Below are 42214 nucleotides of genomic sequence, written 5' to 3'. Positions count from 1 at the left end.
TAGTTATTCTTGCGGAACACTATAGTGGAACGAAATAATAGTAGCGAACGAAGTAACTCCGAATAGACAAGCAATTATAAAAAAATAGCTGAATGAATCATTTGCCATAATAGTACATTCTTACGCAGCTACATTCTGTATATAACCATGCAAAAAACAGCTTCTTCCACCCAAACTTTTTATCATACCTATATATTATCGGGAACTTCGACCTTTAACTAAAATTATTACGGAAAAATTTCTTTAATTAGGATTATCGTTGTAATTTTGTCGCGCTAAAAGATAAAACAAATTATCAACTTTTTAAATATATAGTATTATGTCAAAAGTAACCGTAGTAGGCGCAGGTAACGTAGGTGCTACATGTGCAAATGTACTTGCTTTTAATGAAGTAGCAGACGAAGTAGTAATGCTGGACGTTAAAGAAGGCGTTTCAGAAGGTAAAGCAATGGATATGATGCAGACAGCTCAATTGTTGGGTTTCGACACTACATTGGTAGGCTGCACGAACGACTATGCTCAAACTGCTAACTCTGACGTTGTTGTGATTACTTCAGGTATTCCTCGTAAACCGGGTATGACTCGTGAAGAACTGATCGGTGTGAACGCTGGTATCGTTAAATCGGTAGCAGAAAACCTGTTGAAATATTCTCCTAACGCTATCATCGTTGTTATCTCCAACCCAATGGATACAATGACTTATTTGGCATTGAAAGCTCTGGGCTTGCCGAAAAACCGTGTGATCGGTATGGGTGGTGCTCTGGATAGCTCTCGTTTCAAATATTTCTTGTCTCAAGCTATCGGTTGCAACGCTAACGAAGTAGAAGGTATGGTTATCGGTGGTCACGGTGATACTACGATGATTCCTTTGACTCGTTTCGCTACTTACAAAGGTATGCCTGTAGCTAATTTCATCTCTGCAGAGAAATTGGAAGAAGTTGCTGCTGCTACTATGGTAGGTGGTGCTACGCTGACTAAATTGCTAGGTACTTCTGCATGGTATGCACCGGGTGCAGCAGGAGCATTCGTAGTTGAATCTATCCTTCACGACCAAAAGAAGATGGTTCCTTGTTCTGTATTATTGGAAGGTGAATACGGCGAATCAGATCTTTGCATCGGTGTTCCTGTAATCCTTGGCAAGAACGGTATCGAAAAGATCGTTGAACTGAACCTGAACGAAGACGAAAAAGCTAAGTTCGCAGCTAGCGCAAAAGCTGTTCACGGAACTAACGCTGCTTTGAAAGAAGTAGGTGCTCTGTAATTAAAATCCCCTTACTTTATATATCAAGAAAGGCTGTTCCTCGCCATGAGGAATAGCCTTCTTTCTTTTCAACAGAATCCATCCCCACTATATTTCTAAAAAAAGCTAATTCGTTTTGAGTTCTCACAGAAAGCACATACATTTGCATCGTTGTTTATGCAATTATTGTTTAAGTAAACAAGTACAAAAAAACAGACTACTTCAATAAACAAATTACATAAGAACCGGGTTATTAAATATAGAAGTATCACCTTATTAATATGCAAGATGCGATGAAAAAAGTATTTCTTCTGACAATTCTGCTAAGTCTCACTTTCATAGGAAAAGCGCAGAACTTTCTAAGTCTGGATAGTTGCCGCGCATTAGCTCTTGCCAACAACAAAGATTTGTTGATAAGCAATGAGAAGATAAATGCTGCTCATTATCAACGGAAAGCTGCATTTACGAATTATCTTCCCAATTTCTCGGCAACCGGAGCTTACATGAGAAACCAGAAAGAGTTTTCATTATTAAACAACGACCAGAAAGCTGCGCTTTCAGGACTAGGAACTAATCTGGCAGGCCCTATCCAACAGGCTGCAACCGAGATTGCAACAGCACATCCTGAATTAAAACCACTTATTGCTTCCTTAAGCGGAAAACTAGGAGCGGCTCTGCCTGCTCTCGACCGAGCGGGAAACTCTTTAGTGGATGCGCTCCGCACAGACACCAGGAATGTCTATGCAGGTGCTCTTACATTGACACAGCCTTTATATATGGGTGGAAAAATCCGGGCGTACAACAAAATAACAAAGTATGCCGAAGAGTTGGCTCAAGAACAACACCACGGTGGCATGCAGGAAGTAATCATGAGTACAGACCAGGCTTATTGGCAAGTTATTTCGCTGGTTAATAAGAAGAAGTTGGCGGAAGGTTATTTAAAGCTCTTGCAACAGCTGGACGGTGATGTGGAAAAAATGATTAATGAAGGAGTAGCCACCAAAGCGGATGGCTTGTCTGTACGCGTCAAGGTGAATGAAGCAGAAATGACACTCACCAAAGTGGAAGATGGATTGAGCCTTGCCCGAATGTTGCTGTGCCAACTATGCGGTATTGATCTTAGCTCCCCCATCACGCTAGCAGATGAAAATATGGAAGATATTCCATTACTGACAACAGACCCTCATTTCGATTTATCTACCGCTTATGAGAATCGTCCGGAAATACGTAGTCTCGAATTAGCGACACAGATTTATAAACAGAAAGTAAACGTAACCCGTGCCGAACATCTTCCTTCTATCGCATTGATGGGGAATTATATGGTAACCAACCCTTCTGTCTTCAACAGCTTTGAAAACAAATTCAAAGGCATGTGGAATGTGGGAGTGATGGTACAGATACCTATATGGCACTGGGGAGAAGGTATTTATAAAACGAGAGCGGCAAAAGCCGAAGCCCGCATTGCACAATACCAGCTTCAGGACGCACGCGAAAAAATAGAGTTGCAAGTCAATCAAGCCGCTTTCAAGGTAAAAGAAGCAGGTAAGAAACTGGTTATGTCTTCCAAAAACATGGAAAAAGCGGAAGAGAATCTGCGCTATGCAACGCTTGGTTTTAAAGAGGGAGTGATTGCCACAAGTAATGTTCTTGAAGCACAAACGGCATGGCTGTCCGCTCATTCAGAAAAGATTGACGCACAAATAGATGTGAAGTTAACAGAAATCTATCTGAAGAAATCTCTGGGAACACTGAAATAAATAAAAAGCAGAAAAATAAAGTAAAGAACCCAATCAGAAACAACCCAATCCCTAACCAACTCACAATCCATAAAACATAAATCATAAATCATAATTCATAAATCATATGGCACCTATAAAATCACAAAACAGCAATATGCTGCTTGCATTCCTTACTCTACTTGGAGTTATTGCAATCGTTGCAGTCGTTGGCTTCTTCATGCTTCGCAAAGGTCCTGAAATTATACAGGGACAGGCTGAAGTTACCGAGTATCGCGTTTCGAGCAAAGTTCCGGGACGTATATTGGAATTTCGCGTGAAAGAAGGACAAAGTGTCAATGCCGGAGATACGCTGGCTATTTTGGAAGCTCCTGACGTAGTGGCAAAAATGGAACAGGCACGTGCTGCCGAAGCTGCCGCACAGGCACAAAACGCAAAAGCAATCAAAGGCGCGCGTGAGGAACAAATCCAGGCAGCATACGAAATGTGGCAAAAAGCCCAAGCAGGCGTCACCATTGCCGAAAAATCATATCAACGTGTAAAGAACCTCTATGAGCAGGGAGTAATGCCTGCACAGAAATTGGATGAAGTCACTGCGCAACGGGATGCAAGCATTGCTACAGAGAAAGCAGCCAAAGCGCAATATACTATGGCAAAGAACGGAGCGGAACGTGAAGACAAGATGGCCGCGGAAGCTTTGGTAAACCGGGCAAAAGGTGCTGTTGCCGAAGTAGAATCGTACATAAAGGAGACTTATCTCATAGCTCCGGCTGCCGGAGAAGTTTCAGAGATTTTCCCGAAGGTAGGCGAATTGGTAGGTACTGGTGCTCCCATCATGAATATCGCTGAACTCAACGATATGTGGGTAACATTCAATGTACGCGAAGATTTGCTCAAGAACCTGACGATGGGGTCGGAGTTCGAAGCTATCATTCCTGCTCTGGATAATAAAAAGATCCAGCTCAAAGTATATTATCTGAAAGACTTAGGCACTTATGCTGCCTGGAAAGCAACCAAAACGACCGGACAATTTGATCTGAAAACATTCGAGGTGAAAGCTTCTCCGGTAGAGAAAGTGGAAAATCTCCGTCCGGGTATGTCTGTTATCATTGACAAGTAACCATGAAAGAGAGAGAAAAGAAATATATAGCTTTGTGGCAGGTTATGCAAAGAGAGTGCCGGCGATTGGTATCACGCCCGCTCTATCTCTTCTGTATGGTCATTGCCCCGCTGTTTTGTTATATATTCTTCACCACTTTAATGGATTCGGGGCTTCCCAAGGATCTTCCTGCGGGAGTGGTGGACATGGATGATTCGTCTACTTCCCGTAATATTGTCCGCAATCTGGATGCTTTTTCGCAGACAGGGGTTGTAGCTCATTACAGCAATGTAACAGATGCGCGTATTGCCATGCAGGAGGGAAAAATCTACGGGTTCTTCTATCTCCCCAAGGGTTTATCGGCAGAGGCACAAAGCCAACGGCAGCCAACGATCTCTTTCTATACCAATTACTCATACCTGATTGCAGGCTCTCTATTGTTCAGGGATATGAAAATGATGGGAGAACTCACCTCAGGAGCCGCTGCAAGGACCATGTTATATGCCAAAGGTGCAACAGAGGATCAGGCTATGGCATATCTGCAACCGATTGTTATCGATACACACCCACTGAATAATCCGTGGCTAAACTATTCGGTATACTTATGCAATACACTGATACCGGGAGTACTCATGCTATTAATATTTATGGTAACTGTCTATTCAATCGGTGTAGAAATCAAAGATCGTACGGCTCGCGAATGGTTACGAATGAGTAACAACTCCATTTATATTGCATTGGCCGGGAAGTTGCTTCCCCACACTGTAGTCTTTTTCATTATGGGTATATTCTATAATGTATACCTGTATGGATTCCTGCATTTTCCTTGCAACAGCGGTATATTTCCGATGATATTTGCCACGCTCTGTCTTGTACTGGCATCCCAATGTTGTGGTATTGTCATGATAGGAACCCTGCCGACTCTACGACTCGGATTAAGTTTTGCTTCCCTGTGGGGAGTCATATCGTTCTCCATTTCCGGATTTTCATTCCCGGTCATGGCTATGCATCCTGTTTTACAGGCTTTGAGCAATCTATTCCCGTTGCGGCACTATTTCCTTATTTACGTGGATCAGGCGCTCAACGGATATAGTATGGCTTACTCATGGACCAACTATATGGCACTATTAATATTCATGATGCTCCCCTTCTTCGTGGTTCACCGCCTGAAGGAAGCATTGGTTTACTATAAATATATACCCTAAATGAAAGATATAAAATTAAAAGATAAGATAGCTCAAGGCATCAATGACCTGTTTTATATCTGGAAACGGGAGTTTCAGACAACTTTCCGCGACCAGGGGGTACTGATATTCTTTATACTCGTCCCGTTAGGTTATCCGTTGCTATATAGTTTCATCTATGATAACGAAGTAGTGCGTGAAGTTCCTGCTGTTGTTGTTGACGATTCACATTCATCTCTTAGCCGCGAATATCTCCGCAAGGTAGATGCTACGCCCGATGTTAAAATCGTCTCCTACTGTGCCGATATGGAAGAGGCCAAACAAATGCTGAAAAACCGGCGTGCATACGGCATCATTTATATCCCTTCGGATTTTAGTGACAATATTGCCAAAGGAAAACAGACACAAGTGAGCATCTATTGCGACATGAGCGGATTGTTGTATTATAAATCGATGCTTCTTGCCAACACAGCGGTTTCTCTGAATATGAATAAGGATATCAAGATTGCACGCAGTGGAAATACAACCGACCGGCAGGATGAAATCACCGCTTATCCGATCGAATATGAAGAAATCTCTATCTTCAACCCGACTACCGGATTCGCTGCTTTCCTAATTCCTGCAGTACTAGTATTAATTATCCAACAAACATTATTACTTGGTATCGGTCTCGCTGCGGGAACAGCTCGTGAAAATAACAGGTTTAAGGATCTCGTGCCTATTAACCGTCATTACAACGGAACGCTACGAATTGTATTAGGAAAAGGCTTGAGTTATTTCTTGGTCTATATATTGGTAGCTTTCTACGTACTTTATGTGGTCCCAAGATTATTTAGCCTCAACCAGATCGGACAACCCAGTTCATTAGTATTATTTGTTGTCCCCTACCTTGCGGCTTGTATTTTCTTTGCCATGACAGCTTCCATTGCTATCCGCAACCGGGAGACGTGTATGCTGATTTTTGTATTCACGTCAGTCCCCTTGTTATTTATTTCCGGAATCTCTTGGCCGGGAGCAGCTATTCCCCCGTTTTGGAAGTATGTATCTTACATCTTCCCCTCTACCTTTGGAATTAACGGCTTTGTAAAAATCAATAATATGGGAGCTACTCTTAGTGAAGTAGCTTTTGAATATAAAGCTTTATGGTTGCAAGCCGGCATTTATTTCCTTACCACCTGTTGGGTATACCGCTGGCAAATACTAATGAGCCGCAAACATGCAATAGAGCGATACAAAGAATTAAAAGAGAAAGAAAACTTATCCAAGCAGATAAGTGATTAATGAGTGAAAATTACAAGAGAGAGAGTTTACGGTGTATCCTTTCCATAGAGGGTATGCCGTTTTTTTTCGAATAAGAATATAAAAATCCCCCGTTCCAAGAGAGTATAGAACGAGGGATTTTAGAGATATTATAAAGAGAGTATAATAAGTTTAGAACTTGTAACCTACACCGATAGAGAAGTTCATGTTCTTCGGAGCGCCGTCACCATCAGCAATTTTAGTTAATCCAAATTCTCCAGATAAGTCAATAAAGAATTTATTAATTTCATAAGCAACGCCTACACCGAGACCAGCATCAAATCTCTTCCACCCATCATCTCCAAAAACATCATCCTTTTCATCAACTCCATCATATTTATATTTACCTGCAACACCAAATGCAAAATAAGGACCTGCTTTTACCACGATATTCTGATTATCAGCAATGGCAAATCTTGCTGCTGCCAATATCGGCAATTCTAAATACATTGGATTACACTTCACACCATCAGCTTTATAACCTTTAGAAGTAAACATCAAAGATGGTTGAACAGACCACATTTCCGTAAATGCATATTCTGCACCTACACCAACATTAAAACCAATCTTCATGTCTGTGTCTACATCACCTGTAAGATTACTCATATTCATACCTACTTTGGCATTCCAAGAAATCTGAGAATAAGAAACGATAGAAACAAGTGCAAATAGCACAAAAATCAAACCTTTTTTCATATCATTCATTTTTTAGTTGCCTTCCTCTTCCCTCTGGTTAGCATTGTTAGTTAATAGTTTTGTTTTAAGTGCGGGGAATTATTCGCAACCGGTTAAAGCATTGAAACGCACCCTTCCACATTTAACGTATATTTTGTAGCCGCAAATATATTTCATTTATTTTATATAAAAAAATCCTAGATACTCTCTTTTTTGCATAAATGTTATTAAAGTGTGACTATTTAGGCAAAAACAATGCTCATCCGGTCTGTTTTTATGCCTAAATATTTTCAGGATCATATCACAATTAAAATATTCTTGCAAGATTTATACATTTACAATTATTAACCGACTAACTATTGCGTATTTACGAAATATTCGTAGATTTGCGAAGTATTCGTAATTAAACAACATCTCCATGGAAAAGTTAACTATACAAGAAGAAGAAGTAATGATCTACATTTGGGAGTTACAATGCTGTTTCGTAAAAGACATTGTTGCAAAGTATACGCAACCGGCACCTCCTTATACCACAGTAGCATCTATCGTAAAGAACCTTGAGCGGAAAGGATATGTCACGCCGAAACGTGTGGGTAATACCTACCAATATACTCCCGCCATTCGTGAAAATGAATATAAACGTCATTTCATGAGCGGTGTAGTTCGTAACTACTTTGAGAACTCTTACAAAGAAATGGTTTCTTTCTTTGCCAAAGACCGGAAGATTTCGGCCGATGATCTCAAAGATATTATCGATCTTATTGAAAAAGGAAAAGAAGATTAATAGAAAACATTCATCATCATGACTCCGGAACTAGCTTATTTTCTAAAGATAAATGTAGCGATAGCACTGTTCTACGCATTCTATCGGTTGTTTTTTCACAAAGACACCTTCTTCCATTGGCGCAGAATGGCTTTGTTATGTTTCTTTGCCATCTCTTTGCTTTACCCTCTACTGAATATCCAGGGATGGATAAAAGCTCACGAACCGATGGTGGCAATGGCAGATCTTTATGCAACCATCCTGCTTCCGGAGCAAGTTGTGACTCCTACACAAGAGACTGTCATAAATTGGCAAGAGGTTATCATACAGTTCGCTAAAATTATTTATTGGAGCGGAATGTTATTACTTACCGCACGTTTCTTCGTACAACTGGGTAGCATCATCCGATTGCATTTCCAATGCTCAAAAAGCAATATACAAGGAGTACGCGTACATCTATTAAAAAAAGAAACAGGTCCTTTTTCTTTTTTCCACTGGATATTCATACACCCGCAATCACATACGGAATCTGAAATCAGTGAAATCATTACGCATGAAGAGACACATGCCCGTCAATACCATTCGGTGGATGTACTTTTCAGCGAAATAATGTGCATATTCTGCTGGTTCAACCCATTTATCTGGTTAATGAAACGAGAAGTCAGAGGAAACCTCGAATACATGGCAGACCATCGTGTATTAGAGACGGGACATGATAGTAAATCATACCAGTACCACTTATTGGGACTGGCACATCACAAGGCTGCAGCAAATTTATCAAATAGTTTCAATGTTTTACCACTCAAAAATCGTATTAAAATGATGAATAAACGAAGAACGAAAGAAATAGGAAGAACAAAATATCTGATGTTTCTTCCCTTGGCTGCCATCTTGATGATTGTCAGTAACATCGAAATGGTAGCACGTACTACTGAAAAATTTGCAAAAGAAATGATGGGACAAATAACGGAAGAAGTTGCCATGCAAGCTGAAACCACAAATATTCCCGAACTTTCTACAAGAGAAATTCAAAAAATCACTCTTCCGCAAGGTACAAAAGGAAAGGAAGTAACGGAAACACAAATCAAGAGTGTACCGGATTCAGTTGTCTTTCAGGTTGTAGAAGAAATGCCGGATTTTCCGGGAGGGATGAAGGCATTGATGGATTACTTGTCGAAGAATGTCAGATATCCGGCTGAAGCACATGAAAATGGCATACAAGGACGTGTAATTGTAAGCTTTACCGTTAAAAAGGACGGAAGTATAGCCAACACAAAAGTAGAACGAAGTGTCAATCCGTATCTCGACAAAGAAGCCATGCGTGTCATTGCTGCCATGCCTAAATGGCAACCTGGCAAACAAAGAGGGGAAGCAGTAAATGTAAGATTTACAGTTCCCGTTGCTTTCAGACTATCCGATCCAGAACCACCCAAGGCCGAAGAGATCAAACAGTCTGATCTGGACGAAGTAGTTGTAGTGGGATACGGTCCACAGGAAGATTCAACTCCCGGTGCAGTAGGTGTGAAAGGAGAAAACGCAGATCAGGCTTTCACTGTAGTAGAAACAATGCCCAAATTCCCGGAGGGACAAGCCGGGTTGATGCGTTATCTTGCTAGAAGTATCAAATATCCTGTCATTGCTCAAAAAAACAAAGAACAAGGCAGGGTAATCATACAAATGATTATCGGAACAGACGGTAGTTTGTCAAACGTAAAAGTATTACGTAGCGTATCTCCGTCACTGGATGCAGAAGCCATCCGTGTAGTGGGCAACATGCCTAAATGGGAACCGGGAATGCAAAAAGGACAGGCTGTTCCTGTTAAGTATACCCTCCCTATCACGTTCCGGTTACAATAAATAACTTCCCCGATACCGCTCCCTTTCCTCATCGGTGAGGAACGGGGCGTTCATCGGTGGGGGAACCTTCTCCTCCCCGGTGCCGGACATATCTTTCCCCGGTGCCGTAAAAAGTCATTTCTTTTTCAGCTTTTTGCAAGGATAGTTATAAAAAGATCCTTATATTTGTTCGTGTAATAAAACATTATTCACATGAAAAGATTCGCATGGATTATTGGTTTAATATTCTGCACAATCTGCACCATACAAGCCAAAGACAGAGTTATCGAGCGGCCTCCTTTTCTAGCATGGAGCTCCAATAGTATTGAGATTGATAAAATTGTCATGAGTGATACCGTGACAACAGTGTATATAAAGGCTTTTTATCGTCCGAAATACTGGATTAAAATAGCAACGGGCAGTTTTCTGAAAGATAATAACGGAATGCTTTATCCTATCCGAAAGGGAGTTGGAATCACATTGGATAAGGAATTCTGGATGCCGGAATCGGGAGAAGCGGAGTTTCAACTCTTATTTCCCCCAATACCTGAAAATGTAACCAGTCTGGATTTCTCGGAAGGGGACTTCGACGGGGCCTATAAGATATGGGGAATACAATTAGACAAAGATACATTCTATAAACAAAAACTTCCCAAAGAAGCAGTCGTACACAAAATAAACAAGAAAGCGATATTGCCTACTCCAAAGTTGGTTTATGGGACTGCTACACTCAAAGGGAAAATGCTGGACTATCAGAAAGAGATGATGCAACAAATGAAGATGCATATAGAAAGCCCTGCATTGAATGTCCACAACGAACAGAATATCATAAAGATCAAAGAAGACGGCACTTTTCAGGCGGAGGTCAAAATAACGTCCGTTACAAGTGTATCATTAGAACTTCCTTTTGGCTGGATCGAGTGTCTGATAGCTCCCAACGAAGAGACATCGCTCATCATCAATACAAAGGAACTATGCCGTAGACAGGCGCATCTGCAAAAAAAGGATAAAACGTATGGAGAACCTGTATACTTTAATGGTTATCTGGCTAGTCTGCAACAAGAATTAGCTTCCGTAGATATAGATATTGTGTTGAAAAGAGTTTATTACATGGATATGTATAACGACATTGCCGGGAAAAGCGCAGATGAATACAAGGCTTATGTATTGGAGCGTCTTCCATCCATTCGAAAAGAAATTGCACAATCCCCATACAGCAATGCGTGTAAAGAGCTATTAAATATTCAGGTAGATCTGGCAGCGACTGGTAAAATCGCCATGACGGAGAGAGAACTAAAATCAGCATATATCGCTGTTAATAAACTGAATAAAGAACAGACTGACGACTATTTCTACAATACCCGCATTGATATTCCTACAGAATACTATGACACATTGAAAGAGTTCACTTCTATCAACACTCTGAAAGCGCTATACGGTAAATATTACGCATCAACAATATACTTGATAAGTTTTCTGCCAAATTCTTTAGATGTACTTAAAGAGACACTGGGAACGGGACAGGGACCCTTATTCGATAACATTAAATTTAATAAGCTGTATCAATCCATAAAGGATTTTACCCCGTTAACAACAGAGCAGAATGCCGAACTAAAAACTTTTTCTTCCCCGGCATACGCAGAGATGCTTACTCAAACGAACAAAGAAATAATAAAGAAAATAGAATTAAACAAAAGAAAGACAGGCTTCACTGTAAACGAGACGGGACAAGTCTCCAATGAGGACTTATTCCCATCCATTATCTCTAAATTCCGTGGACACACGTTGTTAGTCGATTTTTGGGCAACTTGGTGTGGCCCTTGTCGCACAGCCAATAAAGCCATTACTCCAATGAAAGAGGAATTAAAAGACAAGGATATTATCTACCTCTACATCACAGGCGAAACTTCACCCAAAGCCACCTGGGAAAATATGATTACCGACATTCATGGTGAGCATTTCCGTGTGACAAATGAACAATGGAGTTTTCTGATGTCCAGCTTCAATATCCGGGGAGTTCCCACTTATTTTATTGTTGATCCGGAGGGTAATATCACCTTCAAACAAACTGGATTTCCCGGAGTAGACACCATGAAAAAAGAGCTTATGAAAGCTTTGAATAAGTAATTCGAACGTTAAAAAGATAGTGACGGTATATGCTTAGGATAGTGACGGTATATGATAATGATACCGTCACTATTTCTATCGGATAGCGTCACTATCTTGTAGAGGAAAATCCGCCAACAACAATTGCTATATAAGTATGTCATCATAATTAGTTTATATAATATATTTAGGCACGGATTACGCGGATTATAATATAAGATTATTTTGCAAGAATACGTAATCCTAAAAATCAATAAATAAACGAGCCTCCATAGTCTTTGAAAAGACTACAGAGGCTCGTTTTATATCCTATGGATAACTTACTGCAAAGCTATCCAACTCCAGATTCCACTTATTTATGCATTTCCACGATTTGAGTCGGCGCCATCTCTACATTCCGTCGATCTACTTGGCGAACGACACTGGCAGCCAGGGATAAGAAAGCACGTCCGGTTACGGAATCTTCATCCAACGCAACAGGTGTACCATTATCTCCCCCTTCGCAAATGCTTTGTACGATAGGTATCTGTCCCAACAAAGGAACATTCATCTCTTCAGCCAGTTTCTTTGCGCCTTCTTTTCCGAAGATATAGTATTTATTTTCGGGAAGTTCGGCAGGAGTAAACCAAGCCATATTTTCAACCAAACCAAGGATAGGTACATTTACCTTATCATTGGTAAACATATTGATTCCCTTACGGGCATCTGCCAAAGCCACTGCCTGCGGAGTGCTGACAACAATCGCCCCTGTCATGGCCAGCGTTTGAACAACTGTCAAATGAATATCACTGGTTCCGGGAGGAAGGTCTATCAGAAAATAATCCAACTCTCCCCAAGCTGCATCAGCAATCAACTGTTTCAACGCATTACTAGCCATTCCACCACGCCACAAAGTTGCCTGATCCGGATCGACAAAGAAGCCGATAGATAATAATTTCACTCCATATTTTTCTACCGGAATAATCATGTCACGACCGTCGATACGTTCAGCATAAGGGCGTGCATCTTCCACCTGAAACATCTTCGGCATAGAAGGACCAAAAATATCAGCATCAAGCAAACCTACTTTATAACCTAATTTAGCCAAAGCAACAGCCAGATTCGCAGACACCGTAGACTTGCCTACTCCACCTTTACCGGAAGATATGCCGACTATATTCTTCACTTGCGGAAGGAGCTTGCCAACTTCCGGACGGGCAGCTTGTTTACTTTCCGCTGTGATCGTTACCTGCACATCAGGAGAGACATACGTATGGATAGCTGTTTCCGCAGCCTTCAACATTGATTTCATAAACGGATCAGTCGGTTTCTCAAAGATCAATGAGAAGCTGACAGTCATGCCATCAATACGGAGATTATCGGCAACCATCTCCGCTTCCACCAGATTCTTTCCCGTACCGGGATAACGCACCGTTGCCAATGCATCTAATATCAATTTAGGATAGAGAGTCATTTTATTTACTATTTGACGATTTACTATTTACAATTTAAAATCACCATTCGATTAAGTGTCAGTTCACTTTAAGGGCGATTGTTACTGCACAAAACTATTTACTTGTACTTAATCCGCTACGTTTGCTACGATTGTAACTACGATAAGGATCAAGTTCTATTTCTACATCCGGTTCTTGCAATTGACCTTCCTGCGGAAGCCGGAATTTGATATACTTAATAGCTAAACCACGATCGAGCCATTGTTGTTCATAATAAGTCTTGATACCGAGAATATCATCTACCAAATCGGAATGATATAAATCTTCGGTCATAAACTCAACGGGAAGACGGTTCGCTTCAATCATGTATTTTGTATAGGTAAACATGAAGTTGCTGTCCGTTTTCAGGTGGATAATGCCATTCGGCTGCAAGAATTTACGGTACCGTTCCATAAAATAGGTGGAAGTCAATCGCTTGGTTGCTTTCTTCATTTGCGGATCAGAGAAGGTAAGCCATATTTCACTTACTTCGCCTTCGGCAAAAAAACGTTCAATGATTTCAATATTGGTACGCAGGAAAGCGACATTCTTCATTCCGGCCTGTAATGATTCCGTTGCTCCCGTCCACATACGGGCACCTTTTATATCAACTGCTATAAAGTTCTTTTCGGGAAACATTTTACCCAAGCCGACGGTGTACTCACCACGTCCGCAGCCTAGTTCGAGCACAATCGGATGATCGTTTTTAAAAAACTCCTTATGCCATTTCCCCTTCATGTCAAAAGGCACGTTATCTACTGCCGAATAAGGATATTCGAACACGTGTGGATAACTCGCCATATCGGCAAACTTTTCTAATTTATTCTTTCCCATATCAATCCTGATTAGGCCGCAAAGGTACTGATTTTGACGCAACTGACAAAAAGAAATGGAGCACAGATTTCTCTATGCTCCATTCTTCTATAATATTGAATGATTCGTGTTATTAAATCTCAACATTCACTTCAACGTTTACTTCTACATTTCCACCTTGTTGTGCTTTCAAATCTTCATAGAAAGCAGCATGAGCAACCTGCACATAAGGTTGCAGGAAAAAGAATCCGATACCGAAAGTAAAGAGAGAAAGGATAGCCCAACCGATAAAGCTCAAATCAAGCATGAACAGTTTCATCTTGTTGTTTTCCATCATAGCCATACTTTTCTCAATAGCTGCATTGTTTTTCATTTCGGGTTCTTCTTTCAAGATATAGTCGGTCATTGCATAAGAATAGTGCTTAATAATTCCTGGTACAACCAACAGCAACATCCACAAAGCGGTATAGATACCCTGTAGCAACTTCGTTACAAAAATACGTCCATAGTCCTGGAAGCCTTCGAATAACACTCCGAAATCAATTTCTTTACCTTTGAATACACCAAGCATCACGATAGCAAAGCCGTATGCAACCGGTAGTCCGACAAACAATGAACATAATCCGCCAATCACAGGAATAGCAGATAATCCACCGGCAATAACTGAATAAATAAGTGCAGCAACGGCTGCCATAGGCCACTTTCCTCGAAGTGCCTCACGCGCCTGAGCACGCAGTTCTGAGTTTAGTTTTAACATAGTGAATAATATTAATTGATAAATGTGTTATTTCATAATATATCGTCATTCTACAATCGTCACCCAGCCATGTGTATCCGGCTCGTCGCCATACTGAATTCCACGCAGCTTATTGTACAATTTTGTACAGATAGGTCCCGGCTTACCATCTTTAGAGATAACGTATGATTTTCCGTTTTCCAAATCATCGATACGCTGAATCGGGCTGATTACTGCGGCAGTACCACAAGCACCTGCTTCTTCAAATGTTTCCAGTTCTTCTTCCGGTATCGGACGGCGTTCCACCTTGATACCCATGTCTTCTGCCAACTGCATCAAACTTTTATTGGTAATAGAAGGCAGAATAGAAGTTGATTTCGGAGTGATATAAGTATTATCTTTAATACCGAAGAAATTGGCAGCACCACATTCATCAATATATTTCTTTTCTTTCGCATCAAGATAGAACTCGCAGGAATACCCCAGATCGTGTGCTTTCTTGTTAGCACGAAGACTGGCTGCATAGTTGCCACCTACTTTATAAATACCTGTTCCATGAGGAGCGGCACGATCGAACTCACGAATGATAACGTACGGATTGGTAGAGAAACCACCTTTGAAATATGGACCTACCGGAGTTACGAACACAACAAACATATACTCTTCAGCAGGATGTACACCTACTTGGGCACTTGTTCCGATCAACAGCGGACGAATGTAAAGAGAAGCACCGGTTTCATAAGGAGGGATAAAACGTTCATTCAGTTTTACGACTTTCAAAATTGCTTCTTTAAACCGTTCTGTCGGAAGTTCTGCCATCAAAATTCCCTGGCAAGTAGATTGCAGACGGGCTGCGTTTTCTTCCAAACGGAAAATACGTACTTTACCATCCTTTCCACGGAATGCTTTCAGCCCTTCAAAGGCTTCCTGACCATAGTGTAAACAGGTTGCCGCCATGTGCAAATTAAGGTGTTCGTCACTACTAACCTCTAATTCTCCCCATGCACCATTACGGAAGTTGATTCTCACATTGTAATCTGTCTTCATGTATCCGAATGACAGATTCGCCCAGTCTATTTCTTTCATATTGTTATGTATTAGTTTATTTTCTATTGCATTGAAACGCAAAAATAACTTTTATTCTTCAGATAGCCTCTTTTCTTGCAATAATTTTTCGACTTCCCGGTCGGCTTTTGTCAGTTTATCCTTGCAAAAAGCAATAATCTCATTGGCTTCTTTTATTTTCTCACTCAAAATGTCGATATCCAGTTCGTTATTATCTATCTGGCGAACGATCTTTTCGAGACGTTCCATTGCTTGGGAATATGTTTCTTTTTTTGCTGCCACGATGATTGATATTTAATGGTTAATGATGAATGTTCTTACAAATACACAGTCGACGGATAGTTACTTTTCCACCACAGATTGCACTTCTCCTTTCAGCAACCGGGTTGTCAAGCGATCTCCCGGTTTCAGCGAAGATGCATCTGTCACCGCTTTCCCGTCTTTGATTGTAATACTGTATCCCCGGCTCAAGAGTTTATCCGGAGAGGCGTCTGCTATTCGCTGTTGTAAAAGTTCCAGCCGGTGAGACTGACGGGCCAACAATGCTTTCGCCACTTGTGATAAATCCTTCTTTGCTGCCAGCAAAGAAAAACGAGCATCCGCAAGTTTGCGGTGAACAAGATTGGGAATACGGATTTGGAGCGCCTCCAGCCTTCGTTGTTCCTGCTCAAGAAGCATATAAGCTCCCTGTTGAAGACGTACAGATAATTCTTCCAGATGCTCTGCTACTTCCGTTACCTGATGAATCAGAAGCTCGGCAGCAGCCGTAGGAGTCTTTACCCGGGTATGAGCCACAGAGTCAAGCACTGTATCATCGCGTTCATGACCAATACCGGTAATGATAGGTAATGGAAATTGCGCACATGCAGCTGCTAGTAGATAAGTATCAAAACCGGATAAATCGGAAGTAGCCCCACCTCCACGAATAATGACCACTACGTCAAATTCATTGATGCGGGCATTGATACGGTCTAAAGCCGCCAATACAGACTCTTCAACTTGATTGCCTTGCATTAAAGCCGGAAAAAGTTCTGTATAAAAATAGAATCCGCTCGGGTTGTGCTGTAACTGATGACAGAAATCTCCATATCCGGCTGCAATAGCCGAAGAAATGACGGCAACACGCTGAGGAAGAACCGGCATTTCAAGTTCTTTATTCAACGTCAAGACTCCCTCCTCTTCCAACTGCAATAATATTTCCCGACGACGGCGAGCCATATCTCCCAATGTATAGGCAGGATCAATATCAAGCACCGTCAAACTGTAACCGTATAACTCATGAAACTGAACAGTTACTTTCACCAGCACTTTAATACCGGAGGTAAACAGTTGCCCGGTACTTTCCTCAAAGTAGGGTTTCAGCAAGCGGTAGATATTATTCCAAATCATCCCCCGTGCTTTGGCTACGAGATTATTACTACGAGGATCTTTCTGCACAAATTCCAGATAACAATGCCCCGTCGTATTGGAACGGACATCGCTCAACTCTGCCTGTATCCAATATTCATCGGGCAGGCATTGCTCCAGACTACGGCGGACGAGTGAATTCAGTTCTAAAAGGGAAAGAGAATCCATAAAAAAGAACAGTTAACGTTGAGTTGATTGATATGCCTTCCACAAATCGGGAATACCATATCCATATATATTATCCGGGAAATCAGCTCTATCACCTGACTGACGTACCAAATCAATAATCTGCTTTGCCGTCAGCTTCGGACAAGCCTGCCACAAGCAAGCTACCATACCGCACATAATCGGAGAAGCAAAAGAGGTTCCATTGGCGCGACGAAGATTTCCATCCGTTCCCATCACATCCGAATTTAGACCGACAGCCACTACGTCCGGCTTCACACGTCCGTCAGCCGTATTTCCTACAGAAGAAAACGGCGCCAGTTCTCCTCTTTTTGTTACAGCTCCTACAGTTATGATATTCTCCGCATCTCCCGGAGGAGTAATCTTCTTCCACGAACCCGCGCCCGAATTTCCGGCACTGCACACAACTACCATTCCTTTATCGGCAGCCTTCGCAGCTTCACGGGACATCAATGCATAATGCCCATTCAAGTCACGGTATCTATAATTCTTCGCAGGATCATCAAATGAGTAGTAACCAAGCGATGTATTCACCAAATCCACTCCTACACTATCGGCAAACTCGATAGCTGCCGCCCAATAATCCTGCTCTACCAAATTTTCCGAATATTCGTCTTCACTACGCAGCAACCAATAAGAAGCTTCAGGAGCAGTGCCAATCATCACATGTGGCTGGTTCATAGCCATACAGGACAATACAGACATTCCATGACTGCTTTCTGCATAAATATCTGCCTCCGGATTCACAAAGTCACGCACACCGAGAATACGGATATTTTTCATGGCATCAATCTTATCCACATTATGGAATCCGGCATCAATTACGGCAATGGTCATTCCCTGACCCTTAAAGCCGGCATCATGCAGGAGATCGACGCGGCTCATAGCCGCTTGCGTGATTGCAGGACCGTAAAGGCTATCGGTGCGCAACGGTTTATTTATCAATGAGTCTCTTTGAAATGCTCTTTGCGTGATACCTTTCCACACCCTTTCTGTAGAACGTACAAAAGGCAGTTGAGCTATTTTGCTGATTAAAGTACTGTCATTACAAGAAACAGTAACGAAATTATCCCATTTCCCGGTCACAAGTACATGAACACCAGTTTTTCGTATGGCATCTACATACGTCCTGCAAACCGGTAAATCGGTAGAATCAATGGGCAATCCCTGTTTTTTTCTCCGCTCAATAGATTTCTTAGACAAATACTTTTCCGGTTTCTGCAAAGAATAGTCCGTAGCCGCTTTGTCTTTCAGACTAATCCGGTATTTTAAGGTATCTCCCGGAATAAATTGGGCAGATACCCCCAGATACATATTTAGAGCGAAAATCAATACTATAAACTTCTTCATAAATTATCTTTCTATTTTAATCAATCATAATTCTTCATTTTCTATAATCACCAGCCCGATTCCTCTTTGGGAAGCGATGAAAGCTCCTCCCAGCACCCGTCTTCCATCATAAAACACAGCAGATTGTCCGGGAGCAATGGCCGAGGCCGTTTCGAGGAAACGTACCAACAAACGTCCGTCTTCCAATCTTTTCACCCGACAGGGAATCGGACGACTGCGATAACGAATCCGCACTGTCAGATTCTCACACCCGAACAGTTCCCGTTCATCCACAATCTTATCCTGCTCCGCCAACATGTATTCAGTTTCCAATTGGTCGGCATCTCCAAGCATCACTGTATTTTTCTGCGGATTAATTTTCAACACATAAGCAGGCTTTCCTAAAGCGATCTCCAGTCCTTTTCGTTGGCCAATCGTATAATAAGGTGCTCCTTTATGTTTCCCCAGTTTTACTCCTTCAGAGTTGACAAACCATCCCGGTCCGATTTCACTATCCAGTTCAGGACACTGCTCACGAAGAAAATCACGATAATCTCCTTTAATAAAGCAGACTTCCATACTTTCTCCTTCTTTCGACTTTGCCTCATACCCTTTCTCCGCAAGATACTCACGGACCTTTACCTTCGTATAATCTCCCAACGGGAAAATGCAACGTTTCAGCACATCCTGCCCCAATCTCCAGAGAAAATACGACTGGTCTTTCTTATCATCGTCTCCGGCTACTATATAAATGTTTCCGTTTTTCTCTTCCAATCGCGAATAATGTCCGGTAGCTACCCATGCACAATTCAACTTATCCGCCCACTCCGTCAGAACACGGAACTTAAACAACGGATTGCACATCACACACGGATTCGGTGTACGCCCCTGCTTATATTCATCTATGAAGTTTTTTACGATGGTCTCTTTAAAAGGAATACGCTCATCTGCCACATAATGTTCAATCCCCATTCGTTCAGCTAACTCCCTGGCGTCCTGCGGTTCATCTCCCCACACACGCATGGTAACTCCTACAATCTCATATCCTTGTTCTTGCAGCATCAAGCAAGTAGCGGTGCTGTCTATGCCACCGCTCATACCTACCAATACTCTCTTGTTTCGTTCTTCCATTCGAATTTTGAAAATTTACATGGTTACAAATGTACGAGATTTCAAAGAGAAAAGTTGCTTTTCTGAAAGAAAATCCTTATATTTGAAATATACCAAAAGCGAGAACAATTATGGCTAACCCTAGATTAGCGGGCATTTCCGAAAACGAAGAAGCCTTATTGTATGCCAAATTGAATGAGTACAACCGAGGCAGAGCCTCTTTTAAAGAGGCAGGAGTCTACTTGGTGGTGTTGCCCCGACCGGGGAAACCAAACTATTCCCTTTGGCTGTACTCTCCCCTGCCCGAAAAGCAATCTATTCTTTATATACATGACCTGTCACCGGACATTAACGAATCCCTCCGAATGGCCAGTACAATGTTTTACTATTCAAGGCGTTGCCTTATTCTCATGGATTACAATGAGAAAAGAATGCAGAGTAACGGTGACGACCTTATCTTTTTCGGAAAATACCGGGGACATTTTCTTCATGAAATTTTGAAGATAGATCCTGCCTATTTAAGTTGGGTAGCTTACAAGTTCACCCCCAAAATACCTAAACAGGAACGCTTCGTCCAAATAGCACAGGCTTATCATTCCATACATTTGGATATCATGATCAGAAAGTCGAGAGAGAAACGTTCATCAAGCCGCTATTTGGGAGAATTAGGGGAAAAACTGACTGACTTAAAATTAAAAGTCACACGCGTACGACTGGAAGACGATCCATACAAAACAAGAGTGAACGGCACTACCCCACAGTTTTTTGTCAAGCAGATACTGACTTTAACCGATGCCAGTGGAAACCTGGTTATTATAAGTATTCCATCAAAAAATCCCAGTGCGGTTTCATGCACTCTATCAGGGATAGAACATGAATACCGACTGGGAGATATTATCTACATTGCATCGGCGAAAGTATCACGCCAATATGAAAGCTATGGTTCAAAGTACACGCGCCTTAGCCATGTGAAGTTCGCAAGCCTCAACGTTTAGTCCAATCGTCCTTGACAAAACTTGCCGGATAGGAAATTTTATCCACCACTCCGTCTTTCTGACGAATCCAGGACGTAAATGTACGAGCCCCCTCATCTAATACGATGATACGGGCCCCGTTAGGCAAATGATTATATTCCGTATTTCCACCGGTGAAGCGTCCATAAGCCAGAAGAATACCTTTCCACATCACTGCATAATCATTATCATGATCGTGTCCTACAAACATACCCATCACATCACCCGCTTCTTTCATTGCCGCAAACATTCCCGTATTCAATTTAGGTGCACAAGCTTCCTCCATACGAGTTCCGCGAAGAATCGCATTTTCGGTACGGGCAGCTTCATTGTATTCAGGAAGAGGAATATGGAAAAAGGCAAGAGCCGGCAAAGGCTGTCCACCATTTTGCGCTTTATAAGCTGCACTCTGCTGGCGATACCAATTTATCTGATCGAATGTAAGCCATGCATATCCCTTCACATCTTTCAAAGGAGAATAGGAATGAAAATCCATGCAATAAAGCAAAGCTGCATCCTTCTTTACATTAGAAGACGATTTCACAGTTAATACATAGTCCGGCGATAAGACTGTTCCCCGGTCAGGCAATAAATTGCCGGGAACTTTACGGATAATATCATATAACTGTTCCCGTGTCATTCCCTGTTCATTGTCATGATTACCAAAAGTGACCACGAAAGGCAGTTTGCGTTTAACTACCGGTTCCAATACCTGCAACATTCCGGAATCTGCCGGAGCAGAATAAACAACATCGCCGGTAAAAATCACCAAATCCGGGCGTTCATCATCAAGCACCTGATTTATGCGTTCCAAAGCGATATCAGAAGCCCGGTTGCCGTATTTAAAATGCACATCGGTAAATTGCACAATTTTGAATTTACCATCTTTACTAAATTTCAGTTCACTCTTTTGAGCCATACAAAAAGTTGTTACCAACAAAAAGGTAAGTGTTAAGTAAATTTTTAAGAGCCGAATCATATTTATTTGTTTTAGGGGTTAAGAAATCTTCTCTATCAATACGGTAGCATAGGCTGATATACCTTCTTCACGACCCGTAAAACCGAGTTTCTCGGTAGTAGTCGCCTTAATGGAAATATCATCCGCATCAATTCCCATGACAGTTGCCATCGTCTCTTGCATCAAAGGAATATGTGCCTTTAACTTCGGGCGTTCGGCACAAATGGTTGCATCGATATTACCCACTTTATATCCTTTGGTAGCAATCAATTCCACTGTTTTCTTCAGCAGAATTTTGCTATCTATGTTTTTAAATTCTCCAGCCGTATCGGGAAAGTGATAGCCGATATCACGCATATTCGCCGCCCCTAACAAAGCATCGCAAACCGCATGCAACAATACATCAGCATCCGAATGCCCCAACAATCCTTTTGTATGTTCCAAAAGAATACCGCCCAGCCACAATTCACGCCCTTCGACCAGCTGATGTACGTCGAAGCCAAAACCTACTCTTATCTTCATATTTTGTATAACAAATGAGTACTAATGAATAAAAAAGATCAACGGATATAGAAATCCAGCAGTTTTTCCTCTTCCAGATAACCTTGCAAACGCTGTCCGATACTAACAGGACCTACACCGACAGGAGTCCCCGTAAAGAGTAGATCACCGATTTTCAACGTTACAAACTGACTGACATAAGCGATAATATCATCTATCTTGAAAAGCATATCTGCTGTACAGCCACGCTGTACTTCTTTACTGTCGATCAACAGATTGAAGTTCAAATTTTGAATATCTTTATAATGCTCTACCGGAACAAAAGTCCCAATAGCAGCCGATGAGTCAAAACCTTTACAAAGCTCCCAGGGATTCCCCTGTTCACGGAACTTTCGTTGAAGGTCACGGGCTGTAAAGTCGATACCGACTGTCACAGCATCATAATAGCGGTTAGCAAAACGGGGAGCGATATTTTTCCCCAATCGGTTGATACGGACTACCAATTCCGTTTCATAATGTATCTCGTTGGAAAAGTCGGGGATGAAAAACGGTTTGCCATCTTTCAGAATAGCAGAATCAGGCTTCATAAAAATCACCGGCTCCGTATTTACTTGTGTATGTCCCAGTTCTTTGTTATGCTGGGCGTAGTTCATGCCTACTGCAATAATCTTCATTATTTCTCGTTAAAATTCAATCGGTTAAACATAACAGCCAAATGAGCATATAAAGACGTATTCTGCACCACAATATTCTCGGGTACACGGATTCGGAAAGGAGTAAAGTTCCATACGGCTTTTATACCTCCGTCTACCATCTTATCTGTAATTTCCTGAGCAATATTAATAGGCACGGTCAACACACCGATATTTACATCGTATTCTTTCATCTTTGCCTCAAAATCATCGGAGTGAAAAATAGGAATACCATTCAGGTCTTTTCCCACCAATTCCGGATTCACATCAAAAGCTGCCACAATCTCCAGCCCGAAATGATGCAAACCTGAATCCCGAAGCAAAGCAGCCCCCAGGCTACCTACACCAAACAAGAAGGCTTTGTGCATATTGGTAAATCCAAGAAAACTCTCCAACACTTCAATCAGCGCATCAATGTTATACCCTACTCTCGTGCGCCCGGAGATATTGACGTAGGATAAATCCTTGGCGATTTGAGAAGCATCAATATTTATTTCCTTAGAGATTTGTGTAGAAGAGACGTACTGTTCTCCTTTTTCTTTCATTAGTTTTATGTTGGACAGATACCAGGGAAGTCTGCGCAAGGTAGGCTCCGGCACTTTATCCGCCTCTTTTCGTATAGATGTGCTCATACTTCTTACTAAATTTGGTATTTTGCAAAAGTACAATCTTTTTTGAGACTGACAACCCTATAACAGAAAACCTTAATAGAGATTAAACAAAACAATGAAAAGAGGTTCAAATTTTGCTCTTTTCCATAAGTTTAATACTTTTGAAAAGGATTAAAAATGACGAGTATGAAAAATAATGATTGGAAAGATAGATTAAACGTAGTGTATTCCACGAATCCGGACTTCGGCTATGAAATGGATAACGATGAAGAGCAAGTTACTCTCGACAAAAACAAACAAAACCTGCGAGTTTCCATTGACAAAAAGAACCGGGGCGGTAAAGTGGTCACATTAATTACCGGATTTATAGGTACGGAAAACGACTTGAAAGAGCTGGGTAAGCTACTGAAAAGCAAATGCGGAGTAGGCGGATCGGCTAAAGACGGAGAGATTATGGTGCAAGGAGATTTCAAAACCAAAATCATAGAGCTGCTCATTAAAGAAGGATACTCTAAAACAAAAGGTATAGGAGGTTAAACTAAATAGCATTTTGTAACTAGAAATTTTAAAGATATGAGAAAAGTAACATTATTCTTTGCAGCAGCGTTATTCTCACTGTTGTCATTTGCACAAGACAACAATGCTGATATCGTCAAGGTAGGCGATAGTATGCCTGCTTTCACCCTTCATTCAACAGTGAACGGTACTGTAAACTCCGAGGACCTGAAAGGAAAAGTTGTATTAATCAATATTTTCGCTACTTGGTGTGGTCCTTGCCAAAGCGAACTGGCTGAAGTTCAAAAAACACTCTGGCCTAAATATAAGGACAACAAAGATTTCTGCATGTTAGTAATCGGGCGCGAACATACCGACGATCAATTAACGGAATACAACAAGCGTAAAGGGTTTACATTTCCTCTCTACCCGGACCCGAAACGGGAAGTCACAGGTAAGTTTGCCAGTCAATACATTCCCAGAAGTTACTTAATCAACAAAGAAGGGAAAGTGATATCCGCCACTGTCGGTTATAAAAAAGAAGAAATGGACAAGCTGATGAAGGAAATAGACAAAGCATTGAAATAATCCTCCCCAAGAATGTGCCTCATGTTATACATGGCAGTTTCTTGAGGAAAGGAATGATAAGATCAAATCAAAAGAAAAGGCAACTAACTCGTTATGAATTAGTTGCCTTTCTTGTATCTTCAAATAGAGAGTCTTAATGAATATCTCTATTAAGTTAACGTGTTCCGTTTTTAAGGACACATCATAGAATTTGAATCTGATTGATTATTCAGCTTTCAAAGTGAAACGCTTGAAATCAACAATCTTCAGTTCAGGGTCAGCAGCAGCCAACACTTCTCTTACAGTTTTCTTACCGTCCATGATATCTTCCTGGTTCAATAAGCAAACTTCTTTCAAGAACTTGCCCAGACGACCTTTCGCGATGTTCTGAATCATTTGTTCAGGCAGGTGTGCAGCCTTCTCTGCAGAAACAGTAGCAATGATTTCTTTTGCTTTAGCTACATCTTCAGCTGTAATCCATCCTTTAGCCATGTTGCTATCCATGTGTTCTTCGCTGTCCACATGAGCCGGGTTGATGTTAGCTTTCTTCAGAGCAGCCTCTACAGCTTTCTGTACCTGTTCTGCTTTTGTCTTCTCAATAGCAACTTCAATTTCTTTCTGTTTTACTTCTTCAGAAACGCCATCTTCATCAATAGCAATCGGGTTCATGGCAGCAATCTGCATAGCTATTTGCTTAGCCAACTGCTCGTTCACTTCCTTGTTGAAAGCAACAATCGTGCAAAGACCATTTCTGTTCATGTGATTGTAAACAGCAGTGCATACACCTTCTACAGTCATGTAACCATCCAGTTCCATTTTCTCACCTGTGATACCGCTACGGTCAGTCACTGCATCCTGTACAGTACCGTTACCCATCGGCAATGCTTTTACTTCGTCCAAAGTAGCGCATTTATTAGCCACAGCAAGATCAAGAATATCCTGAGTCAGTTTCACGAAATCAGCATTCTGAGCCACAAAGTCAGTTTCACACTTCAAAGCAACGATAACAGCACGGTCACCGGTAGTTTTAGCCAAAACGCAACCTTCAGAAGCTTCACGTTCCGAACGCTTAGCAGCAACAGCTTGTCCTTTCTTACGGATAATTTCCATTGCCTTGTCGAAATCGCCTTCAGCTTCAGTCAACGCGTTTTTGCAATCCATCATACCAGCTCCGGTCATTTTGCGCAGCTTGGTAATATCAGCCATACTTACAGCCATAATAATTTCCTTTATTTAAATGAATAATAATTTTCGAAACAAAAAAATGTGCCAATCTGCCAATCAAGATACAAGCGTATAAATATACTCTTGCACATTAGCAAATTGGCACATTTTATATATTAAGCCTCTTCGTCTTCCTTGATGAAAGCAGCAGCTTTAGCTGCGTTGATAGCTTCTTCGTCAGACTTGTCGAGTCTAGCTTTCACTGATTTCTTCTTGCCTTTGTTAGCAGGAGCTTCACCAGCAGCTTCCATATCGATCTTTTCAGCTTTTCTTTCTTCCAAACCTTCGATCATTGCAGCGCAGCAAGCATCCAAGATAACTTCTACTGATTTAGTAGCGTCATCGTTAGCAGGAATTACGAAATCTACGTTTGAAGGATCAGAGTTAGTATCAACGATACCAAATACAGGGATACCCAGACGGTTAGCTTCGCGAACTGCGATGTTTTCTTTCATTACGTCGATAACGAACAATGCAGACGGCAGACGAGTCAGGTCAGCGATAGATCCCAAAGTCTTGTCCAATTTTGCACGTTGACGAGAAATCTGAAGAACTTCTCTCTTAGAAAGGTTAGAGTAAGTACCATCGTTAGTCAATTTATCGATAGTAGCCATTTTCTTCACAGCCTTACGGATAGTCGGGAAGTTAGTCAACATACCACCCGGCCAGCGTTCGATTACATAAGGCATATTAACAGATTGAGCTTTCTCAGCTACAACTTGTTTAGCTTGTTTTTTAGTAGCAACAAAAAGAACTTTCTTGCCAGATTTGGCAATCTGTTTCAAAGCTTCAGCAGCTTCGTCTACTTTTGCAACTGTTTTGTGGAGGTCAATGATATGAATACCATTGCGTTCCATGAAAATATAAGGAGCCATTGCAGGGTTCCACTTTCTCTTAAGGTGTCCGAAGTGGCAACCAGCCTCCAATAATGTATCAAAATTTGTTCTTGACATCTTGTTTTTTCTTTAAATCGTTTACTTTCTTTTTTGTTTTTTCTAAACCAACCGCTGGGTAGTCTATGAGCAGAGTCCCAGTAGTTTAGATACTAAACATATTCCTCTATCAGGCAGCACATTAACGCTTGCTGAACTGGAATCTTCTACGAGCTTTCGGCTGTCCCGGTTTCTTACGTTCAACAGAACGAGGGTCACGAGTCATGAAGCCTTCTGCACGAAGAGCAGCTTTATCTTCAGCGTTCATCTTAACCAGTGCACGAGCAATTGCCAAACGCAATGCCTGAGACTGACCTGTGAAACCACCACCACACAAGTTCACCTTGATGTCATACTTCTCAGCAGCACCCAGCTTGTTCAATGGTTGTTTTACAACATACTGAAGAATAGTTGATGGAAAGTACTCTGCAAGGTCTCTCTTGTTAATAGTAATCTTTCCTGTACCTTCGCTTACGAATATGCGTGCAATAGCACGTTTACGTCTGCCTAATGCATTTACTACTTCCATTATATCTTATTTATATGAATTAATATCAATCATTTTCGGGTTCTGAGCAGCCTGTTTGTGTTCGCTACCAGCGTAAACATACAAGTTATTCAGCAATTTAGCTCCCAGGATATTCTTAGGAAGCATGCCCTTCACTACTTTTTTCAGTAATCTCTCTTCACCGTTCGGTTTTGTGATCAAACGGGCAGGAGTCATTTCTCTCTGACCACCAGGATAACCTGTATATGACAAATAAACTCTGTCATTCCATTTGTTACCAGTCAGTTTTACTTTGTCTGCATTGATGATGATAACGTTATCACCGCAGTCTACGTGAGGAGTAAAGTTTGGTTTGTACTTTCCTCTCAGCAATTTTGCAACTTTTGCTCCCAGACGGCCTAATGTTTGGTCTGTAGCGTCAACGATAACCCATTCTTTGGTTACAGTCGCTTTGTTTGCAGAAATGGTCTTGTAACTTAAAGTATCCACTCTAATTTTGTTTTTTAAATGTTACTACTAAAAATTTCTTCACCACTCATTAGTCTTCCCCGGACAAAGGAATACTAACTTGCTATGAATTAATCTCTTATCATTTTGTGATAATAATCGGCTTGCAAAAGTACGGCTTTTCTTTGAATTGGCAAACTATTTTTGTATATTTTTCCAGTCGCCTATTCTATTGAGAGTCTTCTCAATACCCGTTATTATTCATTCCATTGAGTTTCGGATTACTTTGTATCTCTTTCAGAGGGATAGGGAAAAGTTCATGTTTACCCTCCGTAAAATTCCGGTAAGCCGGATATGGTTTGTTCTCTTTCTGATTGACGGAACTGATCTCACCAAACAGTTTCAGAGCCTTTCCCAACACTCCCCAACGTATCAGATCATATTTGCGCTGTCCTTCAAAAGCCAGTTCAAAGCCGCGTTCCCAGTAGAGAGCCGTCCGAAACTTTCCTTCCGGTGTAGAGTCGTCGATGAAAGTCAGGTTATGTGTCTTTTTCCGTATGCTCATCATTTCATCATAATTCGCTTCTGTAATAGAAGTCGCTTCAGCACGTGTACGTACGCTATTCAACAAATCCCATGCTTTCTGTCTGTCCGTTCCTGTTTCATTATACGCTTCGGCAGCCATCAATACCACATCAGCATAACGCAAAGGGCAATAGTTCACATCCGCATAATTGATATTCTTGTTCCATGACTCTTTCGGCATCCATTCCCGGCGCCATTTTCCCACATACCAGCTACCTGCACTTCTTTCTTCTTTTACATGCTCTTTTTTAGTACCATTCCAGGTATAACGATAGGTGCAAATAGCGACATCACGACGTTTATCGCTCGCTTCGAAAAAGTTACGCCATTCGGGGACTACTATAAAGAAACCGTTGGCACGTCCCATATACTGATTTGATTCAGATGCAGAAACTCCGGTAGGTTCCGCCACCTGCGGACCGTTATAAATCCCCCATGCTCCACCGTTACGACGTCCTTGTGAATGATAGAAAGCAATCTCCCAAAGACTCTCCTTATTATTCAGTACCCCCTGCGAGTAGCTTTTAAAGAGTGCCTCATAACCACCATCATAAAAATCATGGTATCCTTTCTTTTCAAAAGCCTCCCACTCTTTTATCACTGCATCGAAATATTCCATCCGCTTACTGTCCTCCGGACGTTTCAACTGTCCATTCGATTGAAGGCTATATCCTGCACGTTGCAAATATACACGCATCAGCAATGCACGGGCAGCCCCTTGCGTCACCCGTTCGGGACTGGAAGAAGCAGTTGCCCAATCCAGATTGTTTTTAGCGAAAGTAAGGTCGGATATAATCTCGTCATAAATCACTTCCCTGTCCACACGTTCACCAAAAGCAGATTCGTAGGATGATGAATAAGATGTTTTGAAAGGCACATCTCCCCAATATCTCACCAAATCAAATGCGAGGAAAGCACGCAGAAAGCGAGCTTCCGCTTCCAATACTTTCAGACGGGTATTTTCTGCGTATCCTGTCATGCCACAGATTCCGTCAATGGTGAGGTTAGCCCGGTCGATTCCCTCATATTTCAGTTTCCAGATACTTTCAATCCACGTATTCGTGGAGTTTAGCTGATAATGTGCAATATCGTGAACCTGATTGTCAGACTGCGTACGAGCCGTATAATAGGTATCGTCTGATGCAGGAGAAGCCATTTCGTACCAACCATAATGATTAAAGTCCGACAATGAACTATATATTCCCATCACTGCCATTTCCGCTTTATCTTCCGAATCGAAATAGCGGTCCCGGTCATATTTTGAGTTAGGTTCTTCCGTCAGCAAATCCTCACAAGAGGAAAATCCTGTTGCCAACAAGGCGAATACGGCATATAATAGATGTATCTTTTTCATGATTACTATGTATTTAAAGAATTAAAATGCTACGTTGAGACCAAAAATAAAAGAACGGCTAAGCGGATACGCTCCAAAGTCAACACCCGGTGTCAAACCGCTTTTCATCGTAGAAACTTCCGGATCAAAACCTGAATACTTGGTCCAAGTCAAGAGATTATTACCGGTGGCATACAAACGCAAATTCTTCAATCCTACCCTTGCAATCAGGTTTTTAGGGAATGTATATCCCAAAGTCACATTACTTAGTTTCAAATAGGAAGCATCCTCCACTGCCCATGAATGAATATAATTGTCTCCTTGTTGAGCATCATGATAAGCAGCTACGGTTTTACCAGCATTCAGAGCAGCCAGTTCTCCGGGATCTGTCACTTTCTGTCCATCCAAATTGATGGTCATCCAACGATTAGAGCTATTCATCACATCCAATGCATTGTAGTTCAAGCTACCTACCTTACTGGTAACCAGTTTGGTCGCATTCAGCACTTCGTTGCCATAGCTGAAAGTCAGGAATATACTTAAATCAAATCCTTTGTAAGTAAAAGAGTTGTTCAATCCTCCGTAGAATTTCGGTTGAGCGTTACCAATGACCGTTTTATCATTTTCATCAATCACATTATCGTCTCCGGTCAAGTTCTTAAACTTCCACATACCCGGACGAATCCGGCCTTTATCACCATGATAAGGTATCCCATCTTTCAGGGTATAGGTCTGCGTAGAAGCATCATAATTGAAATCATCTACCTGATACAGCCCTTCGGTGATGTAACCATAGAACTGTCCTAATGGTTCTCCGACAGCAATACGATGAGTGTTTTGGTTAAAGCCGAACCTGGCTTCATAGAGTTGCACCGCCTCACCGGTCAATGCTTTCACTGAATTTTTATTGTGAGACAGCGTCAGTGTAGTGTTCCAACTAAACTTCTTTGTAGAGAAATTCACAGTATTCACAGTCAGTTCCACACCTACATTCTTCGTTTCTCCGGCATTAATCAACATACTCTGATAACCGGAAGAATAAGGCAACTGGGCGTTAAGCAGCAAGTTACTACTCCTATTTATATAGAATTCGGGTGAAATGGTGATACGTTGATTCAGAAATCCTAAATCGACCCCCATATTAAAAGTCTTGTTCGCTTCCCACTTCAGGTCGGGATTCGGTATCTGCTTGGAAGCATAACCGGGAGTAAGCTGATCTCCCATAGCGGTGATGATGGAAGACATCAAAGCAAGGCTGTTATAACTACCGATTCTGTTGTTACCCGCCAAACCGTATCCGATACGGAATTTCAAGTCGGAGAAAACATTCAGTTTCTTTATAAAATCCTCTTCAACCACACGCCATGCTGCTGATACGGCAGGAAAATATCCCCATTTATTATTCTTACCGAATTTAGAAGAGCCATCCGCACGGAAAGTTGCGGAAAACAAATACTTATCGGTAAAGTCATAGTTGAGACGAGCGAAGAAAGAGAGCAGATTGTCATCATAGTTTTCATCGGACGAAGCAACGGATGGAGTACCCAGACTCATATCTCCCAAAATGAACTCATCGGTAGGCAACCCACTGACACCGGATTCGAGCACACGAGTCCAGCGTTTTACAAATTCCTGTCCCAATTGTACTACCACTTTATGCTTCTTCTGAAAACGTTTGTCATAAGTCAGGACGTTAGAAGTCTGAAAACTTCCGGTCTCCGTATTTCTGATAGAGCCGTAAATACCGTTACGTCTTCCCATTATAGATTGGTCGCCATAGAAAAGTTCCCGGCGGTAAAGCTGATAACGCATACCCGTATTGTTGCGGAAGGTCAATCCTTTGATGATTTTGAAAGTCAGTCCGCCATTGGCTTGCAAAGTACGTGTTTCCTTATTATCCTTTTCTTCAGCGGCGGCAATCAACGGGTTCTGCATCACGTTTCCGTCCGCATCGCTTAATACAGGGTCTTCTCCTGCCAACAAATCCGAGTCATTACCACGTATACCAATGGTAGGACGGTATTGCAAAATCTGAACCATTTTATTAAACTTTGCATCTACATTGCTTCCGCCTTCATTCGTACCGTTTCCGGCAACACCTGCTCCATACACTTTCAGATAATCGAAGTTGATACGTCCTGTAACGGAGAGCCGCTTATTCACTTCGCTTTTCACGCTAAGCGCAATATTATGTTTGTCGCTGCCGCTATATACCATCGCACCTTCATCCTTGAAGTAACCATAAGACATATTGTAGTTCAACTTATCATTACCACCGTTGACGCCTACCCGGTAATTTTGCGTAACGGTAGTGCGTCCCATCGTACGGTCCAGCCAGTCGATACCTTTACGGTTACCATAGTTTTCATGAAGATCGACAAAACCACCGTAACGATTCTGCCATGACCGCATACTTTCCTCGGGATCAGTAGCATCTCCTAATGTTCTTTCATAATCCGCCAACACAAATTCCTCTACACTTAATACATCCAACCGCTTGGCAAGCGTACGCACACCGACATAAGAATCGAAAGTAAGAGTCGCTTTCCCTTCACTTTTCGCACCGCTTTTGGTGGTGATTACCACTACGCCATTCGCTCCCCGGGCGCCGTAGATGGCTGTTGCCGAAGCATCTTTCAACACGTCGATACTTTCAATATCGGCAGGATCAAGGCTGGACATGCCATCTTCCGTCGGAAATCCGTCGATAATATAAAGCGGTTCGTTGCTTTGCGTAATTGATATACCGCCACGAACACGCACTGACATCGTAGCACCGGGCTGACCGTCTGTTTGTATAATCTGCACACCCGCCATACGTCCCGCTAAAGCCTGGGTTACATCAGACGAAGGAACTTTGAGCAAATCGTCGCTTCTCACAGAAGCCACGGAACCGGTCAGGTCTTTACGCTTTACTGTTGCATAACCGATAGCTACCACCTCATCCAACAATACCGACGCAGCTTTCATGGTCACATCAATCTGTTTTCTTCCTTTCACGGGTACTTCCATATTTTCCAATCCGATAAAAGAGAAAACCAAGACATCTTTCTGCGGATCACTAACGGTAATGGTGTATTTACCATTGATATCGGTAATGGTACCCGTGTTTTGTTTTCCTTTCACGGTTACATTTCCTCCAATCACTTCCAAGCCTTCGTTGTCCACCACCTTACCGGTAACGGTCAAACTCTGGGCATAAATGCCGGATGCACCGACAAGAAGCAACAAAATGCAAATAATTCTATTTTTCATCATATTCTGTTTGTTATTTATATTCACTATGTTTCATTGTTTATCATTGATTTACTACCCGGGTAGATATGGGACTCCGGTCGGTCATTTCAACCACCTGATAAACCCCATCTATCTCATCGTAAAGCAACGAGGAACCCGTATATTGTCGAGAGTAAAAATTGCCATTCAACGCAGGATTGTCTGTTCCATAACTAAATACTGCTTGTTCGGTGCGATGACTCACTGTCAGTTCCGGTGCCTTGGAAGCATCCAAAACCGCTTTGACCGTCCAGTCGCCTACATTAAAGGTATCACCGTCACGGTTAATAATAGAAACAGCCTCATCTCCTACCTGAATAATAGCCAGGAAACGGGTGGCAGAACAACCGTCAACCCGTGCAGTCAAATGCCACTGGTTGGGATACTCCGCTCCGATGATGGCGGGCGGCACTACAAAACGGTCCGTTTGGGACAGCGTAAAAACATGTCCTCCAAAAAGCTGCGTCACAGCCATCCATCCTTTGGTTTTATTATTTGTAGACAACGTTTTCTTTACCGCATCGATCTTAAATTCCGTAGGACTATGCAACAGCCACTCCCAGCAGACAGCCTCCGATGCTTCCAGCTCATCATACACAATCACCGTATGAGGATGAAGCATCAACACGTGCCGACGGTATTTAGTCAACGGGGTGGCACCGAATCCATTTTCAGGCGTCTGCTCAATACCTGCCTGCTTGAAGTAGCCAACCCACATCGGGTCATTGCTGATACCTCTGTAAGCATGTGAAGCATCTCCCAAACAGTAACTGATATGCTGTCCGCCCATAGCACGCATCACACTGCCATAACCTTCGGTAGAATAAGGTTGTCCGATACCGTTTACCAACAGTGAATTATGCGCCCGCGTATGGCGATAGGACATCAGATTATGAGCATCGCTGAAATTCTGATAATAGCCCGTACTGCGATACACATCGACACCCTTATACAACAGATTAAAAGCATTCTGACTGGCAGTAGTGTGACTGCCGGACCCGAATGTACTGGAACGGAACGAGAGCGCAAGATCCTTTCCCGTATCTTCCGGAGCACTGTGCATGGCTACTTCACCGGCGTCTTTATACCATACCATTTTATCAGCCCCGGCAGGAAAAGCTGTATTGTAATCCTGATCGGTACACATCCGGTAAAGACGCAATTCATAATCCCGACGCAACAGGTCCCGACATTCTCCGGCATACCATCCGGCATAGGAATTACCCGTTTCACACGCCAGATAGTCAGCAAAGGCAGCAACCAAACGGTTGGGTTCACTCCCCTTTTCACTACTGTCACCAAAGCCGTTGCTTTTCGATCCCGGCGGGCAAGTATAAACCAACGAACGTCCGGCATTCTGATACCACGGATGTGATAGAAAATCGTACCGACTGATGAATGAAAGAAGAGACGGCATATACGCCAAAGTCAAGATATTGGCACTGAAATAACCGGTACCATTGTGCCATATACCGTCGCGATTGAAACCGGAAGCAGGAGCACGGGCTGTCCACAATTCATAATAATACTCCATCATGGGCAGCACTTCGGAAGAATAGGCCGGTTTGTCGTAAAGCGACAAAGCCACTTGAAAGAGGATGCGCATATTCTGCTGCCAAAAATGATTATCAAAGAGATGGTTTTCCTGAAAACCGCAATTTACCTTGTAATAGTAACGTGCCACACGCATCATCAGTTCTTCGGCAGCAGTACGATCGGAAGCAGACAAGTTATTATAAAGCAGATCGTAGGCTGCAACAAGACACCATGCGATGTTGCTGGCAGTAAAGTTGGATGCAAAAAGCTGTCCATCAGCAGGGGGAGCGACAATCAACGCTTCGAGAAGCTGGCGTAACTTTTCGGCATAAATTTCTTTTTGGGTTAAATGATAGGCCTGATAAAGATAAGTGGCATGTTGCCGGAGCTCTTCTGCACGGCTATATAAATCAGTCATTCCGGTGTATTCGGCTTTCAATGCCTGTGAAGCACGACTTTGTAGTTCTGCATATTCAGGGTGTGAAGTGACACGGTTACGAGCCTCTCCGATACGGTCGTCTAAAAAACAGTAAATACGAGGATGCAGACGGGGAGCATTTGCTAAGAATGTCTGAAAAGGAGGTGTTACAAATTCCGGTGTATCATTCTTTACTTCGAAACGATAGATAGCACTCCATTCACCGGGCGTAGTTCCATTAAGATTGGTGGAACGAAAGCGCCAATACCATGTGCCGACCTCCAAACGACGATGAAGATTATACATACACCATTCCTGCGGTTCGGAAAGTAGCGTTTCGGAACTGCTGAAATCTTCAGTACGTGAAAGGGAAAATTGCAGTCTTTCGCCCGTCTTCATGGCTTGAGGAACAATAAGAGGAGCAGGATTCAGATACAATTCATTATCTGCTTTGGGATAAGGTTGCGTTCGTATTTTATCCTGATAGGCATCGGGAATTCCGGCAGGCGTCTCTGGCTGCGTACTGTCCGGTTCGGGCAGCGAGTCAGATGTACAGCTACAGAACAGCTGTACCATGAACAAAAGAAAAACCGATAGGCGAAATGTGGTGTGCATATTATTTTCTTTTCTTGGTATAAGATTAGAGGGCTATTTTCAAAAGTTTCAATGTAAGAAGAAGGTAAAGCGGGATGGGGGGATCCCACTTTCCTTGAATTTCTATTGAGTAAGGTCGAATATTCAGTGACTATTTAAAGATTGTAATCATTGGGCGGCAAAGAGCTTGTTGATTAAGAGCTGTCTTAACACTGATACCCGCCTCTTGTGCATTAGTAACAACACCATCAGCTACATTAATACGTACACCAGAAACATTACCTTGGTTATTGATAGTACTAGAAGCATAATTCACTGTAGCAATCGTTTCTCTATCAAACATTTTGCCATTGACAAATTCAAACTCCGACATGTTTCTGAAGTCCTCACTACCAGTAGCTGGTATCTCTTTCATAGTAAACAATGTACCCATGAACGCACTCAATTGCGACAATGTAGGAATATACCATGCACTCAAATTCTCACTATCAGGAGCATGTTCTCCCACCCATTTCTCATAAGTTGTTTTAAAGGCAACATCTCCAAGACCTGTTAATAAAACGTCCGTAGTCTGTGTACCATTTGTCATACCTGCAGCTGTTTCAGCCAAAGTAGTCAATAATTCAGTATTAAGAGTCTGACGAGCAGTCGCCACATTCTCAATCGCTACCGCATATCCGGCAATTGTCTTACCTTGAAGTGCTACAGGATAATTAGCCGGCACATCACTACCAATAGCCTCCATCTTGAAAACAATACCGACAGCATCCGCTGCATCACGTACCACTTTACCTTCTGCATTGATATAACTACCAACTTTCATTTCCAATGCTTCATAATCCGGATCCACTCCTACTTCAATGTCAAAGTTTCCATCTCCGATTTCAAATTTAGCCATAATCTGCATATTAGCGTCCAAAGGTAATGTATTTGCCGGTATTTTAATCTCTTTACTATATCCGCCACTCAATGCCATGGTTATTTCTTCTGTAAATTTACTTACATTTGAAGGAGCAAAAAAGAAATTAGCGAACCAATTGCCATCCGCAGAAGCAAAACTTGCATTTGTATAAGTCACAGGAGTCGTAGCAGAACATTTACCCTCTAAAATATCATATCCGCTCAAAGCGTTATATTTTATTTCCAGTTTATTAGCTGCCGCAGCTACTTCCGGATTCTTCGGTTTTACGCTCACATTAGCAAACGGGCGTTTCAATGTCACACTGGCATTACCAATCGTTTCCAATTTTCCGCAGAAAGCGTCGCTGGCTGCCATCAACGCATCATTTGTCAGATCGAATGACGCAGTATTATATCCTACTACTCTCAAATCAGCAGTGTTATATACTTTATTAGCGGCACCACTTTCCGGCACGTATTCAGCCCAAAACAATGCTTTCGACACTTCTTTTTGTTCATCTACGGAAATAGTGAAAGATACCTTACCGTCTGTAACCGGTTTAGTTACCTGATCGCCTATCTTATTGCCATCAGCATTCAGTAATTGCATGATACATTGCATCGTATAACCGTCAGGGATGGTAACCGCACGGCTAAAGACGTTATTTACAGGAGCCTGTACAGAGATAGTAACAGGAGCATTGATTTCTGTTCCGTTGTCCGAAACGATTTCTTCTTGTCCACAGGATGCAAAAAGCACTACGAACAAAGCCATTAGCGAATAAAATAAGTTCTTTTTCATGATCTTAATTGTTTTATGGTTAAGCAATTCTTAATTGATTTATCTATTTTATAATTCTCCAAGGTCTACCTCCAGATCACCGTCATAATCGGGGTCGATCCCTATTCCTCCATTAGCATCGGAAGTCAGGAAGTTACCGCGTACCGTTGTGTTTTTGCCCCGTTCACAAGGAATACGGAAAGCTGTACGTGCCAGCACTTCATTCTTCTCATTCAAGATTTCGAGCTCTACAGGGATGGAAACGGTTTCTCCGGCATCGGTCAACACATAGTCAAATCCCAGTATCAGTTCTTTCGTACCATCGGCAGGGCGTTCAAAGGCCACTTTATATTCCATGTACATGAGCGAGTTCTTGGGTACATCATCCCACAAATTGTAACCGGTAGGCAAATAATCACTGTACTTCACACGAGCGGTAAAACTTTCACCTTTCAGTCCGCCTGTGGACAGTTTATTGAGAAACGTTGCCACATCTTTAGCCACCAGTTCATAGCGTGCTACGGGGCGATACAGTTCAACGTCAAGACTTGTTTCAGCTCCCCAATGATTGCGGAAAGAAGTCAGGTCTGCCATAGCAGAAGCAGCAAAAACATCTTTATAGCGGCTATTCCCTATATACTTTCCGGCAGGAAGGATAAAAGCCAGATTCTTGGCATCGTAAACAAGTCCCTGTTCCGGTGTCTCCGCATTCACATAATCGGCCCACACCAGGATGCGGTAATTACGGGCGTGCAGCTTCATACTAACAGACAGACTGGCACGGTTAAAATCCTCTTCATATACCGTTTGCCGTGCCGCCACCTGTCTATCCAGATAGGCTTCTACGATGAAACGACGCAGATAGTTGGTTTCCGACGCACGGGTGATGGTCACCGGTGCTCTTTCTGCCAAACTTAGATTCATTGCCAGATTAAGGTTGAGTGTTACAGCTGTCGGGTCCACTCCCAGTTCTCCTTCGGGAGTCATTTCCGGTTCTTCGTGCAGGCTGCATCCATTCACCAGCAAGGTGATGAACAACAAGAAAGTGCACTGTGCCAGTATATATAAATTTCTTCTCATATTGTTATCTTATTTATATGTATGTTCCTATCTAAGGTTAGAAGCGGTAGACCAACGATGCTCCCACACGGGTTATCCCCCAGTAATGACGGACACGCGTATCCAGCTGTGCGCCGTTGTCTACATTATAATAGGTGTTATACTTCATGTTGGCATATCCCACTCCCAGATTAAAATCCGCTCCCCAGTGTCTGGAAAGAGGGAGTTTGTAACCGTAGCTTATTCCGGCTCCCAACAGCGGACGATCAGTATCTTGATAACGGTCATCGTTCCACTTCACGTTAAACCATGCCATGTGAGCGTGCAGTCCGACAAAGTGTCCCCGTCCTGTTTCATTTCCTATCCACCAGCGGGCTTCAGGTTGCAATGCTACCGTACGCACGCCGTGCTTATCCCCCAAGTCCCACAAACTGCAAGTCAACGGCAACTCTACCGTGATCTTTTTATGCACCTGCATTTCCACGGCAAGGTTCAGCAAAGCACAAGCATCATATACTACATTCGTTTTCAGTGCCAGATAGCGTTGACCATCAAAGGCAGCCGCTTTCTTTCCTGCATTCTCTTTGCCGGATTGGCGTTTATCCTCCTCCTTTTTTGAAGAAGTCGCAACTGCTGTTTCCTGCTTTTTCCCGCCGGGCTTGTAAACCGTAGTTTCCTCCGGAGCTGCCGAAGTCTGTACACGGGGTTTACCGGGAGTCTGTGCCGACAAGACGGTTATGCCCGATAATGCAGCCAACAGACATATAGTTCTCATATTAAAAGTAGAGTGTCTCATATATTCGTATCTTTCATGTTCATTGATCAGATTTCCAGTTCGGGCACTGTATCCCTCATTACCGTTTCGTACCCATCCTCATTGATGACAGTAGCTTCACCTTTATAAGTGATATTCACCTTCTCTTGAGTGCTGCGGATAAAGAATGAAGGAGCACCGTCGGATTTCAGGTTAACACTGATCAGCCATCCGCCCACTTTGATACGTCCGTCGGACAAGATTTCGGGATCTTTGGCAGGATATTTCAGTGCATGTGTATTGATGACAGTGGCAAAACGATATACTTGTGCCTTTTCCGATGTAGCGGTGAAATGCCAGTGATTAGGATACTTCTTGAACACCCCTTTGTCATCAGCACGTAGCCAGTTGACTGCCGGATAGAAAAAACGGCTCGTCGTATCAGTCTGCAATGTTCCGGTGGAGAAAAGATAAGCGTCTGATGCTCCTCCGCGGTTCGTGGCTTGAATATGCACGAAGCGATGATTCGATTGATCCACTGTCATGGGATTTTCTGTGGTATGCAGCAAATAACTCCAGTTTACAGGTTCGTCTGCCACGAGTTCGTCATAGATAAAGATGAGTCCTGTCTTTCCCAAATTGACAATGTGACGGCGGAAAGTTTTCACATGGTTCTCATCCCAGCCATTTTCGGGCGTATAATACACCTCCGACTGTTCGCCGCGTGTCAGCCAAAGCGGTGAAATCACTTTTCCGTAAGCATTGGAAGCATCACCCAGCACATACCCGATCTTCTCGCTGGCATAATAACGGGGAATCCATCCATATCCTTCCGTACCGATACGTTGTCCCATACCGTTCACCAGAATCGTATTGTGAGCACGCGTGGCACGATGGCACAACATACTATGTACGTCGGTAAACTCAATGTGGTGTCCGCTACTGTAAAATAATGGTTTTCCACCATAGAACGTATTGAAAGCATTCTGATTGGCAAGTGCATGAGAGGTAGAACCATAAGGGCTTGACCGGAAACTCCACATCGCATTTCCACCTACTCTGTCCCAGTTCGTCTGGAAAGAGGCAAGTCCTGTTGCGGGGAAGACGTATCCTGCAGGGAGTGCTGTCAATCCTTCACCTTCCGGCAGAGGTTTATCACATTGCAGGCGGAACCAGGCCAGATCACCGGGCTTACTCAATAAGGCTTTCTTCATATATTCCGGTTCCACTTTCAATGTACGGCGTACGAAATCAGCGGCATAAGTGTTTCCGGTAAGGCGTGCCAGCGCATCCAAATATCCTATACGGATACTGTTTGGACGTCCCACATTCTGATGCGAACTTCCGTTTCCTCCGGATTTGGAAAAAGGAGGTTGCTGGAAGATGGTATACATGATATTTCCCTGATACCAAGGATCGGAAAAGAAGTCGTAACCGGTCAGTTTGCTATAATAGTAAGGCACTTCTACTAATGTACGGGTGTTGACCGTAAAGTAAGAATCGCCATTGTGCCAGCCACCGTCTTTGTTCAATCCGGGGAAACGTGCCAACCATACGTTATAACAGTAATCCACCCATGTATCGGCTTCAGGCAGATCGCCATATACACTGAATGCCGCCATTGTAAGGATGCGAAGTGTCATCTGCCACACATGATTGTCGGCGATGTGGTTCTCCATCCTGTTATTAAAGTTCTCATACATTTCACCACCTTTATTTTTGATGGCTTCCAGCAATGCTTTCTTTTGTGATGTATTCAACCGGTCGTAGAAAGAATCATAAGCCATAGAGCAGAGAGACAATAAGCTAGAAGCATTAAAATCTCCTTTCACATTCTTATCTTTATCCCAGTCGGCCATGATAAATACCCGTTTGATAGCTTCGTCAGCATATTTAGTATCCTGCGTCAGCAACCAGGCCCGTATCAATGCTTCGGTATTTCCCTCTTCCGCATCGATGATGCGACGGCTTTCACGAGTGAGGTATGAATTTATCTGCATCTCGTTCTTCAGATTCTTCACCTGCGAGACATTAATATCTTTCACTGATTTCATTGGATTCTGAAGTACCTGATCTGCACGCTCAAGATACCATTGCCTTTCTGCCTTTTGTTTGCTGTGATTTATAAAGTCCTTCCATTCGTTCTTCATGATCCACACACGCGGATGGTCGGCAGGTAGTTTTGCCAACACTGTTTTCAATGAAGGCGGACAGAATTTGCCCGAACGATCTTCTACGGTGACTTGCTGGGTGCTTCCCCAAGTCACTTGTCCGTTTTCTACATAACCGAACTGCCAGTACCATCCCCCCGGCGCAAGCGGTTGTTCCGGATTATAGAACGGCCAACGAGTTTCCACCTGAACAACTCCGGACTTCAATCCGGCATCCTGCGAATAACGTAACCGATAGGTAATCTTCGTTTTATCTACCTTCTTTACTTTGTGTTCGAATCCATCCAACGGACTGTCCTGCGAGTTCATGTCCGAACGGAGCGGCCATTGGAAAGAAACCGCACGATCATTTACCACCGCTTTATCAAGAGGATAAGGAGTGGCACGCATTTCATGCATCAACGTTGTTTCCGTCAACTTGATGACTGCTTGTTTTTGCGCATGTGTCATCTGTGCAGCCACAGACAAGATTACGAATGAAATCAATAATACTTTTTTCATGATATCAAATGATTGGTTTTTCTGTAGGCAAATGTAGATAAACTGTCCGAAACGGAACTTTCAATTCATTTCTTCCTTCTCTGATACTGTCTAACAGGACTTTGTTTTCGTTCATTTCAACTTAAAATTCGTCCAAAACAAGCGTTACAGGAAGCTACAAAGAGGGTAAAAGGGTAAAATAGCCCCCAAAACGGAATGACTGGAATTGATAGAAAGATGAAGGTTATTAGTTCTTGTTTAGGTTTTCACCACAGAGGACGCGGAGGACACAGAGGGGAATTTGGTTTATGACTTACGGTGGT

The 42214-nt window shown here is 42.5% G+C and carries 35 protein-coding genes; 11 read left to right on the top strand and 24 right to left on the bottom strand.

The features are described from left to right. Positions 1 to 319 precede the first annotated feature (319 nt). The 5 genes from mdh to BXY_RS14460 all read left to right on the top strand — a co-directional run bounded on the left by mdh (position 320) and on the right by BXY_RS14460 (position 6540). Positions 320 to 1261, top strand: coding sequence for a malate dehydrogenase (mdh, locus tag BXY_RS14480; RefSeq protein WP_004297234.1), 942 nt, complete (start codon positions 320 to 322; stop codon positions 1259 to 1261). Positions 1262 to 1533: 272 nt separating this feature from the next. After that, positions 1534 to 2997 (top strand): TolC family protein, encoded by a 1464-nt coding sequence (locus BXY_RS14475; protein ID WP_134993613.1) that lies wholly within the window; start codon positions 1534 to 1536, stop codon positions 2995 to 2997. Positions 2998 to 3103: 106 nt separating this feature from the next. Next, a complete protein-coding gene (locus BXY_RS14470; protein ID WP_008776703.1) occupies positions 3104 to 4096 on the top strand; it encodes an HlyD family secretion protein in 993 nt (330 codons plus the stop codon). Between the two features lie 2 nt (positions 4097 to 4098). Next, positions 4099 to 5280: an ABC transporter permease gene (locus tag BXY_RS14465; protein ID WP_015532297.1), complete on the top strand. Its 1182-nt coding sequence runs from the start codon at positions 4099 to 4101 to the stop codon at positions 5278 to 5280. Beyond that, positions 5281 to 6540 carry an ABC transporter permease gene (locus BXY_RS14460; protein WP_004307831.1) on the top strand — a complete coding sequence of 420 codons (1260 nt, stop codon included), beginning with the start codon at positions 5281 to 5283 and terminating at the stop codon, positions 6538 to 6540. Positions 6541 to 6690: 150 nt separating this feature from the next. Here the strand turns inward: BXY_RS14460 and BXY_RS14455 are convergent, their stop codons facing one another. Then, positions 6691 to 7254 (bottom strand): porin family protein, encoded by a 564-nt coding sequence (locus BXY_RS14455; protein ID WP_004307830.1) that lies wholly within the window; start codon positions 7252 to 7254, stop codon positions 6691 to 6693. 397 nt (positions 7255 to 7651) lie between these two features. Between BXY_RS14455 and BXY_RS14450 the strand changes: the two genes are divergently transcribed. From BXY_RS14450 to BXY_RS14440, 3 genes are all read left to right on the top strand, one after another. After that, positions 7652 to 8017: a BlaI/MecI/CopY family transcriptional regulator gene (locus BXY_RS14450; RefSeq protein WP_004307829.1), complete on the top strand. Its 366-nt coding sequence runs from the start codon at positions 7652 to 7654 to the stop codon at positions 8015 to 8017. 18 nt (positions 8018 to 8035) lie between these two features. After that, on the top strand, positions 8036 to 9853 hold the full coding sequence (locus tag BXY_RS14445; protein ID WP_015532295.1) for a M56 family metallopeptidase: 1818 nt from the start codon (positions 8036 to 8038) through the stop codon (positions 9851 to 9853). 192 nt (positions 9854 to 10045) lie between these two features. Beyond that, positions 10046 to 11959 (top strand): TlpA family protein disulfide reductase, encoded by a 1914-nt coding sequence (locus tag BXY_RS14440; protein WP_015532294.1) that lies wholly within the window; start codon positions 10046 to 10048, stop codon positions 11957 to 11959. 331 nt (positions 11960 to 12290) lie between these two features. Here the strand turns inward: BXY_RS14440 and BXY_RS14435 are convergent, their stop codons facing one another. From BXY_RS14435 to mnmA, 8 genes are all read right to left on the bottom strand, one after another. Next, a complete protein-coding gene (locus BXY_RS14435; RefSeq protein ID WP_004309381.1) occupies positions 12291 to 13391 on the bottom strand; it encodes an Mrp/NBP35 family ATP-binding protein in 1101 nt (366 codons plus the stop codon). A 94-nt stretch (positions 13392 to 13485) separates the two neighbouring features. Then, positions 13486 to 14244 carry a tRNA (guanosine(46)-N7)-methyltransferase TrmB gene (gene trmB / locus BXY_RS14430; protein ID WP_004309382.1) on the bottom strand — a complete coding sequence of 253 codons (759 nt, stop codon included), beginning with the start codon at positions 14242 to 14244 and terminating at the stop codon, positions 13486 to 13488. Positions 14245 to 14356: 112 nt separating this feature from the next. After that, positions 14357 to 14980 (bottom strand): DUF975 family protein, encoded by a 624-nt coding sequence (locus BXY_RS14425; RefSeq protein WP_009038989.1) that lies wholly within the window; start codon positions 14978 to 14980, stop codon positions 14357 to 14359. A gap of 45 nt (positions 14981 to 15025) precedes the next feature. Continuing rightward, the gene (locus tag BXY_RS14420) at positions 15026 to 16057 is read right to left on the bottom strand and encodes a branched-chain amino acid aminotransferase (protein WP_255344217.1); all 1032 of its coding nucleotides are present in this window, start codon (positions 16055 to 16057) and stop codon (positions 15026 to 15028) included. Positions 16058 to 16096: 39 nt separating this feature from the next. After that, positions 16097 to 16306 carry an exodeoxyribonuclease VII small subunit gene (xseB, locus tag BXY_RS14415; RefSeq protein ID WP_004314727.1) on the bottom strand — a complete coding sequence of 70 codons (210 nt, stop codon included), beginning with the start codon at positions 16304 to 16306 and terminating at the stop codon, positions 16097 to 16099. A gap of 60 nt (positions 16307 to 16366) precedes the next feature. Beyond that, entirely contained in the window at positions 16367 to 17599 is a 1233-nt protein-coding gene (xseA, locus tag BXY_RS14410) for an exodeoxyribonuclease VII large subunit (protein WP_015532293.1), read from the bottom strand. A 12-nt stretch (positions 17600 to 17611) separates the two neighbouring features. Further along, a complete protein-coding gene (locus BXY_RS14405) occupies positions 17612 to 18967 on the bottom strand; it encodes a S8 family peptidase (protein ID WP_015532292.1) in 1356 nt (451 codons plus the stop codon). A gap of 24 nt (positions 18968 to 18991) precedes the next feature. After that, on the bottom strand, positions 18992 to 20077 hold the full coding sequence (gene mnmA, locus BXY_RS14400) for a tRNA 2-thiouridine(34) synthase MnmA (protein WP_015532291.1): 1086 nt from the start codon (positions 20075 to 20077) through the stop codon (positions 18992 to 18994). 110 nt (positions 20078 to 20187) lie between these two features. On the opposite strand from mnmA, the gene BXY_RS14395 reads away from it, so the two are divergent. After that, complete coding sequence (locus BXY_RS14395) at positions 20188 to 21051, top strand: exodeoxyribonuclease X C-terminal domain-containing protein (protein ID WP_015532290.1); 864 nt, start codon at positions 20188 to 20190, stop codon at positions 21049 to 21051. Here the strand turns inward: BXY_RS14395 and BXY_RS14390 are convergent. The 4 genes from BXY_RS14390 to BXY_RS14375 are packed head-to-tail and all read right to left on the bottom strand — an operon-like array spanning position 21041 to position 23852. Further along, entirely contained in the window at positions 21041 to 22048 is a 1008-nt protein-coding gene (locus BXY_RS14390; protein WP_208946822.1) for a metallophosphoesterase family protein, read from the bottom strand. The two genes, BXY_RS14395 and BXY_RS14390, sit on opposite strands and share 11 nt — an antisense overlap. Positions 22049 to 22066: 18 nt before the next feature. Continuing rightward, positions 22067 to 22549 (bottom strand): 2-C-methyl-D-erythritol 2,4-cyclodiphosphate synthase, encoded by a 483-nt coding sequence (ispF, locus tag BXY_RS14385; RefSeq protein WP_004308656.1) that lies wholly within the window; start codon positions 22547 to 22549, stop codon positions 22067 to 22069. Positions 22550 to 22587: 38 nt separating this feature from the next. Beyond that, complete coding sequence (locus BXY_RS14380; RefSeq protein WP_009038984.1) at positions 22588 to 23202, bottom strand: fumarylacetoacetate hydrolase family protein; 615 nt, start codon at positions 23200 to 23202, stop codon at positions 22588 to 22590. Next, positions 23202 to 23852 carry a redox-sensing transcriptional repressor Rex gene (locus tag BXY_RS14375; RefSeq protein ID WP_004297208.1) on the bottom strand — a complete coding sequence of 217 codons (651 nt, stop codon included), beginning with the start codon at positions 23850 to 23852 and terminating at the stop codon, positions 23202 to 23204. The genes BXY_RS14380 and BXY_RS14375 overlap by 1 nt, the downstream gene beginning before the upstream one ends. Before the next feature lie 165 nt (positions 23853 to 24017). Here BXY_RS14375 and BXY_RS14370 point away from each other — a divergent pair, with 165 nt between their 5' ends. Both BXY_RS14370 and BXY_RS14365 read left to right on the top strand, forming a co-directional pair. Further along, entirely contained in the window at positions 24018 to 24368 is a 351-nt protein-coding gene (locus BXY_RS14370; RefSeq protein ID WP_008020449.1) for a translation initiation factor, read from the top strand. A gap of 36 nt (positions 24369 to 24404) precedes the next feature. Then, positions 24405 to 24914, top strand: coding sequence for a TlpA family protein disulfide reductase (locus tag BXY_RS14365; protein WP_015532288.1), 510 nt, complete (start codon positions 24405 to 24407; stop codon positions 24912 to 24914). 204 nt (positions 24915 to 25118) lie between these two features. Here BXY_RS14365 and tsf read toward each other — a convergent pair whose 3' ends face one another. The 11 genes from tsf to BXY_RS14310 form a co-directional block, all read right to left on the bottom strand. Further along, a complete protein-coding gene (gene tsf, locus BXY_RS14360; protein ID WP_004297205.1) occupies positions 25119 to 26111 on the bottom strand; it encodes a translation elongation factor Ts in 993 nt (330 codons plus the stop codon). 122 nt (positions 26112 to 26233) lie between these two features. Beyond that, positions 26234 to 27070 (bottom strand): 30S ribosomal protein S2, encoded by an 837-nt coding sequence (gene rpsB / locus BXY_RS14355; protein ID WP_004297204.1) that lies wholly within the window; start codon positions 27068 to 27070, stop codon positions 26234 to 26236. A 121-nt stretch (positions 27071 to 27191) separates the two neighbouring features. Then, positions 27192 to 27578 (bottom strand): 30S ribosomal protein S9, encoded by a 387-nt coding sequence (rpsI, locus tag BXY_RS14350; RefSeq protein WP_004297203.1) that lies wholly within the window; start codon positions 27576 to 27578, stop codon positions 27192 to 27194. A gap of 6 nt (positions 27579 to 27584) precedes the next feature. Next, positions 27585 to 28046, bottom strand: coding sequence for a 50S ribosomal protein L13 (gene rplM, locus BXY_RS14345; RefSeq protein ID WP_004297202.1), 462 nt, complete (start codon positions 28044 to 28046; stop codon positions 27585 to 27587). Positions 28047 to 28248: 202 nt separating this feature from the next. Further along, positions 28249 to 29943 carry a RagB/SusD family nutrient uptake outer membrane protein gene (locus BXY_RS14340; RefSeq protein WP_015532286.1) on the bottom strand — a complete coding sequence of 565 codons (1695 nt, stop codon included), beginning with the start codon at positions 29941 to 29943 and terminating at the stop codon, positions 28249 to 28251. Between the two features lie 21 nt (positions 29944 to 29964). Continuing rightward, a complete protein-coding gene (locus tag BXY_RS14335) occupies positions 29965 to 33180 on the bottom strand; it encodes a SusC/RagA family TonB-linked outer membrane protein (RefSeq protein WP_015532285.1) in 3216 nt (1071 codons plus the stop codon). 40 nt (positions 33181 to 33220) lie between these two features. Continuing rightward, on the bottom strand, positions 33221 to 35767 hold the full coding sequence (locus tag BXY_RS14330; protein WP_208946821.1) for a DUF4962 domain-containing protein: 2547 nt from the start codon (positions 35765 to 35767) through the stop codon (positions 33221 to 33223). Positions 35768 to 35897: 130 nt separating this feature from the next. Further along, positions 35898 to 37448: a hypothetical protein gene (locus BXY_RS14325; RefSeq protein ID WP_015532283.1), complete on the bottom strand. Its 1551-nt coding sequence runs from the start codon at positions 37446 to 37448 to the stop codon at positions 35898 to 35900. Between the two features lie 48 nt (positions 37449 to 37496). Next, positions 37497 to 38507 (bottom strand): DUF6562 domain-containing protein, encoded by a 1011-nt coding sequence (locus BXY_RS14320; protein ID WP_004305572.1) that lies wholly within the window; start codon positions 38505 to 38507, stop codon positions 37497 to 37499. Between the two features lie 37 nt (positions 38508 to 38544). After that, complete coding sequence (locus BXY_RS14315; protein WP_134993276.1) at positions 38545 to 39282, bottom strand: DUF3575 domain-containing protein; 738 nt, start codon at positions 39280 to 39282, stop codon at positions 38545 to 38547. A gap of 26 nt (positions 39283 to 39308) precedes the next feature. After that, positions 39309 to 41912: a DUF4962 domain-containing protein gene (locus BXY_RS14310; RefSeq protein ID WP_015532281.1), complete on the bottom strand. Its 2604-nt coding sequence runs from the start codon at positions 41910 to 41912 to the stop codon at positions 39309 to 39311. Positions 41913 to 42214 lie beyond the last annotated feature (302 nt).

The organism is Bacteroides xylanisolvens XB1A (genome assembly GCF_000210075.1).
GTDB lineage: Bacteria > Bacteroidota > Bacteroidia > Bacteroidales > Bacteroidaceae > Bacteroides > Bacteroides xylanisolvens.
This window is presented reverse-complemented; position numbering and strand designations above follow the sequence as displayed.

Excerpts from the sequence above, each read along its gene's own strand:
- mdh (WP_004297234.1), top strand. The coding sequence starts at position 320 with ATGTCAAAAGTAACCGTAGTAGGCGCAGGTAACGTAGGTGCTACATGT.
- BXY_RS14475 (WP_134993613.1), top strand. The coding sequence starts at position 1,534 with ATGAAAAAAGTATTTCTTCTGACAATTCTGCTAAGTCTCACTTTCATA.
- BXY_RS14470 (WP_008776703.1), top strand. The coding sequence starts at position 3,104 with ATGGCACCTATAAAATCACAAAACAGCAATATGCTGCTTGCATTCCTT.
- BXY_RS14465 (WP_015532297.1), top strand. The coding sequence starts at position 4,099 with ATGAAAGAGAGAGAAAAGAAATATATAGCTTTGTGGCAGGTTATGCAA.
- BXY_RS14460 (WP_004307831.1), top strand. The coding sequence starts at position 5,281 with ATGAAAGATATAAAATTAAAAGATAAGATAGCTCAAGGCATCAATGAC.
- BXY_RS14455 (WP_004307830.1), bottom strand. The coding sequence starts at position 7,254 with ATGAAAAAAGGTTTGATTTTTGTGCTATTTGCACTTGTTTCTATCGTT.
- BXY_RS14450 (WP_004307829.1), top strand. The coding sequence starts at position 7,652 with ATGGAAAAGTTAACTATACAAGAAGAAGAAGTAATGATCTACATTTGG.
- BXY_RS14445 (WP_015532295.1), top strand. The coding sequence starts at position 8,036 with ATGACTCCGGAACTAGCTTATTTTCTAAAGATAAATGTAGCGATAGCA.
- BXY_RS14440 (WP_015532294.1), top strand. The coding sequence starts at position 10,046 with ATGAAAAGATTCGCATGGATTATTGGTTTAATATTCTGCACAATCTGC.
- BXY_RS14435 (WP_004309381.1), bottom strand. The coding sequence starts at position 13,391 with ATGACTCTCTATCCTAAATTGATATTAGATGCATTGGCAACGGTGCGT.
- trmB (WP_004309382.1), bottom strand. The coding sequence starts at position 14,244 with ATGGGAAAGAATAAATTAGAAAAGTTTGCCGATATGGCGAGTTATCCA.
- BXY_RS14425 (WP_009038989.1), bottom strand. The coding sequence starts at position 14,980 with ATGTTAAAACTAAACTCAGAACTGCGTGCTCAGGCGCGTGAGGCACTT.
- xseA (WP_015532293.1), bottom strand. The coding sequence starts at position 17,599 with ATGGATTCTCTTTCCCTTTTAGAACTGAATTCACTCGTCCGCCGTAGT.
- BXY_RS14405 (WP_015532292.1), bottom strand. The coding sequence starts at position 18,967 with ATGAAGAAGTTTATAGTATTGATTTTCGCTCTAAATATGTATCTGGGG.
- mnmA (WP_015532291.1), bottom strand. The coding sequence starts at position 20,077 with ATGGAAGAACGAAACAAGAGAGTATTGGTAGGTATGAGCGGTGGCATA.
- BXY_RS14395 (WP_015532290.1), top strand. The coding sequence starts at position 20,188 with ATGGCTAACCCTAGATTAGCGGGCATTTCCGAAAACGAAGAAGCCTTA.
- BXY_RS14390 (WP_208946822.1), bottom strand. The coding sequence starts at position 22,048 with ATGATTCGGCTCTTAAAAATTTACTTAACACTTACCTTTTTGTTGGTA.
- ispF (WP_004308656.1), bottom strand. The coding sequence starts at position 22,549 with ATGAAGATAAGAGTAGGTTTTGGCTTCGACGTACATCAGCTGGTCGAA.
- BXY_RS14380 (WP_009038984.1), bottom strand. The coding sequence starts at position 23,202 with ATGAAGATTATTGCAGTAGGCATGAACTACGCCCAGCATAACAAAGAA.
- BXY_RS14375 (WP_004297208.1), bottom strand. The coding sequence starts at position 23,852 with ATGAGCACATCTATACGAAAAGAGGCGGATAAAGTGCCGGAGCCTACC.
- BXY_RS14370 (WP_008020449.1), top strand. The coding sequence starts at position 24,018 with ATGAAAAATAATGATTGGAAAGATAGATTAAACGTAGTGTATTCCACG.
- BXY_RS14365 (WP_015532288.1), top strand. The coding sequence starts at position 24,405 with ATGAGAAAAGTAACATTATTCTTTGCAGCAGCGTTATTCTCACTGTTG.
- tsf (WP_004297205.1), bottom strand. The coding sequence starts at position 26,111 with ATGGCTGTAAGTATGGCTGATATTACCAAGCTGCGCAAAATGACCGGA.
- rpsB (WP_004297204.1), bottom strand. The coding sequence starts at position 27,070 with ATGTCAAGAACAAATTTTGATACATTATTGGAGGCTGGTTGCCACTTC.
- rpsI (WP_004297203.1), bottom strand. The coding sequence starts at position 27,578 with ATGGAAGTAGTAAATGCATTAGGCAGACGTAAACGTGCTATTGCACGC.
- BXY_RS14340 (WP_015532286.1), bottom strand. The coding sequence starts at position 29,943 with ATGAAAAAGATACATCTATTATATGCCGTATTCGCCTTGTTGGCAACA.
- BXY_RS14335 (WP_015532285.1), bottom strand. The coding sequence starts at position 33,180 with ATGATGAAAAATAGAATTATTTGCATTTTGTTGCTTCTTGTCGGTGCA.
- BXY_RS14330 (WP_208946821.1), bottom strand. The coding sequence starts at position 35,767 with ATGCACACCACATTTCGCCTATCGGTTTTTCTTTTGTTCATGGTACAG.
- BXY_RS14325 (WP_015532283.1), bottom strand. The coding sequence starts at position 37,448 with ATGAAAAAGAACTTATTTTATTCGCTAATGGCTTTGTTCGTAGTGCTT.
- BXY_RS14320 (WP_004305572.1), bottom strand. The coding sequence starts at position 38,507 with ATGAGAAGAAATTTATATATACTGGCACAGTGCACTTTCTTGTTGTTC.
- BXY_RS14315 (WP_134993276.1), bottom strand. The coding sequence starts at position 39,282 with ATGAGACACTCTACTTTTAATATGAGAACTATATGTCTGTTGGCTGCA.
- BXY_RS14310 (WP_015532281.1), bottom strand. The coding sequence starts at position 41,912 with ATGAAAAAAGTATTATTGATTTCATTCGTAATCTTGTCTGTGGCTGCA.